The organism is Rhodanobacter sp. FW106-PBR-R2A-1-15 (genome assembly GCF_058789735.1).
The window spans coordinates 1-57,671 of sequence record NZ_JBYTEM010000018.1 but is presented as its reverse complement, the minus strand read 5'-3'; the positions used below and the strand labels follow the sequence as shown (position 1 = coordinate 57,671).

Genomic DNA, 57,671 nt, shown 5'->3' with positions numbered 1-57,671 from the left:
CAGCTCGGTTTCCATCGCCCGCACGATCTCCGTGCGGACCAGGCCGAGCAGGATGCCCAGGCTTTCCTTGGGCGTGGAGAAGGCAAGCGATTCGCTATTCATGGCCGCGCATTCTATTGCCAAAATTATATTTGTCAATGCAAATATATTCGAGTCCAGTTTTGCTCAGGCAAGTGTTCAGGGCGGCGCGGGTCCGCTGGGACCGAAAGTCGTCGTGCACCAGCGCGTGCAACGCGGGAGCGCGGAAGATGAACAGCTCGAACACGCCCAGCGCCAGCAGGGTCGGCAGTTGCGCCAGCAGGCGGGGTTCGGTCTCGCGACGCACCGATCCCGGGGCGCCGGATCGAGCATCAGCTGGGTATGCACCACGGATTCGGTGAGTGCGTCGGCGTACGTGGCGGGGCGTCCCCGCTGCGGGTACTTCCACTACCGCCCAGGCTTGCCCATGCACACCTCCATGCAGCGCAGCGGGCTGAAGGCCTTCCCGCTCAGGCCGCGTCGCGGCCAGGCAGGTGGCGGCCGCCGTCGCGCGCCAGCCACCCGTAATACAGCAGCGGAATCACCAGCAGGGTCAGCACGGTCGATACCAGCACGCCAAATACCAGCGACACCGCCAGGCCCTGGAAGATCGGGTCGCCGAGGATGAAGAACGCGCCGAGCATCGCCGCCAGCGCGGTGAGGATGATCGGCTTGGCGCGCACCGCGCCGGCCTCGACCACCGCATTCTCCAGGCTCAGCCCCGCCGCCAGCGAATGGTTGATGAAGTCCACCAGCAGGATCGAGTTGCGCACGATGATGCCGGCCAGCGCGATCATGCCGATCATCGAGGTGGCGGTGAACTGCGCGCCGAACAGCCAGTGCCCCGGCATCACGCCGATCACGGTCAGCGGGATCGGCGCCATGATGATCAGCGGCACCAGGTAGCTGCGGAACTGCCCGACCACCAGCAGGTAGATCAGCAGCAGGCCCATCGAGTAGGCGATGCCCATGTCGCGGAACGTCTCCAGGGTGATTTCCCACTCGCCGCTCCAGCGCACCGAGAAGCCGCTGTCGCTGGCTGGCGGCGCGGTGAACTTCTGCGCCAGCTGCTGCCTGTCCAGGCGCGTCTGGCCGATTTTGCCGACCAGCCGGAACATGCCGTAGACCGGGCTGTCCTCGCTGCCGGCGTCGTCGCCGGTGACGAAGGCATAGGGCAGCAGGTCCTTGTGGTAGACCGCGTCGGCCCACGGCCGGGTGACCACCTTCACCACCTCGGAGATCGGCACCAGCTGTCCCGCGGCGGAGCGCACGCGCAGCTTGAGCACATTGTCCATCGAGCCCAGCGCGGCCGGCGGCAGCCGCAGCACGATCGGCACCGCGTACTTGGCGTTCTCGTCCGCCATGTAGCTGGCCGGCGTGCCGCCCATGCCGGTGCGCAGGGCGTCGACGATGTCGGCCTGGCTGATGCCCAGCGCGGCCGCGCGCGCACGGTCGATCTCCACCAGCTGGCGCGTCGCCTGCGGGTTCTCCGTGCTCAGGTTGACGTCGACGATACCCGGCGTACGCTCGAACAGCTGCGCCAGCGCCAGCACGACCCCGCGCTGGTCGCGGTAGTCCGGCCCGTAGATCTCGGCCACGATCGGCGCTATCACCGGCGGCCCGGGCGGCACCTCGGCCACCACCAGGTGGGCGTGGAAGCGCTGCGCCACCGCCGCCAGCGCCGGGCGCACCGCCAGCGCAACCTGGTGGCTTTGCCGCTGGCGCTCGCCCTTGTCGACCAGGTTGACCTGGATGTCGCCCTGGTACGGCTGGTTGCGCAGGTAGTACTGGCGCACCAGGCCGTTGAAGTTCATCGGCGCCGAGGTGCCGGCGTAGAGCTGGTAGTCCTTCACCTCCGGCACACCGTCCAGCACGCGGCCGAGCTCGACCAGCACGCGCTGGGTCTGCTCCAGGGTCGAACCCTCGGGCATGTTCAGCACCACCTGGAACTCGGACTTGTTGTCGAACGGCAGCATCTTCAGCACCACCAGCTTGACCCCGGCCAGGCCGGCGGCCAGCAGCACCAGCAGGCTCATGCCGAGGAACAGCCGGCGCCGGTTGCGCGCCGCCTTCGGGTGGCCGAGGAACGGGCGCATCACGCGGGTGAACAGGTTCTGCAGGAAGTCGTCGATACGCGAGTGCTGCGCCGCGCCGGCCGCCGGCGCATGGCGGCGCAGCAGCTGGTAGGCCAGCCACGGCGTGACCACGAAGGCCACCGCCAGCGAGATCAGCATGCCGACCGAGGCGTTGATCGGGATCGGCCGCATGTACGGCCCCATCAGCCCGCCAACGAAGGCCATCGGCAGCAGCGCGGCGATCACCGTGAAGGTGGCCAGAATGGTCGGCCCGCCCACTTCGTCCACCGCGGCGGGAATCGCCTGCAGCAGGCTCTTGTCGCCGCGCGCCATGTGCCGGTGGATGTTCTCCACCACCACGATCGCGTCGTCGACCAGGATGCCGATCGAGAAGATCAGCGCGAACAGCGACACCCGGTTGATGGTGAAGCCGATCGCCCACGAGGCGAACAGGGTCACCGCCAGCGTCACCACCACGGCGGTGCCGACCACCACCGCCTCGCGCCAGCCCAGCGCCAGCAGCACCAGCAGCACCACCGCCAGCGCGGCCAGGCCCAGGTGCAGCAGCAGCTCGTCGGCCTTATCGTTGGCGGTCTGCCCGTAGTCGCGGGTCACCGTGGCGTGCACGCCCGCGGGAATGTCGACCCCGCGCAAGGCGTCCAGCCGCTCGCGGATGGTGCCGGCGATGGTGTGGGCATTGCTGCCGGCCTTCTTGGCGATCGCCAGGGTCACCGCGGGGGCCAGCCCGGCGAGCGGCCCGGCCCGGCCCGGCGGCGTGCCGAACGAGGCCAGCCGCGTCACATGGTTGCTGCCCGCCTCCACGCGGGCCACGTCCGACAGATACAGCGGGCGGCCGTCGGCCAGGCCGATCACCAGCTGCGCCACCTCGTCCGCGTTCATCAGCAGGGTGCCGGCCTTGACCGGCAGGTCGCGGTTGCCGCCGATCTCGCTGCCGGCGTCGACCGCCACGTTGGCCGCCTTCAGCGTGCGCACCAGGTCGGCGACGGCGAGCTGGTGGGTGGCCAGTTTGGCCGGATCCAGCTCGACCATCACCGCGCGCTCCGGCGCGCCGATGGTGTAGACGTCGCGCGTGCCGGGCACCCGCTTGAGCTCGGTCTCCAGCGTGTGCGCCACCTTGGCCAGCTGCTCGGGCGTGGTTTCCGGGCGGTCGGACCACAGGGTCACCGCCATCATCGGCACGTCGTCGATCCCGTACGGCTTCACCAGCGGCTGGCCGACGCCAAGCCCGGCCGGCACCCAGTCGGCGTTGGAGTACAGCTTGTTGTACAGGTCGACCAGCGCCTGCTGGCGCGGCACGCCGACGTCGAACTCCACCGTCACCACTGCCATGCCGGCGCGGCTCATCGAGTAGACGTGCTTGACGCCCTTGATCTCGGCGACCTTCTGCTCCAGCGGAAAGCTCACCAGGTTCTCGACGCTCTGCACGCTGGCGCCCGGGTACGGCACCAGCACGTTGGCCATGGTCACTTCGATCTGCGGGTCTTCCTCCTTGGGCGTGATGATCGCCGCGGCGATGCCCAGCAGCAGTCCGGCCAGCGCCAGCAAGGGCGTGATCTGCGAGGCCTGGAACGCCCGCGCGATACGCCCGGAGATACCCAGCCGGGTAGGCTCATTCATGGGTGGACGCACCGCTGGAGGGCCGGCCGGCGGCGTGCCGCGCGACCAGCCAGGCACGGGCCGCCTGCGGGTCGCGGGCCACGCGTTCGCCGTCGTCGAGCCCGGCCAGGATCTCGACGTGGTCGCCGTCCTGCGGGCCGATGCGCAGCTGGCGCAGGCTCACCCCGTACGCGTCGAGCGCGTAGACGCCGACCAGCTCGCCGCGCCGCACCAGCGTCGAGGCGGGCAGCAGCAGGCGCTTCGCCGCGCCGGTGGCGAACGCCACCTTCACCGTCATGCCCGGATACAGGCCACCGTTGTCTGCCGGCAACGGCAGCCGCACGTTGAACGTGTGGGTCTGCGGGTCGGCGTAGGGAAACACCTCGACCGCGCCGGCCGCGATGCGCCGCTCGCCGCGCAGCACCTGCGCCGAGTGGAACTGGCGGATCGCCTCGACCGCGCTCTGCGGCACCTGCACGTTGACCCGCAACTGGTCCAGCGCCTGCAGCTGGATCAGCGGCTGCGGCGACGGCGGCCCGGCCTGCACCGCCTCACCCACGTGCACGAAACGACGCGTGATGATGCCGGCGAACGGCGCGCGCAGCACGGTGTAGTCCAGCTGCTGGCCGACGTTCGCCAGCTGGGCGCGCGCGGCATCCAGCGCCGCGCGCGCCGCATCGCGCGCCGCGCGCTGCTGGTCCATCTGCGCGGCGGACACGTAGCCTTTCGCATAGACCGCCTCGATGCGCCCGAACGACGCCTGCGCCTCCTTGTAGCTCGCCTCGGCCGAGGCGAGCTGTGCCCGGGCGGCCTGGCGCGCGGACTGCTGCTCCACGTCGCTGAAGCGCACCAGCACGTCGCCCTTGGCCACCACGTCGTTGACGTCGTACGGCAGTTCGCGCACGCGCGCATTGGTCTGCGCGGTGATCGTCACCTGCTGCACGGCCTCGACCACGCCGTCCCAGAGCTGCTGCCGCGGCGCGTCCTCCGCGCGCACGACGATCGCCGCCAGCGCCGGCGGTTTCGCCGCGGCGTCGCCGGCGTTCGGCTTGCCGCCGCAGCCGGCGAGCAGGCCCAGCGCGAGCAGCGCGGCGGGCAGCGAGCGGAGGTGGCGCATGCTCATGCGGCCTCGTCGATCATCCGCATGGTCGCGCTTTCGACCTCCTGCGCGATCGCGGCCAGCTGCGCGTCGGACGAGAGCATGCCGAGCATCGGCACCGGCTTGATCATGCCGATGCGCGTGTCGCCGTTCTCGGTGTACACCGAGATGCGGCAGGGCAGCGCCATGTTGAGACGCAGGTCGGTGGCCAGCACGCTGGCGGCGTGGCGCGGGCTGCACACCTCGAACACCTTGCATTGCCCGGCGAACGCGAAGCCCTTGCTGCGCAAGGTGGCGCCCAGGTCGTGCACGTGCAGCACGCCGAACTGGTGGCGACTGACGGCGGCGTCGAGATCGCTGACCGCGTCCTCGAAGGATTTTGTCGATTCCACGATGTAGTACATGTTGGTTGCCTCTCTCGCGCGCGGCGCGGTTATGACTTGATCGCGCAGGCCGGCTTCAGGCCGAGCTTGCGCAGGATGATGGCCAGCGGGCAGAGGCCGCTGAAGGCGGACTGGAACAGGTTGAACCCGACGAAGGCGGTCAGCCACAACCAGCCGGGCGACACGAAGTGGGCGAGGCCCAGGCTGATCAGGATCACCGCGCCGGCAAAGGCTCGTACCGCGTTTTCGATAGTCATGTTGTTCTCCTGCAGTGGATGGAGGGTGGCGCGGCGCGTTGGCCCCTCATGGGGCAGTCTCGCCGCGGGCGGTCATGGGGCCGGCGTCTCGTCGGCCTTGACGTCCGGCTTCAGGCGCTCGATGCCGAACGCCTCCATGATGGTTTTCTCGTAGATCGGGTCGGCCTGGCCCTTGCGCATCTTGCGCAGGAAGTACTTCTCGTAGGCAACCTTGGCCAGGTGCACCCACTTGCCGGTCATCGCCTTGGTCACGTTGCGCGGCGGAATCTGCGGCAACGCGATGAAGGCGAAGCCGCGGTCGCCCATGTCGGCCAGGCACATCGCGTTCCAGGTAGCGCGCGCATGCGGCGGCTTGCCGGCGATGGCGTCGCGCAGGTTGTGCGCGATGGCGGTGACCATCGACTCGATCATCAGCCCGGTCTTGGGCGCGCCGGTGGGTACCGGGGTGACCTCGACCGGCGGAATGGCCACGCACACGCCGGCGGCGTAGACGTTGGGGTAGGCGGGGTTGCGCTGAAACTCGTCGATCAGCACGAAGCCGCCTGGATTGACCAGGCCCTCGACCTCCTTCACCGCGTCGACGCCGGCGAACGAGGGCAGCAGCATCGAGAAGGCAAACGGCAGGTTGTGTTCCTGCTGCAGCTGGCCGCGTTCATCCAGTTGCTCGACATGCATCGCACCGGATTCGACCGAGCGCACCCGCGCGTTGGTGATCCACTTGATGTGGCGCTGGCGCAGTTCCGATTCGAGCAGTCCCTTGGAGTCGCCGATGCCGCCCAGGCCCATGTGGCCGATGTACGGTTCGGCGGTGACATAGGTCATCGGCACCCGGTCGCGCAGCTTGCGCCGGCGCAGGTCGGTGTCCACGATCATCGCAAACTCGTAGGCGGGGCCGAAGCAGCTGGCGCCCTGCGCCGCGCTGATCACGATCGGCCCCGGGTGCTTGAGGAACTCCTGATAGGCCAGCCAGGCCCGGTGCGCGTGCGGGCCGGTGCAGATCGACTGCGTGTAGCCTTCCGGCCCGCTGCCCGGTACCCGCTCGAACGCCAGGCGCGGCCCGGTGGTGATCACCAGGTAGTCGTAATCCAGCTTGCGCCCGTCGCCCAGTTCGATCTGGTGGTCGGCCGGGTGCACCTTGCTGGCACCGGCGTCGATAAAACGGATGTCGCGCCGGGCCAGCGGCTGGGCGACGTCCACCCGGATCTCGTCCTGCCCGCGCCAGCCCACCGCCACCCAGGGGTTGGAAGGCGTGAAGTTGAACTGCGGCCCTTCGCCGATCACGGTGATCGCGTGCCCACTGCCCACGGTGTCGCGGATCTCGTAGGCCGCCGACATGCCGCCCAGGCCTGCTCCAAGGATGACGATGTTTGCCATGGCTCGACACTCCTCTGGGGTGTGTGGAAACGGGACTGCTCATCTCGGCTGGAGCCGACTGCCACGGTAGGCGCCTATGCGTTGCGACAGCTTGACCAGGGTCAATATTTCTAATAGAAGAATCTACATTAGGCATAGCTTATTTAGATAGCTGTGCTAAAGTCAAGCCCTACACCCAGCAGACAGCACCGACCCGGAGGCGCAGCCATGCCGTTACCGAACCATGCGGATCTGGGCGCCATGCGCGCCTGCGCCGATGATGCGTCGCGCCTGCTCAAGGCGCTCGGCAACGCCCAGCGCCTGCGCGTGCTGTGCCTGCTGGTCGACCGCGAGATGTCGGTGGGGCAGATCAACGAGCAGTTGCCCGACCTGGCCCAGTCCGCGCTCTCGCAGCACCTGGCCAGGTTGCGCGAGGAAGGCCTGGTAAACACGCGGCGCGAGTCGCAGACCATCTGGTACGCGCTCGCGCCCGGGCCGGCCGAACGGATCATCGACGCGCTGTATGGCATCTATTGCGCGCCTGCGGAAAAATCGCGCTCGCGGAAGTCGCGGGCCTGAGCCGCGGGCGGCCGCGCTTCGATCATCCAGCGGGGGAGCTTCCATGCCACAGCCTGACGTGACGGCGTTCTTCCACGCCGCCAGCCACACCTTCAGCTACGTGGTGGCGGACCCGGCGACGCGCCGCGCCGCGGTGATCGACGCGGTGCTCGACTACGACGCGGCGTCCGGGCGCAGCGGCCACCAGTCGGCCGACGCGCTGGTGGCGTTCGTGCAGGCGCAGGGTCTGGCGGTCGACTGGATCATCGAAACGCACGTGCACGCCGACCACCTGTCGGCGGCGGCGTACATGCAGGCGCAGCTGGGCGGCCGGCTCGGCATCGGCGAGCACGTGCGCGCCGTGCAGGCGACCTTCGGTGAACTGTTCAACGCCGGCGCCGGCTTCGCCCGCGACGGCAGCCAGTTCGACCACCTGTTCGCCGACGGCGAGCGCTACCGCGTGGGCAGCATCGAGGCCAGCGCGATTCACACGCCGGGCCATACACCAGCCTGCATGACGCACGTGATCGGTGATGCGGCGTTCGTCGGCGACACCCTGTTCATGCCCGACTACGGCACTGCCCGTTGCGATTTCCCCGGCGGCGACGCGGCGACGCTGTACCGCTCGATCCGGCGCATTTTCGAGCTGCCGGGCAGCACGCGGATCTTCCTCTGCCACGACTACAAGGCGCCCGGCCGTGAGACGTTTTCGCACCAGACCACGGTGGCCGCCGAGCGCACCGGCAACGTCCACGTGCGCGACGGCATCGGCGAGGCCGAGTTCGTCGCCCTGCGCCGCGAGCGCGACGCCACGCTGGCCGTGCCGCCGCTGCTGCTGCCCGCGGTGCAGGTGAACATGCGCGCAGGCCGGCTGCCGCCGGCCGAGGACAACGGCGTGCAGTACCTGAAAATCCCGCTGGATGCGTTCTGAGCACTGGCCGCGCTGCGGCACAATGGCGGTTTGCCGCTGCCGGAGTGAGGGATGATCTACGTACTGCTCAGCGTGGCGTGCAGCGTGCTGGTGTCGGTGCTGCTGAAGCTGGCGCGGCGTTTCGGCATCGACGTGGGCCAGGCGATTGCCTGGAACTACGTGGTCGCTGGCGCGCTCACCACGTGGCTGTTGCAGCCCACGCCGGTGAGCCTGCGCGGCCCAGGCGTGCCATGGCTGGCACTGGCCGCGCTGGGCATCCTGCTGCCCACGATCTTCCTGGCGCTGGCCGCGTCCGTGCGCCACGCCGGCATCGTGCGCAGCGACGCGGCGCAGCGGTTGTCGCTGCTGCTCTCGCTGCTGGCCGCGTTCGCGCTGTTCGGCGAACAGCTCACCGCGTTCAAGGCGCTCGGCGTCGTGCTGGGCCTGCTCGCCCTGCTGGGCATGGTCTGGCGCAGTGGGCATGACAACGCAGAACGCGGCACGGCCGGTTGGCTGTATCCGCTGGCGGTGTTCACCGGCTTCGGCGTGATCGACATCCTGTTCAAGCGCGTGGCCCAGGCCGGCGTACCGCTGGGCGCGTCGCTGCAGGCGATGTTCGCGCTGGCCCTGCTGGTCGCCTTCGCATTGCAGCTGTGGCGCCGCGCGCGCGGGCAGACTCGCTTCACCGCGCGCAACGCGCTGGCCGGCCTGCTGCTCGGCCTGGCCAACTTCGGCAACATCCTGTTCTACCTGCGCGGCCACCGCGCGCTGCCCGAGCACCCGGCGCTGGTGTTCGCCAGCATGAACCTCGGCGTGGTCGCATTGGGCGCGCTGGTCGGCCTGCTGCTGTTCCGCGAGCGCCTGAGCCGGCTCAACCTCGCCGGCGTGGCGCTGGCGCTGCTGGCGATCGGGGTGATCGCGTACGGCTGAGCAGTGACTTCTGGGCTATGAAATCGCGCTGCCGCGCTGTCTATGCTGCGACGCTTCGGGGCGATGGCGCCCCAGCCAGCGGGAATTCCGGGCCATGCGCAAACTTCCTCTCGTCGCGTTGTCGTGTGCACTGCTGCTGAGCGCGGTCGCGGTCGCCGCCCCGGACAAGAAGGACGACAAGTCCAAACCGGAGCAGTCCGACGCGGCGCTGGTCGAGCCGCAGTCGTCGGCCAGCGAGGGTTCGGTATCGGTCGAGGGCCATCGCATCGACTACAAGGCGGTGGCCGGCACGCTGGTGCTGCATGGCAAGGGCGACAAGGAGGACGAGCCCCAGGTCAGCATGTTCTACGTTGCGTATTTCAAGAAGGGCGTTGCAGCGACGAAGCGGCCGGTCACCTTCATCTACAACGGCGGCCCCGGTTCGGCCACGGTCTGGCTGCACATGGGCGCGTTCGGGCCGAAGCGCGTGGTCACCAGCGACGACAGCCACACGCCGGCGGCGCCGTACGGGCTGGTCAACAACGACTACAGCCTGCTCGATGCCTCCGACCTGGTGTTCATCGACGCACCGGGCGCCGGCTTCAGCCGGTTGATCGCCGCTGACCCGGACAAGTCCAAGCGCGAGGAGCAGATGAAGGATCGCCAGAAGGCGATCTACGGCGTGGACGGCGACGGCCATGCGTTCGCCCAGTTCGTCACCCGCTTCCTGTCGAAGTACGACCGCTGGAACTCGCCGAAGTACCTGTTCGGCGAAAGCTACGGCACCACCCGCTCGGCGGTGCTGGCGAACATCCTGGAGAACGAGGACAGCGTCGACCTCAATGGGGTGATCCTGCTGTCGCAGATCCTCAGTTTCGACACCAGCATCGACGGGCCGGAGTTCAACCCCGGCATCGACCTGCCGTACGAACTGGCGCTGCCGACCTTCGCCGCCACCGCGTTCTACCACCACAAGCTGCCGCAGCAGCCGGCTGCGCTGGAACCGTTCCTGCGCGAGGTGGAGCAGTACGCGCTGGGCGATTACGCGCAGGCGCTGATGGCCGGCTCGCGCCTGGACGATGCGCGCAGGCAGGCGGTGGCGCAGAAGCTGCATGCGTACACCGGCCTGCCGGTGGCCTACCTGCTGAAGGCGAACCTGCGCGTGACCGGCGGCATGTTCGAGCACGAGCTGCAGGCCGACGGCGACGTCACCACCGGGCGGCTGGACAGCCGCTTCGCCGGGCCGTCGATCGATCCGCTGAGCAAGGATTCCGAGTACGACCCGCAGTCCTCGGCGATCAGCTCGGCCTACGTGGCCGCGTTCAACGACTATGTGCGGCGCGAGCTGAAGTTCGGCCACGGCCGGCAGTACCGGCTGTTCGCCGACATCAAGCATTGGGATTTCTCGCACAAGGCGCCCGGCGTGCACGGCGAGGCGCTGCAATCATCGACCAACGTGATGCCGGACCTGGCGATGGCGATGAAGACCAACCCCAACCTCAAGGTCTCCCTGCACGGCGGCTACTACGACCTGGCCACGCCGTACTTCGCCGCCGACTACGAGATGCGCCACCTGCCGATCCCGGCCAGCCTGGAGCGCAACATCAGCTATGCGTGGTACCCGTCCGGGCACATGGTGTACGCGCACGAGTCGTCGCTGAAGCTGCTGCACGACAACGTCGCGCGCTTCATCGGGCAGACCGACAACGTCAAGTAAGCCGCACCGCTCCGTCCCCACCGGCGCATGTCGCGCAGCCAGTGGGTAGGGTGCGCTACGAATCGAACGTACGGCGCAATGCGCTCAGCGCCGAGACGGCACCGTGTGCCGCGGCGCGGTGGAGCCGCGCACCACCAGTTCCGGGCTGAAGCCTTCGTTGCGACTCACCGGCGGCTCGCCGTTGGCCGCGCGCTGCAGGTCGTCGATCAGCCGCTGCGCGGCATGCCGCGCGATGTCCTCGGTGGCCTGGCGCGCGGTGGTCAGCGCCGGCCACGACTGCTTGGAGAACGGGCTGTCCTCGAAGCCGGCGATGGAGAGTTCGTACGGCACGTTGATGCCGTCCGAATGCGCCGCGGCCAGCACGCCAGCGGCGATCTCGTCGTTGCTGCCGAAGATCGCGCTGGGGCGCTCCTTCAACGCCAGCAGCTTGCGCGCGCCGCGGAAGCCGTCGTCGAAGGTGTAGTCGCCGGGCACGATCAGCTTGCGGTCGAGCGCGATGCCGTAGTCCTTCAGCGCGTCTTCGTAGCCCTGGTAGCGTTCCAGGCTGGAGTGGTGTTCGCGGCCGCCCCACAGGAAGCCGATGCGCTGGTGGCCGAGCTGGATCAGGTGTTCAGTGATCGCGTAGGCCGCGTCGCGGTCGTCGACGTAGACGCATGGGTGGCCGTCCTGCGGGTCCTTGCGCGCCGAGATGATGCGGATGAACGGGACCTGCGCCTGGCTCAGCGCCTCGATCAGCGCCGGCTGCTCGGACATCGGCGGCGCCAGCACCAGCCCGGCCAGGCGCGAACGCTGCGCCAGTTCGCGCAGCTCGTCGGCCAGCTTTGGCGAGGAAGAGTCGCAGGGGTGGATCTGCAGGCCGTAGCCGCTGGCGCGGCAGGCGGCCAGCACACCGTGCTGCAGGTTGATCACGTAGTGCGCGTTCGGGTTGTCGTAGACCAGCCCGATTGCGTAGGCGCGGGTGCTGCGCAGGCTGCGCGCGGAGGGGTCGGGCCGGTAGCCGAGCGCGTCGATCTCGCGCTGCACCTTCGCCCGCGTGCGGGGGTGCACCGACGGCTCGTTGTTGATCACCCGCGAGACCGTCTTCAGCGAGACGCCCGCACGTTCCGCGACATCCTTGATGGTGGCGCTGCGCACCCGCTGAACCTCGTGGATCGAAAGGACTGGTCGCCGGTCGCGCCATGGTGCCGGTGGCGCCGCACGCGTCGGCGCGGCGGCGTGAGCATCCTAGCTTATGGCCGGGCGGTAGCGAACTCCTGTCTCACGCTGTCCGCTGCTGGCCGACCCGGTGGCCGGCCAGCCCGTAATACAGGATGTACAGGTAGCACGGCACCACCAGCGCGGTGAAGGCGAGCTGGAAGTCGACGTTCTGCTTCAGGTGCACGAACAGCTGCGGCACCACCGCGCCGCCGGCGATGCCCATGATCAGCAGCGCCGAGCCGGCCTCGGTGTGGCGGCCTAGCCCATTGATCGCCAGCGGGAAGATCGCCGGCCACATCATCGCGTTGGCAAAACCCAGCGCCGCCACGAACGCCACCGACACGTAGCCGTGGGTCAGCCAGGCGCCGATCGCAAGGACGACGCCCAGCACGGCCGATAGCGCCAGGTAGCGCTGCTGCGTGATGAAGCGCGGGATCAGCGCCAGCCCGGCCAGGTAGCCGGCCAGCATCGCGAGCAGCGTGTACGAGGTGAAGTGCTTGGTGGCGTCCGGCGGCAGGCCGAAACCCTGGCCGTAGGTGCCGATCGCGTCGCCGGCCATCACTTCCACGCCCACGTAGAGGAACAGGCACAGTACGCCCAGCCACAGGTGCGGGAAGCTGAAGATGCTGCCGCTGCGGTGGCCGATCGCCTGCTCGCTGTTGGCGCCGGCGGGCCTGATCTCCGGCAGCGAGGAGCGCGCGATCCAGATCGCCAGCACCACCAGCAGGCCCGCCATCACCATGTACGGCAGGTGCACCTTGCCGGCGAACGCGTTGAGCAGGGCCTCGCGCGCCTGCGGCGTCGGCGCCGACTCGACCTGCTGGCCGAAGGTGCCGATGCCGCTGAGCACCAGCGCGCCGAACACGAACGGGGCGATCGCGCCGGCCAGCTTGTTGCAGATGCCCATGAAGGCGATGCGCTGCGCCGCGCTGTCGATCGGCCCCAGGATGCTGATGTAGGGATTGGACGCGGTCTGCAGCAGCGACAGCCCGGCGCCGATCACGAACAACCCGGTCAGCGCGCCCGGGTACAGGCGCATGGTGGCGAACTGGCCGAACAGCACCGCGCCGAGCGCCATCACGAACAGGCCGAGCGCCATGCCCTTCTTCATGCCGGTGCGGCGCAGCACCGCGGACGACGGCAGCGCCAGGAAGAAATACGACAGGTAGAACGCCATCGGCACCAGGAACGCGTTCACGTCGTCGAGATCGAACGCCAGCTTGACGAAGGTGATCAGTGGCCCGTTGAGCCAGGTGACGAAGCCGAAGATGAAGAACAGCAGGCCGATCACCAGCATCGGACCGAGATGGGTGCGTTCGGACGGCGCCGCCGCCAGCGTGGTTGCCATGGATGGTTCTCCCCGGAGTCGCCGTGCCGCCCGGTCGGCTGACCGGGGCAGGCAGGAATGTCCCCTTAATTGCCGAAAAGTGCAACGTTGTCAATAAAGCCATCCGTTATGGCTGCAGGCAGGTGCTCGTGCCTGTGCCGTCCGGACGGTCATGTGGAGTCGTCGTCGCGGCGCTGCAGCAAGCTACCTTGCTGTCGCACTTTCATGCGCTACCGCGCCATACGAAGCCATTTACATGGCTTCATCACGGATGGATCAAGAGTGTCGTGACAGTTATATTGCGTCGCCGCATCGTGCGTTCAAAAATTTGTCGCCAGTCCGGTTGACAACGTTGTCATTCTGACAGCAGACTCCGCCCGAATCAGGCCGTACCGGTTCGCGTCAACGTGTCCGGGTCGGGCCATCGCCAGCTACGGGAGAGGGCAGTGGGGGAAGTCGCGAACCAGCGTCATGCAGCGGCGGTTGCCGACGCGTCGGCGTCGGGCGGGCCTGGCGCCGGGCCGGATCGGCAGCCGCCGTTCCTGGCCGCCGACGTCGGCGGCACGCATGCGCGCATCGGCCTGGTCGTCGGCAACACGGCCGGTCCCCACCCGGTCAGCGTGCTGCACTACCACCGCTACAGCTGCGCCGACTGGCCCGGCCTGGCCGCGATGCTGCAGGACTTCGTCGACCAGCTGGCCAGCACGCCGTACGCGGCGCTGCGCGGTGGGCTGCGTCACTGCGCGGTGGCCTGCGCCGGCTACGTGCTGGACGACGCGATCGTCAACGGCAACCTGCCGTGGCCGGTGTCGATCCGCGAGATCCGCGACGGCCTCGGCATCCGTCAACTAGCGGTGATCAATGATTTCGAGGCGGTCGCCTACGCCACCCAGTTCATCGCCGCCGACGAGACGCGGCCGATCATCGAGGCCGCGCAACCGGCGGCCAGCGGGCCGGCGTTGGTGATGGGGCCGGGCACCGGGCTGGGTTCGGCGGTGCTGCTGCCGGGCCACCCGCGCGCGCAGGTGCTGGCCACCGAGGCCGGCCAGGTCTCGCTGGCGCCGGGCAACGAGCGCGAGATCGAGATCCTGCGCCTGTTCCGCCGCGAGCATGCGCACGTGTCGTTCGAGGATGCGCTGTCCGGCCCGGGCCTGCTGAAGCTCTACGGCGCGCTGTGCGAACTGCGCGGCAGCCCAGCGCGCCTGCTGACCCCGGCCGAGGTCACCGGCGCCGCATTGGCGGGCAGCGATGCCGCCGCGATGGAGGCGCTGGAAGTGTTCTGCGGCCTGCTCGGCAGCTTCGTCGGCGACCTGGTGCTGCTGTACGGCGCCCGCGGCGGGGTCTACCTGGCCGGCGGCATCCTGCCGCAGATCCTGCCGTTCCTGCGCGCCAGCCGCTTCGCCGAACGCTACTTCAACAAGGGCGTGATGCGCGCCTACCTGCAACAGGTTCCAGTACGACTGATCGAGCACGGCCAGCTTGGTGTCATCGGCGCCGCAAGCTGGTTTCTGGATGAACGCCCGGGAGCATGAGAGGGGCACCGTCCGGCGACACGGCGCCAAGCCAAACCACCACACAACGTCCGCGACCGTCGTCATGCCGGTCTTGATTCGAGCCAGCCTCTGAGGGGAGGAGATCATGAACTACCGCAAGACATTGCTAGCCGCGAGCATCATCGCCAGCCTGTGCGTATCCGGCGCGTTGTACGCGCAGGATGCCGCGCAGAGCAGCGCCACCACCGCACAGAGCCGCGCCGACAAGGCCAAGGCGAAGGAGCTTGCCACCGTCACCGTGGTCGGCATCCGCAACAGCGAGGCCGAGTCGCTGGCGCTGAAGAAGGACGCCGCCTCGCACGTCGAGGTGGTCACCGCCGAGGACATCGGCAAGCTGCCGGCCAAGAACGTGGCCGACACGCTGCAACGGCTGCCCGGCGTCAACATCAGCTCGTCCAGCGCCAGCGAGGGCGGCTTCGACGAAAGCGATCGCGTCAGCCTGCGCGGTACCGCACCCAGCCTTACCCAGACCCTGGTCAACGGCCACAGTGTGGGCACCGGTGACTGGTTCGTGCTGAGCCAGGTGCAGACCGTGGGCCGCAGCGTGAGCTACACCCTGCTGCCGTCGGAGATCGTCAGCCAGGTGGTGGTGCACAAGACCTCCGAGGCCAGCATCGTCGAGGGCGGCAGCGCCGGCTCGGTCGACATCATCACGCGCAAGCCGCTGGAGTTCGCCAAGCCGATCACCGCCGAGGCCTCGATCGGCGGCGTGTACTCGGACCTGCCCGGCGACACCAAGCCGCAGTTCAGCGGCCTGTTCAACTGGAAGAACGACGCCAACACCGTCGGCGTGCTGGTGCAGGGCTTCTACGAGAAGCGCAGCCTGCAGCGCAACGGCCAGGAAGTGGTGGGCGGCTACGTGCCCACCACGGTCGGCGGCAAAACGGTGTATTACCCCAACGAGATCGGCGCGGTGCTGTTCACCCAGGAGCGCGAGCGCAAGGGCGGCGTGATCGACTTCCAGGTCAGGCCGACCGACAACCTCACGCTCGACCTCAGCGGCTTCTACTCCAAGCTCAAGGCCGACAACTACAACCGCAACTACATGATGTGGGCCAGCAGTGCGCTGGCCAACGGCGGCGTGCTGACCGCCAATTCGATCAACAACAACGTGGTCACCAGCGGCTCGATCGCCGGCGGCACCGGCGCGTACGGCGTGTACGACCAGATCTCCCGCCCCGGCGCGTCGTCGGAATCGAAGTACCTCACCCTCGATGCGAACTGGGGCGTCACCGACCACCTCAACCTCAAGGGCCAACTCGGCACCACCCGCGGCACCGGCTCCAGCCCGACCCAGGACGTAATCGAGCTGGGCACCGCCGGCGGCGCCGGCGCCAGCTGGGACATGCGCGGCCTCGGCAAGCCGATCAACTGGACGCTGGGCGGCGACAACAGCTCGCCGTCGGGCATCCTGCCCTCGGCCGGCTGGATCTTCGGCGGCCAGCGCATCAAGGTGAAGGACAAGGAGGACTGGGCGCAGTTCGACGGCGAGCTCAGCTTCGACAACGACGCGTTCACCTCGCTGCAGTTCGGCGCCCGTTACGCCAAGCACACGCGGCAGAATCCGTTCGAGATCGCGCAGGGGCCGAACTGGTCCTCCGACTGGCAGAACCCGGCCGCCTACCCGACCGCCACCTACAGCCGCTATCCGGGCGGCTTCAACAGCTCGCTCAGCGGCAGCTTCCCCGGCCCGATCTGGTTCTGGACGCCGGCCCAGCTGGCGCAGATCGACGGCAAGTTCGCCAACCGCGACCCGGTTGGGCGCTTCTACTTCAACGACATCTACAAGGTCAAAGAGAAGGATTCGGCCGCCTACCTGCAGCTGAACTTCGAGTCCGGCATCGCCAGCGGCAACATCGGCGTGCGCTACGTGAAGACCAAGGAGGACATCGGCTACAGCAGCACCTCGCCCGACGCCGCGGCCAGCTCGGTCACCGGCCCGATCACCGGTTCGGCGTTCGGCGACTACTTCTGGAACACCTACCGGCACAGCTACGACAAGTTCCTGCCCAGCGCCAACCTCAAGCTCGCCGTGCGCGACGACCTGCTGCTGCGCTTCGCCGCGTCGCAGACGATGACCCGTCCGGACTACTCGGCGCTGGCCGGCTCGGTGTCGGCCGACGACCTCACCCACACCGGCAGCGGCGGCAATCCGCAGCTCAAGCCGCTGATAGCGAGCAACTTCGATGCCGCGGTGGAATGGTACTTCGCGCCACGCGGCCTGCTGTCGGCCGGCGTGTACGCGATGAACCTGAAGGACTACGTCACCTTCGGCAACCAGACGCGCAGCTTCAAGGACATGCCGGCCAGCCAGGCCGCCGGCCACGACGTGTTCTCGAACTACCTGATCAGCGTGCCGACCAACGTCAACGGCCAGGTCCGCGGCGTGGAGCTGAACTACATCCAGCCGATCGGCGACAACTTCGGCGTGCAGGCCAACTACACCTACGCCGACGCACACGCCACCGGCGACAAGCCGCTGCAGGGCGCCTCGAGGAACACCTACAACGTGTCGGGCTACTTCGAGAACAAGCAGTTCAACGCCCGCGTCAGCTACACCTACCGTTCGGCGTTCTATGCCGGCGTGAGCCGTACCGACACCTACTTCCAGCAGGGCATCGGCAACCTCGCGGTGTCGCTGGGCTACCAGCTCAACGACCATATCTCGCTGTCGCTCGACGCGATGAACCTCAACGAGCCGAAGCTGAAGTACTACACGCGGAACGCCACCTACGGAAAGCAGCCGTACGCGTTCTACGACAACGGCCGGCAGTACTACCTGAACCTGCGTTTCAAGCTCTGAGAGGTTGTGATTTTTTCAACCTCTCAGGCCGGCCACGGCGAGGGCATGGCGAGGGCATGGATGCCCGAGTTGAGGCAACGCAGGGAGCGGTTGCCCGATGCCCGAGTGGAGGCAACGCAGGAGCGGTTGCCCGAGGGCCGGGCATAAAACAGTCACGCCAGTGACTGTTTCATGTGAGCGAGTCCGGGCGTGTACCGGACTCGCGACTGAAGAAAACCACAGGAAGTGGTTTTCTTCACAAGCGCTGAGCCGGTTCCACCGCGAGGCGGGCCACGGACGGCTCCGCATCCTCCCCAACCGGGCCCGGTCCCATCTTGCCGGGCCCGTTTTTTTGCTAGCGTGATACACCTGCTGCGACGGAGACTACCGATGACCCGCCGTCTGATCCTGCTCGGCTGCGCGACCCTGATACTGGGCCTCGCCGGCTTCGCCCGGGCCGCCGAGCCGCCGGCTCCCGCCCTGCTGCCGCTGCCGGCGCAACTGCGCGTCGCTGCTGGCAGTTTCACCGTCGACGCGCATACGCCGATCGTGCTCGCCGACGAGGCCGCCTCGACCCGGCGCACCGGCGCGTGGCTGGCCGACCTGGTCGCGCGTACCCGCGGCCTGCACTTGCCGCTGAAGCACGGCCCGGCCACCGCCGGCGCGATCGTGCTGCAACGTGATTCCGCCGCGCCGGTGGCGAACCGCGAAGGCTATGCACTGGATGTCACACCGCAAGGCATCCGGGTCAGCGCGCGCGACGACGCCGGCCTGTTCTACGGCGCGGTGACCCTGTGGCAACTGCTCACGCCCGATGCGAAGCAAGGCGCGGTCGATGTGCCGGCGCTGGCCATTCACGACCAGCCGCGTTTCGCCTGGCGCGGCCTGATGCTGGATTCCGTGCGGCACTTCCAGACGGTGGAAGAAATCGAGCGCCTGCTCGACCAGATGGCCCAGCACAAGCTCAACACCTTCCACTGGCACCTCACCGACGACCAGGGCTGGCGCATCGAGATCAAGCGCTATCCCAAGCTCACGAAGATTGGCGCATGGCGCACGCCGCCGGATGCCGGGCACGACGGCGAGCCGCGGCGCTACGGTGGTTTCTACACGCAGGCGCAGCTACGCGAAGTGGTCGCGTACGCCGCCGCGCGCCACATCACCGTGGTGCCGGAGATCGACATGCCCGGCCACGCGCAGGCGGCGGTCGCCGCCTATCCGCAGTTCGGCGTCACCGGCCAGCGGCCGCCGGTGTCGACCGACTGGGGCGTCAACCCGTATCTCTACAACGTCGACGACGCCACCTTCGAATTCATCGGCAACGTGCTCGACGAAGTGATGGCGTTGTTCCCCTCGACCTACATCCACGTCGGCGGCGACGAGGCGATCAAGGACCAGTGGCGGGCCTCGCCGGCGGTGCAGGCGAAGATGCATGCGCTGGGCATTACCGGCGAGGACGCGCTGCAGGGCTGGTTCATCGACCGCGTCGGCCAGTACCTCGACCAGCATGGCCGCAAGCTGATCGGCTGGGACGAGATCCTCGACGGCGACAACGTACCGGCCGACGCCACCGTGATGTCCTGGCGCGGCACCGACGGCGCGATCAAGGCGGCGATGATGGGCCACGACGTGGTGATGGCGCCTGCACCGCAGCTGTATTTCGACCACGTGCAGGGCGAGCTCGCCGACGAGTACGCCGGTCGCCTCGGCGTGGAATCGCTGCAGAGCGTGTACGCCTTCCCGACCGTGCCCGCGGTACTGGGCGCGGCACAGGCACGGCACGTGCTGGGCGTGCAGGCCAACGTGTGGACCGAGCACATGCCCGCGTTCGCCCACGTGGAGCACGCCGTGTTCCCGCGGCTGGATGCGCTCAGCGAAGTGGCGTGGTCGCCGCCCGTGGCCAACGGCTGGCCGGGCTTTCTCGCCAGGTTGCCGGCGCAGTTCGCGCGCTACCGCGCGCAGCATGTCGCCTACGCCGACAGCGCCTTCGCGGTGGACATCGGCGTGGATCGCAACGTGGCGTTGGCCACCGGCAAGGCCACGGTGACGCTGTCGAATCAGGCGGACTTTGGCCGCATCCGCTACACGCTGGACGGCAGCACGCCCACGCTCGCCTCGCCGCGCTACGACGCGCCGTTCAACGTGAGCCTGCCGAGCACGGTGCGCGCCGCCAGTTACGCCGCCGACGGCAGCCGGCTCGCCGCGCCGCGCGAACGCGTGCTGGATCGCGCGGCCCTGCTGAGCTTTCCCGGCAACACCTTGCCGAACTGCCCCGCCAGTAACTTCCGCCTGCGCCTGCAACCCATGCCCGACGCGAAGAGCGTGCAGCCGGTGTACGCGGTGAACGTGTTCGATGCCTGCCAGGTGTTTCCCGCCACGCTGCTGGATGGCGTCGCCGCGATCCATGTCGAGGCGGCGCGCCTGCCGCGCAACTTCGCGTTGGCGCACGAGCAGAAGCTGGTGGTGTCGCGTCCGCACGCCACCCCGTTCGGCGAACTGATAGTGCATGCCGACCGATGCGACGGGCCGGTGCTGGCCAGCATGCCGCTGCCCGATCCGGCGCACAGCGCCCGCAACTTCACATTGACCGCAAAACTGCCGATACAGCAGGGCGAGCACGCGCTGTGTCTGATCTACATCGCGCCAATCGACGGACCGTTGTACGCGTTGGGCCACGTGGCGTTGACGCCATGAGTCCCGTCCTGCGAACCCCACCCCAGCCCTTCCCTGCGCAGCAGGGGAGGGCTGGGGTGGGGTTCGCTCTTGATCTTCCCGGCGACCCTGCGCTACCCCCTCCCTGCCTGCATTCGGGCCATCCATGGCCCTCACCCTGCGGGCGGCTGGCGCCGTGCAAATCGGCAGTCCTGCCGATTTGTCCCCTTGCAGGGGGAGGTATTTCGGCGCTTTTGAGCTTTCGTTCTGCATGAAGCGTCTCGCCTCGCTCGACGCCCTGCGCGGCTGCACCGTGGCAGCGATGCTGCTGGTCAACGACCCGGGCGACTGGGAGCATGTCTACTGGCCGCTGGAGCACGCTGCGTGGAACGGCTGCACGCCGACCGACCTGGTGTTTCCGTTCTTCCTGTTCGTGGTCGGCGTGTCGGTGGCGCTGGCGATCCTGCCGCGGCTGGAGCAGGGCGCTTCGCCGTCCGCGCTGAGCCGCGCCGCGATGTGGCGTGCCTTGCGCATCCTCGCGCTCGGCGTGGCGATCAGCCTGCTGGCGGCGTGGTGGCTGCCGCAGGCGCACCTGCGATTCCCCGGCGTGCTGCAGCGGATCGCGCTGTGCTTTGCCGGCGTGGCGCTGTTCGCGATCTATACGAAACCGCGCACGCAGTGGTGGGCGATCGCGGCGCTGCTGCTCGGTTACTGGGGTTTGCTCCTGCTCGGTGGATCGCTGGAGCCGTGGACGAACATCGTCAGTCGCGTCGACAGTGCGGTGTTCGGCCGCTTCGTCTACCTGATCGATCCGGCGACTGGCCGCGGCCACGATCCGGAAGGCCTGCTCTCCACCTTGCCATCGCTGGCCGGCACCTTGCTCGGGCTGCGCATGGGTTGCTGGCTGCGCCGCGATAAACTCCGGAACCTGCTGCTGGCCGGTGCCGCGTGCCTGCTGCTCGGCGCGCTGTGGCCTCTGTGGCTGCCGCTCAACAAGAACCTGTGGACGCCCTCGTTCGTGCTGTGGACCACCGGTTGGGCCACGCTGGCACTGCTGGCGTTCCATGCACTTATCGACCGGCGCGGCTGGGCGGCATGGGGCCGCCGCTTCGGCGTCAACGCGATCGCCGCCTATGCCGGTTCCGAACTGATGCAGATCGCGCTGCCCGCGCTGGGCTGGCAGGAGCCGCTCTACCAGCACCTGTTCGCCCGCTGGATGACGCCGCGCTTCGGCCCGTACGTGCCGTCGCTGGCCTTCGCGGTGGTGTTCGTGGCGTTGTGGTGGCTGATCGTGTGGGCGATGGATCGGCGACGTATCCATCTCAAGCTCTAGCGACGTCCGCGTAGCGCCTTGACGAACAGGGCCATCGACAGCAAGCCCAGCAGCAGGCCGGCACCGGCGTCCCACAAGGCGCCGTTGTTGCCGGCGAACAGGTAGCCGACGCCGAATCCCAGCGGAAACAACAGCAGGACCGGCAGGCAACCCGTGTCAGCGGGCGATGGCCGAGCTTTCCGGCAGCGAGGGCGGGTGGCGCAGCAGCGCGTGCTTCGCCAGCTGGGTGTCGGCGAGGGAGAGCTCGATCAACGGCGTCGGCTTGCCGGCGACGAGCGCGGCGATCGGCATGCCGTCGCGGTATAGCACGCGCGCGCCGGCCAGTGCCGGCACCTTGTCGCCGGCCAGCACGGTGCCGACCAGGTTCAGCGGATCGCAGCCGCTGAGGCAGACCAGTTCGCCGTCGTCCGCGCGCGAGCGCACCGCGCGCAGCGGCGCGATCGCCTCGGGCAGGGCGAACTGCTCGCCGACCAGGCCTTCGACGAAACGGCCGCCGCGGATTTCGCCGCGCGCCTCCAGCCGGTGGTAAACGCGCAGCAACTCACGCCACGACGGCAGCCACGGCGCCTCGCGTTCCAGCAACTTCCAGAACACTACGCCGTAGCGGCGCAGCAGGCTGCGGGCGATGTGTTCGATCGCCTCGGGTTCGGCCTTGCCCGTCGTCGTGCCGCGCGCCAGCGCCCAGCGTCCCGCATCCTCGATGCCGCTGAGCTGGTGCCGACGCAGCCGGCGATGCCGCCCGCCTTCGCGCTTCGCCGCTGGAAGCAGCAGGGCGCGCAGGCCGGCGAAGCTGTCGGCGCTGATCCGGCCGGCGGCGACCAGTTCGCCCAGCGCGTCCTCCAGCTCGGTGCGCAGCAGGCGGGTGTCGGCAAGCAGTTCGTCGAAGAACAGCGCGCCGTGTTCGCGCAACGCATCGGCGACGGCCTGGGCGCGCGATGACAGCAGGATCTCTTGCGGGTCGCCCGCGGCCACGGACGTCCAGACGGCCATTCCACGCCGCGGCAAAAGCACGATCGGCGTGCTGCGCACCGGGCCGCCGCCACCGCCGCTGCCGGTGCGCAGGCGCACCCAGCCGATGCGGCCGGCGCGGCACAGCTCGTCCAGCCAGTGGATCGCATAGTCCGCGATGCGCGCCGGCAGCAGCTCGCTCTCCCACGCACCGGCTGCCGCCTCGTAGCCTTCCAGCTGCGCCAGCGTGGCGGCCAGTGCGTCCGGTCCGCTCAGTCGGGTGGCCGCCGACACATGTTGCCAGTCGAACAGGAAGCGCATCAGCGCGCGCCGGCTGACCGGCTCGATCTCGCGGCGCAGCCGGCCGATGGTGTAGCGATGGATGCGCGCCAGCAGGTGGCGTTCGCACCATTCGGTGTCAGCGGCATCGGTGCTGAAGCGACCCTGCATCACGTAGCCTTCGGACTGCAGGCGCAGCAGGGCCTGTTCGACCTCGCCCCTATCGATGGCCAATGAGGTGGCCAGGGTATTCGCGGTGACTGGGCCGAGTCCGCCGAGGCGATGGCGCACCAGTTCCAGCACGGCGTCCCCGCGCGACCACGCCTGCGCGGCGTACTCGGCGGGTGCGGCGATCGGCGGCTGCATGGCGGCGGTGGAATGCAGCGTTTGCCACAGCGGCAGGCTCTCCGCGCACGTCCATATCTCTGTAGGAGCGCACCCCCGGATCGAGTCCGGGGCAGGTTCGGTGCGCGATCGCTCTTCGTCACCAGGCGGAGAAGCATCGCGCACAGAGTGCGCTCCTACAGTGAGGCGGGTCGCTCGCTTTGCCTTGGCGAGCGCCTGCAGTCGCTCGTCCCAGCCGCGGTTGGCGTCGACTTCCGTGAGGGTGACGAAGCCCAGCAAGGTCAGCGCCTCGTGCATTTCGTCGGCATCGCGCGCCTGCGGCCAGGCTTCCGCGCGCACCGCGGCGATCGTCTCCGGGTCGAGCCGGCCGAGGTCGTCGGCGCTGTCGGCGCCGTTCCAGCGGCGCGTCTGTACCGCCTGGGTGCGGCGCTCCTCCAGCGGTGCGTCGTCGAGGAACGCGTACGGTGCGGCGTTCAATACTTCGGCGGCCAGCGGGCTGGGCGCGGTGAGGTCGCGCGCCACGATGGCGATCTCGTCGGCCTCCAGCTTGCGCAGGATCGCCAGCAGGCCGTCCACGTCCATCGCCTCGCGCAGGCAGTCGTGCAGGGTCTGGTTGACCAGCGGGTGGTCCGGCACCTCGCGCTCGCCCACGATGTTCTCCAGGCAGGCGACCTGGTCGGGGAACACTGCGGCGAGCAGGTCCTCGCTCTTCATGCGCTGCAGCGGCGGCGGGGTCTTCTTGCCGCCGGTGAAGCGCGGCAGCGCCAGCGCGGTCACCGCATTCCAGCGCCAGCGCGCGGGAAACAGCGGGGCGTCGAGCAGAGCCTGCACCAGCACGTGCTCGGCGCTGTTCGAGTGCAAGTAGTGCGCCACTTCCTCCAGTGGGAAACTGTGGCTGGTGGACAGCGACAGCACGATCGCGTCCTCGGTCGCCGCCGCCTGCAGTTCGAAGTTGAACTGGCGGCAGAAACGCTTGCGCAGTGCCAGCCCCCAGGCACGGTTGATGCGGCTGCCCCACGGCGTGTGGATTACCAGCTGGGTGCCGCCGGATTCGTCGAAGAAGCGCTCCAGCACCAGGGTGTGCTGGCTGGGCAGCACGCCGAGCGCGGCCTTGGCGCGGGCGAGGTAATCGACGAGTTGCTGGGCGGCGGCTTCGGCCAGGCCGAGTTCGTCGCGGAGCCATGCGAGCGCGCGGGCGTTGCTCCCCTCTCCCTGCGGGAGAGGGGCTGGGGGTGAGGGTACGCCCGGAGCATGGGGGTTAATGGCTTCGCCCGTACCCCCACCCCAACCCCTCTCCCAAGGGGAGAGGGGCTCAAGTAGTGCGGAAATCTCCTCGCGCAGCCGCGACACGCCGAACGACAATTCGTCGCTACGCCCCGGCGCCTCGCCCAGCCAGAACGGGATGCTCGGCGGCGCACCGTGCGCGTCCTCCACGCGCAGCCGGTCGCGCTCGACGCGCTGGATGCGGTAGCTGGCGTTGCCGAGCTGGAAGATGTCGCCGGCCATGCTCTCGACCGCGAAATCCTCGTTCACCGTGCCCACGATGATCGCCTGCGGCTCCAGCACCACCTTGTAGTCGGCGGTGTCGGGAATGGTGCCGCCGGAGGTCAGTGCGGTGAGCCGCGCGCTGCGCCGCGGGCGCAGCTGGCGGTTCACCGCGTCGCGATGGATGTAGGCCGCACGCGGACCCTGGCGGGTGGTGAAGCCTTCGGCCAGCATGCGCACCACCGCGTCGAATTCGCTGCGGGCGAGCTCGCGGTAGGGATGCGCGCGGCGCACCAGCGTGTACAGCGCGTCCTCGTCCCACTCGCTGCAGGCCACCTCGGCCACGATCTGCTGGGCCAGCACGTCGAGCGGCTGCGGCGGCATCACCAGTGCGTCCAGTTCGCCGCGGCGCACGCAGTCGAGCAGGGCGGTGCATTCGACCAGGTCGTCGCGGGTGGCCGGGAACAGCCGCGCCTTCGGCGTGCCGTCGATGCTGTGGCCGGAACGGCCGGCGCGCTGCAGGAACGCGGCGATCGAGCGCGGCGAGCCGAGCTGGCAGACCAGGTCGACCTCGCCGATGTCGATGCCCAGCTCCAGCGAGGCGGTGGCCACCAGCACCTTGAGCTCGCCGCGCTTCAATCGCTGCTCGGCGTCCAATCGCAGCTCCTTCGCCAGGCTGCCGTGGTGCGCCGCCACGTGTTCCTTGCCCAGTCGCTCGGACAGGTGCCGAGTGGCGCGCTCGGCCATCCGCCGGGTGTTGACGAAGACCAGGGTGGTGCGGTGCGCGCGCACCAGCTGGGCGAGGCGGTCGTAGACCAGCTCCCAGGCGTCGTTGGACATCACCGCGTCGAGCGGGACGGGCGGAACTTCGATGGCGAGGTCGCGGGGGCGGGTGTGGCCTGTGTTTATGATGGTGACATCGCTTCTTGCGTTCGTCTCCTCTCCCCCGGCTCCAATTTCATTTGGGGGAGAGGATTGAGGTGAGGGGCGGGTGCTCGCGGGGAAGCTACATTGGGTAGCCACCTTGTTGTTGCCTCGCGGCGACCCCGAACCCTCATCCGCCCTGCGGGCACCTTCTCCCGGAGGGAGAAGGGAATGTTGAGCTCCGACTAAAAAGTCGGCAACTTTCTCTATGGGCTTCTGCGTTGCCGACAGCCCGATCCGCAGCAACCGCCGCTGGCACAGCGATTCCAGCCGCTCCAGCGACAGCGCCAGGTGCGAACCGCGCTTGCTGCCGGCGATGGCGTGGATCTCGTCCACGATCACCGTGCGCACGCCGGCAAGCATGGCGCGCCCCGAGGCCGAGCCGAGCAGCACGTACAACGACTCCGGCGTGGTCACCAGGATGTGCGGCGGCAGCTTGCGCAGCAGGTTGCGCTCCGCCTGCGGGGTGTCGCCGGTGCGCACCGCGGTGCGGATCGCCACGTCGGGCAGGCCGAGTTTTTCCAGTTCCGCGCGGATGCCTTCCAGCGGCGCTTCCAGATTGACGTGGATGTCGTTCGACAGCGCCTTCAGCGGCGACACGTAGAGCACCGTGGTGGCGTCGGCCAGCGTGCCGTCGTGCGCCACGCCCTCGCGCACCAGTTCGTCGATGGCGGCGAGGAACGCGGTCAGCGTCTTGCCCGAGCCGGTCGGCGCGGCGACCAGGGTGTGCGCTCCGGCGCGGATCGACGGCCACGCGGCGGCCTGCGCCGCGGTAGGTGCGGCGAACGCGCCGCGGAACCAGGCGGCGACGGCAGGATGGAAATCGGCGAGCGAGGGCGACATGATTCTGCGAAAGATGGGTACCATCGGTGCTGCACGCAAGCGCGAAGCGCCGGCTCGTGACGCCAGTGGCTTGCGCTGAAAACGTTACGTCAGCACTCTGCGCATAGCCGTCAGCCGCCTTCCTTCTTCGTCCGAGGTCGCCCATGTCCCGTTGTCCGCGCCGTCTGTCCGCCTATGCTTTCGCCCTCGCCGTGGTCGCCACTGCCACGGCGGCCGGGGAACCGCCGGCGCGACCCTGGATGAACGCTTCGCTGTCGCCTGATGCGCGCGCCGCGCTGGTGGTGCAGGCGATGAGCCAGGACGAGAAGTTCCAGCTGATCACCACCGCCTACGGCAGCGCCTCCGACGGCAAGCCGGCGCCGGCCTGCGCGCTCGGTTCGGCGGGTTGCACGCCGGCGTTCGCGCGGCTGGGCCTGCCGGCGCTGCAGGAGACCGACGCGGGGCTGGGCGTGGCGCGCCCGCTCAACGCGCACAGCCACGACGTCGCCACGGCGCTGCCGTCCGGCCTGGCCACGGCGGCCAGCTGGGATCCGGCGGTGGCCGAGGCCGGCGGCGCGATGATCGGCCACGAGGCCCACCGCAAGGGCTTCAACGTGCTGCTGGCCGGCGGCGTCAACCTGACCCGCGACCCGCGCAACGGCCGCAACTTCGAGTACGCCGGCGAAGACCCGCTGCTGGCCGGCGTGATGGTCGGCCACACGGTGCGCGGAGTGCAGTCGCAGCACGTGGTGTCCACCGTCAAGCACTACGCCATCAATGACCTGGAAACCGCCCGCAACACGATGAACGCGAAGCTCGATCCGGTCGCCGCGCGCGAATCGGACCTGCGCGCGTTCGAGATCGCGCTGGGCATCGGCGAGCCGGGCTCGGTGATGTGCGCCTACAACCGCGTCAACGGCACCTATGCCTGCGAGAACGCATGGCTGCTCGACCAGGTGCTCAAGCGCGAGTGGGGCTACCAGGGTTTCGTGATGTCCGACTGGGGCGCGGTGCACAGCGCGGCGAAGTCGGCGCTGGCCGGGCTGGACCAGCAATCGGCCGGCGAGACGTTCGACCCGCAGGTGTTCTTCGCCGCGCCGCTGCGTGAGGCGATCGCCAAGGGCGAGGTGCCGCAGGCGCGGCTGGACGACATGGTGCAGCGCATCCTGCGCAGCCTGTTCGCGGTTGGCGCGATCGACCACCCCGCCAAGGCAGCGCCGATCGATTACGCCGCCGACGCGAAGGTGGCGCAGTACGCCGCCGAGGCCGGCGCGGTGTTGCTGCGCAACCAGGATGGCTTGCTGCCGCTGGCGCGCACGCTGAAGTCGGTGGCGGTGATCGGGGCACACGCGGACAAGGGCGTGCTGGCCGGCGGCGGTTCGTCGGCGGTGACCGTGCCGGGTGGCAATGCGGTGCCGGGGCTGGCGCCGACCGTGTGGCCGGGTCCGGTGATGTACCACCCGTCCGCGCCGCTGGCGGCGATCGCCCGCCGTATCGGCGGCAAGGCCAGCTACGCCAGCGGCGAGGACATCGCGGCCGCGGCGAAGCTGGCCGCGTCGTCCGAGGTGGCGGTGGTGTTCGTGCAGCAGTGGGCGGCCGAGTCGTTCGACCGTCCAGGCATGGCGCTGGACGGCAACCAGGACGCGCTGGTCGCCGCCGTCGCCAGGGCCAACCCGCACACCGTGGTGGTGCTGGAGAACAACGGCCCGCTGGCGATGCCGTGGCTGGGGCAGACCGCGGCGGTGCTGGAGGCCTGGTACCCCGGCAACGCCGGTGGCGAGGCGATCGCGCGGCTGCTGTTCGGCGAAGTGGATCCGTCCGGTCGGCTGCCGCTCAGCTGGCCGCGCGACGAGTCGCAGCTGCCGCGCCCGGTCATCGCCGGCGCCGGCCTGGCCGCGATCGGCCTGCCGCCGCAGGGCCAGCCCGCCGACACGGTCGACTACGACATCGAGGGCGCCGACGTCGGCTACCGCTGGTTCCAGCGCCGCGGCAGCGAGCCGCTGTTCCCGTTCGGCTACGGCCTCGGCTACACCACCTTCGGCTACGGCCCGCTGACCGTCACCACGGATGCGGCCGGCGTGGTGACCGCGTCATTCGCGGTCACCAATACTGGCAAGCGCGCCGGCGCCGACGTACCGCAGCTCTACGTGCAGCTGCCCGGCGAACAGGTGTCGCGGCTGGTCGGCTGGCAGAAGGTGGCGCTGCAGCCGGGGCAGACGCAACGGGTCCGGCTGGCGCTGCCGGCAGTGCGTTTCGCGCACTATGACGACCACGGCCACGGCTGGCGCGTCGCCGCCGGCAGCTACCGGCTGCTGCTCGGACACTCGTCCGCGCAGATCGAACAGCGCGCGGAACTGCGCCTGCCGGCGGTGTTCCCCGCCGGCGCACAGCGCTGACCGGCCGGCATTTCGCTTTCACAACGAAGTCGGCTGTATGACAATACGGCGACGACACGCGCCGGCGGGGACCGGTCGCGGCGTCCTCCCTCCCGCCATCCAAGGACCGACCATGCACGCCGCCACTTCGTTGCGTCTCGCCGTACTCGCTGCCTGCATTGCCGCCGCGCTGCCGCTGGACGCCGCCATGGCGCAGCAAGCCGCGCCGACCAAATCGCCGCCCGCCAAGACCACCGAACTGCAGACGGTCAACGTCACCGCCTCGAAGCGGGTGGAGAACATGCAGAAGGTGCCGATGGCGCTGACCGTGCTGACGCCGGACAAGCTGGAGGCGTTCGGCCAGTCCGGCGACACCGTGCTGCAGCTCGCCTCGCGCGCACCCAGCGTGTACGCCGAGACCTCCTACGGCCGCGAGTTCCCGCGTTTCTACATCCGCGGTCTGGGCAACAGCGACTTCGACCTGAACGCCTCGCAGCCGGTGTCGATGGTGTACGACGACATCGTGCAGGAGAACCCGATCCTGAAGGGCTTCCCGTTGTTCGACCTGGCCCAGGTCGAAGTGCTGCGCGGCCCGCAAGGCACCCTGTTCGGGCGCAACTCGCCGGCCGGTGTGATCAAGTTCGAGTCGGTGCGGCCCAGCCAGGAAACCAGCGGCTACGCCCGCGTTTCGTACGGCTCGCTCGGCACCGCCAACGCCGAGGCCGCGCTGGGCGGCGCGCTGGGCAGGCACTGGTCCGGCCGCATCTCCGTGCTGGCGCAGCACCGCGACGGCTGGATCGACAACACCTTCACCGGCCGGAAGGACGCGCTGGGAGGCTACAACGACCGCGCCGTGCGGCTGCAGGTGTTGTACGAGAACGACGGCTTCAGCGCGCTGCTCAACGGCCACGCGCGCTGGCTGGACGGCAGCGCGATGGTCAACCGCGCCAATGCGATCGAGCTGGGCAGCCCCAGCTTCGTGCCCGGCTTCGACCGCGACAAGGTGGCGCAGGACGGCCGCAACAAGCAGCACCTGTTCAGCTGGGGCAGCAACCTGCACCTGGCGTGGAACCTGGGCGGCCTGACCTTCACCTCGATCACCGGGCTGGAGCGCGCCACCACCTACAGCCTCGGCGACGTCGACGGCGGCTATGGCGCGGTGTTCCATCAGCCGATGGGGCCTGGCTTCATCCCGTTCCCGGTCGAGACCGCCGACGCGCTGCCGCGCGACCGCCAGATCACCCAGGAATTCCGCCTGGCCAGCAACGGCCAGGACAAGCTCAACTGGCAGGTCGGCGCGTATTACTTCGACGAAGACATCGCGATCAGCAACTTCGACTACGCCACCTTCAACAACCACGCGCTGGATGGCTACGCCAGGCAGACCCAGCGCACCAAGGCGTGGGCGCTGTTCGGCTCGGCCAACTACCAGCTCGCCGACGACTTCGAGCTGCGTGCCGGCGCGCGCTGGTCGCATGACTCGCGTGATTTCAAGGTGGACCGCGTGCTATCGCCGATCGGCGGCGGCCCGTTGCGGCAGACCGCGCAGCCGCACGACGCGCGCTGGAGCGGCGACCTCACCGGCACCTGGACGCTGAATCCGAACGTCAACGTCTACGCGCGTGTCGCCAACGGCTTCCGCGCACCCAGCGTGCAGGGCCGCGTGCTGTTCGCCGACTTCATCTCGCAGGCCAGGCCCGAGACGATCACCAGCTACGAGCTGGGCGTGAAGACCACCGGCATGGACAACCACGTGCGCTTCAACGCGGATGTCTACAGCTACAACATGCACAACCAGCAGCTCACCGCGGTCGGCGGCGACATCAACGTCACCCGCCTGATCAACGCGAAGAAGACCCAGGGCTACGGCGCCGAGTTCGACCTGGAGGCCTACCTCACCCCGAACTTCGTGCTCACCGCTGGCGGCAGCTACAACTTCACCAAGCTGAAGGACCCGGGCCTGGCGGTGGCGGTGTGCGGCTCCGGCTGCACCGTGCTCGACCCGCTCAACGCCGCGGGCAACGCGTTGGTCGACGGCAACACCCTGCCGAACGCGCCGAAGTGGATCGGCACCCTCACCGCGCGCTACGGCATCCCGTACGGCGACGGCGGCGAGTTCTTCGTCTACACCGACTGGAACTACCGCAGCGAAGTGAACTTCTTCCTGTACGACTCGGCCGAATTCAAGGGCAAGGCGCTGCTGGAAGGCGGCGTGCGGCTGGGCTACAACTGGGACTACGGCCGCCGCGAGGTCGCCCTGTACGGCCGCAACATCACCGACAAGCAGGCGATCACCGGCGCGATCGACTTCAACAATCGCACCGCGTTCGTCAACGACCCGCGCGTGATCGGCGTGGAGTTCCGCGCCGAGCTGTAAATCGGGTGCGCCGATGCCCCGTCGCGCGACGGGGCATCGGTATCCCGCCCGCGCCCGCCATGCAAGCGGCGCGCGGCCATGCCAAGATGCAGGCCGGCCGCTGCTGCGAGGATGCCGAGGGGAGTCCGCTGGCGGTGCCCCGGTGCAAGGGAAATCTATGCGTACATGGTGTGGGGGAGCGACCCGCCGTCTCGGCATGCTGGTGCTGCTGTGTGGCCTGGGCCTGGCGGGGATGTCGACGGCACGGGCGGCCAGCCTCGATCCGGCGCTGCTGCCGAAGATCCAGGCGGCCACCTTCGAGGTGGTGCAGGCCAAGCCGGCCGTCGACCCGCTGAGCTACGAGCGGCCGCTGCCGCTGGAGCTGCTGCCCTACCAGGAGCGTACCGACAAGTACTACTCCATCGGCACCGCGTTCGCGATCGGCCACAACCGCTACGTCACCGCCGCGCACGTGCTGCTGGCCGGCGTGGACAGCCTGTGGGGACCGCCCCAACTGCGCGACGCCGCCGGTCGCGTGTACCCGATCGGCAAGATCGAGAAGTTCTCGCTGGGCAAGGATTTCGTGGTGTTCTCCCTGGCGCAGCCGCCGGCGGGCGACGCCGCGTCGGAGCTCGACGCCAGCCCCGCGCTCAACCAGGTGGTCTACGCGGTGGGCAATGCGCTGGGCACCGGCGTGGTGATCCGCGACGGTCTGTACACCTCCGACACGCCGGAGCAGCAGGACGGCGCCTGGAAATGGATGCGCTTCTCCGCCGCCGCCTCGCCTGGCAACAGCGGCGGCCCGCTGCTCGGCAAGGATGGCAAGCTGATCGGCGTGGTGCTGATGAAGTCGGCCAACGAGAACCTCAACTACGCGCTGCCGATCCGCGAGGTGCTGGATGCGCCCGCCGGCAAGGCGGTGATGGATACGCGCGTCACCTACCAGATCGACCTGTTCGACACCGTGCAGAACGACCGGCTCAAGGCGCAGTTCGCGCTGCCGGTCGGCCTGGGCGATTTCTACCGCGAGTACCAGGCCCGCATGGACGCCAACAGCGACACGCAGCTGAAGGCGCTGCTGGCGAAGGAGTCCGCCAACCTGTTTCCGAACGGCGTGGGCTCGGCGCGGCTGCTGCACCAGCAGACACAACTGGACGGCTTTCCCACGCTGATCGTGCGCGGCACCGACGGCGAATGGCGGCGCGCCGGCGGACAGGCGCAGCGTTTCGCGCTGGACGGCAACGGCTATGTGGCCACCGGCGGGGTGGCGCGCAATGGCCTGGTCCGCCTGCGCCGGCCCGACGGGGTGGCCGCGGCAACGTTCTATGGCGACGCGAAGTCGCGCATGGACCTGCTGGCGCGCACCGGCATGTTCCAGCGCGAGGTTGCCGGCGAGAAGGTCAAGATCACCTCGCTGGGCAAGCCAGTGCGCGAATCGACCCGCCTCGACCGCTGGCAGCGGCCGTGGCATGTCGGCGTGTGGACGCTGCCTTACGCGAATGCGCTGGTGGTGGCGTATACGCTGCCGGTGCCGGACGGCAGCGTGATGCTGGTGCGCTTCACGCCGCCCTCCCACGAGTACGACAGCATGCTGGACCTGGACGAGATGAGCAGCTTCGTCCACGTCACCTACCAGGGCACGCTGGCGCAATGGAAGGACTTCCTCGCTCACCCGGCCTTGCAGCCGGCCGCGTTCAAGAACATCCACATCGGCTTCGACTACGACCGCCGCTTCAGCTACGCCTCGCAGCGGCTGCGCTTCGCCTACCCGTCCGCGGTGCAGGCGATCAAGCCGGACAACCTGCTGTGGCTCGGCTTCCGTTTCTTCCTGGACGACGGCAAGCCGGTATGGGACGTGGGCGACGTGAACGTGTGGAAGGACACCGCCTCCGACGACCACAACAACGTCAACGTGCAGCGTTATGTGGCGCCGCCGCCCGGGCTGGACGATGACTTGAGCAGCCGCTGGCGCAAGCTGTCGGCGCGCGAGTATCCCTACAATGGCGTGGCGCGCTACGAGAACGACCTGATGAAGATCAACGTCGTGGTCGCCCCGGCCGCCCCGGCCGGGCAGCCGTCCACGGTGCTGTACACCGCCTTCTACGGCACCGCGGGCACGCAGCCCCAGGCCGACATGAAGGGCAAGCTCGACCTGCTGACCAAGGACATGCAGGTCACCGAACATTGATGCCTGCGCCGGCGCCCACGGCGGCGCCGGGCAGGGAAACAGACGCGGAACCACCATGCACGCGGTACTGCAGAACCGTCCGGCGGACGGCACCGAACCCACCGCCTGGCTCGCCATGGCCGATGGCCAGCAGCTGTTCCTGCGCGACTGGCCGCTGGCCGGCGCGCGCGGCGCGGTGCTGCTGGTGCACGGGCTGGGCGAGCACAGCGGCCGTTACCAGCGCCTGGCGGCTTGGTTTAACCAGCGCGGTTACGCCGTGCGCGGCTACGACCAGCGCGGCCACGGTCGGAGCCCGGGCCGTCGCGGCGGCCTACGCCATGGCGACGATCTGCTGGAGGATCTGGCCACCGTCTATTACGACTACGCCGGCGGCCTGCCGCATCCGCCGCTGCTGCTCGGCCACAGCATGGGCGGCCTGGTGGCCGTGCGCGCCGTGCTGGACGGCCGCGTCGAGCCGCTGGCGCTGCTGCTGTCGTCGCCGGCGCTGCGTACCTGCGAGTCGCCGCGGATGATAGCGCTGGCGCGGCTGCTCGCCCGCGTCGCGCCAAACCTGCCGCTGCGCAACGGGCTGGATTTCGACCAGCTCTCGCACGATCGCCAGGTGGTGGCCGACTACCGCCGCGACCCGCTGCGCCACGGCTGGATCACCCCGCGGCTGGCCGACTTCATCTTTCGCGCCGGCGCCGCATGCATCGCCGACGCCGCCCGTCTGGCGCTGCCGACCCTGCTGCTGGTGGCCGATGGCGACGGCATCGTGGACCCATCCGGCAGCCGCGAGTTCGCCCGCCAGGCGACATCGACCGGGCAGCTCACCACGCGCTTCTTCTCGCTGCTGTACCACGAGCTGTTCAACGAGAACGAACCGGGCCGCGGTCAGGTGCTGATGCAGCTGGGCGACTGGCTGGGCCGGCAGGACGCGCCGGCGCCACACCGCTGAAAGCCGCGCGCCCGATCCGCGCCTCCGGCCTGCCATGAATTCCGGCGATACTCTCCACCAACCTATGGGGAGAAGGTTGCATGTCGCGTCGATCGTACGAGTGCCTTTCGCGCCGGGTGTGGTCGCGCGCGCTGATTGCCTTGCTGCTGGGCCTGCTGCTGGCGGCCTGCCATCGCGGCCCCGACAACGGCAAGCCGGCCCTGCAAGGTGCGCCGGCCGCCAGCGCCTCCGCGCCGGCCAGGGCGCAGGCGGAGTTCGCGCTGGTCTCGGCCAGCTCGCAGACCACGGATTCGCGCACCGCGCTGGTCCTGCGCTTCAACGCCGCGCTGGCCTCGGCGCAGGCGTTCGACACGCTGGTCGCGGTGACCGGCCCGAACGGCGAGGTGGTCGGCGGCAGCTGGAGCCTCGACGACGACAACAAGACGCTGCGCTTCCCGTTCGTGCAGGCGAACACGCGCTACGCGGTGCAGCTGAAGGCCGGTCTGCTCGCCGCCGACGGCCGCACGCTGGGCCACGCGGTGAAGCACGACGTGTACTCCGGCAACCTGCCGGCGGCGGTCGGCTTTGCCTCGCACGGCAGCGTGCTGCCGGCGCGCGGCACGCGCGGCCTGCCGCTGGTGTCGATGAACGTGCACGACGCCGACGTGGAGTTCTTCCGCGTGCGCGACGACGCGCTGTCGGACCTGTTCTGCAGCTATCCGCGCAACGGCCACCGCGACAGCTACGAGCTCGACCACGACGTCGCCTACTACAACAGCTGCGGCGAGGGTGACGACCGGCGCAGCCGCGTGCCGATCACCCAGCTGGCCGACTCGGTCTACGCCAACCACTACACGCTGGGTGGCGAGCCGAACGAGCGCACCGTGACCTACCTGCCGGTGCAGAACATCAAGGAGCTGGCGCAGCCAGGCGTGTACATGGCCGTGGTCAAGGCCGGCGGCAGCTTCAGGGAGGGCTACGACACCGCTACCTTCTTCGTCAGCGACCTCGGCTTGCACCTGCGGGTGTACCGCGACAACGTGCTGCTGCACGTGGCCTCATTGCGCGACGGCAGCGCGGTCAACGCGGTGGACATCGAGGTCCGCGACGCGGCCGGGCGCAGCAAGCTCAAGGCCACCACCGGCGCCGACGGCGATGCGCTGCTGGCATACAAGGTGAAGGCTTCCGACGTGCTGGTGGCGCGCCATGGCAAGGATGTTTCGGTGCTGCCGTTCAACCGGCCGGCGCTGGACGTGTCCAACTTCGACATCAGCGGCCGCCGGCAGGCGCCGTTCGAGGTGTACGCCTGGTCCGGACGCGACCTGTACCGCCCCGGCGAGACGCTGCGCGCCTCGGCCCTGCTGCGCGATTTCGACGGCAAGCCGATGAAGGCGCAGTCGCTGTTCGTGCGCGTGAAGCAGCCCGATGGGCGCGTGCTCGCCGAGCAGCGGCTGGAGCCGCAGCAGCTGAACTACTTCGAGCTGAGCCAGGCGATCCCGGCCGACGCGCCGACCGGCCTGTGGCAGCTGGAATTCCGCCTCGACCCCGCCAGCAAGGAGACCGTGCAGGCGTTCCCGTTCCACGTCGAGGAGTTCCTGCCGGAACGGTTGAAGGTGGAGCTGTCCAGCCCGCAGCCGCGGCTGGCGCCGAACGAACCGCTGAAGCTGAAGGTCGCCTCCAGCTACCTGTACGGCGCGCCCGCCGACGGCAACCGCTTCACCGCGAAGCTGCTGGTGGCGCCGGAAGTGCATCCGCTGGAGCAGATGAAGGACACCTTCTTCGGCGACCCGACGGTCGAGCTGCCGAAGAGCGCCGACGACGTGGTCGACGCGAAGCTCGACGCGCAGGGCGTGCTGGAGCAGGACGTGGCGCTGCCCGACGACGTCAAGCCGGTTGCGCCGCTGGCGGTGACCCTGTCCGGCAGCGTGTACGAGAGCGGCGGCCGCGCGGTGACGCGGCTGCTCAAGCGCACCTACTGGCCGGCCGACGCGCTGGTTGGCGCGCGCCCGCTGTTCGACCCGAAGCAGGGCGCCGCAAGCGAGGCGCCGGCCGGCTTCGAGATCGTGCGGGCGAATGCCGACGGCGCACTGGTCGCCGGCAGCCACCTGAAGGTGCGCCTGCAGCGCGAACTGCGTGATTTCTACTGGCTGTACGAGCGCAGCGGCGGCTGGCAGTCGAACGCAAACCAGCGCTTGCAACTGATCGAGGAAAAGGACGTCGACGTGGCCGCTGGCAAGTCGGCCCACGTGGAGTTCCCGGTGCAGTGGGGCAGCTACCGGGTCGAGGTGTACGACCCGGCCACGAAGCTCACCACGGTGTTCCCGTTCTTCGCCGGCTACAGCTGGGACGATCAGAACCTCGGCAAGGAGGCGCGCCCGGACAAGGTCAAGCTGGCGCTGGACAAGGCGCGCTACCGCGCCGGCGACAGCATGAAGGTCACGGTGACGCCGCCGCAGCCCGGCCCCGGCGTGCTGCTGGTGGAATCGGACCATCTGCTCTACACGAGGAACATCGACGCGAAGGCCGGCGCGGTGTTCGAGATCCCGGTGACGAAAGACTGGGAGCGCCACGACGTCTACGTGACCGCGCTGGTGTTCCGCGGCGGCGAGGCGGCCGAGCACACCACGCCGGCGCGCGCGATGGGCGTGGAGTACGTGGCGATGGACCGCAACGACCGGCGCATCGCGCTGAAGCTCGACGCGCCCGCGCTGCTGCGCCCGGGCAACCCGCTCGAGGTCGGCGTACAGGCGAGCGGACTGGCCGGGCAGCAGGCGTTCGTCACACTGTCGGCGGTCGACCAGGGCGTGCTCAACATCACCAGCTATCCGGTGCCCGACGCGTGGGCGTGGCTGTTCGCCAGGCGCGCGCTCGGCGTCGATGCGTACGACCTGTACAGCCGCATCATCGAGGCGATGGACGGCGCCGAGGCCAGGCTGCGCTATGGCGGCGACATGAGCGGCGCGGCGTTGCCCAAGGCCACCCGGCTCAACCCGAAGGTGCAGATCGTCGACCTGTTCGCTGGCCCGGTGGCGTTCGATGCGCAGGGCAGGGCGAAGTTGCGCGTGGACGTGCCCGACTTCAACGGCAGCCTGCGCCTGGCCGCGCTGGCGTACACCGACAGCCGCTACGGCAACGCCGACGGCGCAGTCACCGTGCGTGCGCCGCTGGTGGTCGAGCCGAGCACGCCGCGGGTGATGGCGGCCGGCGACAGGGCGATGATCAGCCTGGATCTCAAGAACCTGTCCGGCAAGGACGGCACGGCGAAGGTCAGCGTCAAGGGCGGCGGCCCGATCACGGTGAACAAGGCCACGCCAAGCGTGCCGCTGAAGGATGGCGCCGGCGCCACCTTGCAAATGCCGGTGACGGCACAGGCGGGCGCGGCGGTGGCGACGGTGGACATCCACGCCGAATTGAACGACTACCAGGTCGATCGCCACTTCGAATTCGCGGTGCGCCCGGCCTGGCCGGAAACGGTGAGCACCACGCCGCTGGCGCTGGAAGCGGGCAAGCCCGTGCACTTCGGCGGCGCCGCGATCGCCGGCCTGCTGCCGGCCACGGTGAACGCGCGGATCACCCTGAGCACCCTGCCGCCGCTGCCGTACGCGGCCGCGCTGCGCGACATGCTGCGCTACCCCTACGGCTGCATCGAGCAGACCACCAGCAAGGGCTACGCCGCCTTGATTCTGGACGGCCAGACGGCCAAGGCATTGGGTACGCAAGTGATGAGCGACGCGATGCGCAAGACCGCGGTGGATGGCGCGCTGTCGCGGATCGCCTCGTTCCAGGCCAGCAACGGCCACTTCAGCTTCTGGGGCGGCGGCAGCCCGATCGTCACCTTCACCACGCCGTACGTGGTGGACTTCATGCTGGACGCGCGCGACGCCGGTTTCGCGGTGCCGCAGGACGTGCTGCAGAAAGCGCTGCAGCGGCTCAATGACGACCTGCTCGCTGGCGGCCATCCGTACTACGAGTACGAGCAGCACGACCACCTGCGCCTCGCCGACGAGGCCTACTCCGGCTTCGTGCTGGCCCGCGTCAACCGCGCGCCGCTGGGCACGCTGCGCGCGATCTTCGACAACGAGCGACAGAAGCTGGTGGCGCCGCTGCCGCTGCTGCACCTCGGCATCGCGTTCAAGTTGATGGGTGACAACGAGCGCGCGCAGAAGGCGATCGACGAGGCGTTCGCCTGGAGCAAGGAGCGCCCCTGGTACGTCGGCGACTACGGCTCGGAGCTGCGCGATCTGGCGCTGATGGTCGCGCTCACCCACAGCTACGGCATGAGCAAGCCGGCCTACGACGCCAAGCTGGTCGACTGGGCGCGCAACGCCACCGCGAACGTGCGAGTGCGGCAGAAAGAGTTTGCCGATTACCGCTGGTCGTGGTCGTACCTGAGCACGCAGGAACAGGCCGCGATCGCGCGTGTGGCGGCGGCGTTCGACGCGAAAAGCGGCGCGCCGCTGGCCGCCACGATCAGCGTTAACGGCAAGACCGAGGCCGCGCCGGACCAGCGCGTGTGGAGCCGCACGCTCAGCGCGGCCGAATTTGGCGCCGGCGTCAGCGTGCAGCCGACCAGCGACGCGGCGGTATTCGCCACCCTCGATGTGGCCGGCATCCCGCAGCATGCACCCGCCGCCGATGCCAGCCAGATCGACGTGCGGCGCAGCTGGTTCACCACCGACGGCAAATCGTGGAGCGGCGGACCGCTGAAGGAAGGCGACACGCTGATTGTCGAGCTGAGCATCGAGGCGCGCATGAACGTCCCCGACGCGCTGGTCACCGATCTGCTGCCGGGCGGGCTGGAGGTGGAGAACCTCAACCTCGGCGGCGCGCAGTCGTGGTCCGGCGTGGTGATCGACGGCATCGAGCTGGACCAGCACGCCGCGGCGGCGCAGATCGTGCACGAGGAATACCGCGACGATCGCTACGCCGCCGCGCTGAACCTGAGCCGCGGCGACACCGCCCGCGTGTTCTACCTGGTGCGCGCGGTGACCCCGGGCACCTACACCGTGCCGCCGCCGCTGGTGGAGGATATGTACCGCCCGGCGGTGCGCGGCATCGGCAAGGCCGAGCCGGCGAAGATCACGGTGGTGGAACCGTAGCCGCTTTGCTCCTCCCCCTGCCTGCAGGGGGAGGTTGGGAGAGGGTAGCGCTCTTGCCTCTATCTTGAAGATCAAGAGCACCCCACCCCAACCCTCCCCTGCTGCGCAGGGGAGGGAGCAAAGGCAGCCTCGCCGCGCTCTGCAGACCCGCATGGCATCATGACCGCGACCTCATCCGCACCGCTTCTTCCTGCTCCGTGCCGCTCCCGCACCTGGCGCTGGCTGCGCGGCATCGTCATCGCCACCATCGCGTTGCTGCTCGCTGCCTTCGCCCTCGACCGCCTGTTCCCGCTGCACCTCCCCGCGCCCGACACCGGCAGCACGGTGGTGCTGGCGCGCGACGGCACGCCGCTGCGTGCGTTTGCCGACAGCGACGGCGTATGGCGCTACCCGACCACCGCGAAGCAGGTGTCGCCGCTGTACCTGCAGGCGCTGCTGAACTACGAGGACCGCTGGTTCTACCGCCACCCCGGGGTCAACCCGTATGCGCTGCTGCGCGGGCTGGGCGGCGGGCTGCGCCACGGCCGCATCGTTTCGGGCGGTTCCACGCTGAGCATGCAGGTGGCGCGGATCATCCAGCCGATTCCGCACACGTTCCGCGGCAAGCTGGTGCAGATCCTGCGCGCGCTGCAGCTGGAGGCGCACCTCAGCAAGGCGCAGATCCTCGACCTCTACCTCAACCACGCGCCGTTCGGCGGCCCGATCGAAGGCGTGGAGGCGGCCTCATGGGCGTACCTGGGCAAGCCGGCGGCGCGGCTGTCGCACGCTGAGGCGGCGCTGCTCGCCGTACTGCCGCAGTCGCCCAGCCGGCTGCGCCCGGACCGCCACGCGCAGGCGGCGCGCGCCGCGCGCGACAAGGTGCTCGGGCGCATGCGCGACCTCGGCGTGTGGAGCGTGGCCGAGGTGCGCGACGCGGCGATCGAGCCGGTGGCGGCGCGTTCGCTGCGCGCGCCGCTGTCCGCCGCGCTGTTGGCCGAGCGGCTGCACCGCGAGCAGCCGGCGGCGCGGCGCATCACCAGCACCATCGACGCGAATCTGCAGCGTGCCGCCGAGGAGCGGGTCGGCGCCTACCTGTCGCGGCTGCCGGCGCACACCTCGGCGGCGCTGCTGGTGGTGGACAACGCCACGCTGGAGGCGCGCGTCTACGTGGGCACCAGCGAGTACGCCGATCCGCAGCGGCACGGCTACGTCGACATGGTGCGCGCGCCGCGCTCACCCGGCTCCACGCTGAAGCCGTTCCTGTACGGCCTGGCGCTGGACGACGGGCTGATCCACTCGCAGAGCCTGCTGGTCGACGCGCCGCAGGATTTCGGCGGCTACAAGCCGGGCAATTTCGACGAGGCGTTCTCGGGGCCGGTCAGCGCGGCCGAGGCGCTGCAGCGCTCGCTCAACGTGCCGGCGGTGGACGTGCTGGACCGGGTCGGGCCGGGCCGCTTCGTGGCGCGGCTGGCGAACGGCGGCATCGACCTGGGCCTGCCGGACGGCGCGACGCCGAACCTGTCGATCATCCTCGGCGGCGCGTCGACCCGGCTGGAAAACCTGGTCGGCGCGTACACCGCGTTCGCCAACGGCGGCATTGCCGGCACGCCGCGTTACACGACGGAACAACCTGCGCGGCCGCGCCGGCTGCTGTCGCCCGGGGCGGCGTGGATCATCCGCGACGTGCTGGCGCACAACCCGGCCGACGTCGAGGGCGCGCCGCTGGCCGGCGCGATCAACCGGCACGAGCGGGTGGCGTGGAAGACCGGCACCAGCTACGGCTACCGTGACGCCTGGTCGCTTGGGGTTACCGACCGCTGGACGGTGGGTGTGTGGATCGGTCGTCCGGACGGCACGCCGTCGCCCGGCCAGTACGGCGCGGTGACCGCCTTGCCGCTGCTGTTCCAGATCGTCGACATGCTGCCGCAGCGCGACGCCAGCGCGCCGGCGCGGCCGGCCAGCGTGACGTCGGTCGCCATCTGCTGGCCGCTCGGCGGCACGCTCGCCGCCACCGATCCCGCGCTGTGCCGCCAGCACCGCACGGCCTGGGTGCTCGACGGCGCGTTGCCGCCGACGTTCGCCGAACGCGTGCTCGGCGCCTGGTCCGCCGGGCTGCTCACGCTGCGCGTCAACGACCAGGGCCAGCGCCTGAGCGGTGCCTGCCACGCCCGCCGCGAGCGCACGATCCGGCTGGCGCGCTGGCCCGCGCTGGCCACGCCGTGGCTGGGCGTGGACGACCGCGCCCGTTCCGCGCTGCCGCCGCTCGCGCCCGGTTGCGCCGCCGACGCACTGGACCGCGCCAGCCCGATCCGCATCAGCGGCCTCATCGACGGCGTCACCCTGCGCCGCGCGCCGAACAGCGACAAGCCGCTGCGCGTGACCCTGCGTGCGCTGGGCGCGCAGGCCGGCGTGCAATGGCTGCTCAACGGCCGCCTGCAGGGCAGCAGCGAGGCCGACGCCGCGATCGCCATCACCTTGCCGCAAGCCGGCGATTACCGCATCACCGCGGTCGCCCGCGACGGCGCCTTCGCCACCCTCACGCTGCGCGTGGTGGGGCCGCCGGCGTGAGCGCAGGCGCGGTTAAGAAAGAACTAAGCAGCAGCTTCCAGAATGGCCGCATGCATGATGCCGACCAGCCCTGTCATACCCCTACGGTGACTTCCCGCCTGCGCACGGCGTGCGCCGTCGCGCTCGCGCTGCTCGTGTCCGGCTGCGCCAGCTACGCGCCGTTGCCGCTGGGCTCGGGCGAAGGCGCGGCCGACGTGGCGCAACTGACCGCGCCCACCAGCAGGATGCCGCTGCCGTCGCTGGCGACGCATCGCTTCGATCCCGCCGACGGGCTGGACGTGACCGAGACGGCGATGCTGGCGGTGGCGAACAGCCCGCCGCTGAAGCTCAAGCGCGACGAGCTGGGCATCGCCCGCGCGCAGGCGTTCGCGGCCGGCCTGCTGCCCGATCCGCAGCTGAGTCTGGGCGAGGACTTTCCGCAGCATTCGGGTGGCGGCCTGACCACCGCGTTCAACCTCGGGCTGAGCGAGGACGTCACCGCCCTGCTGACCCGTTCGTCGCGCAAGGCAGCGGCGCGCAGCCAGGCGCAGCAGGTGAACCTCGACCTGCTGTGGGCGGAGTGGCAGACCGTGGCGCAGGCACGGCTGTTGTTCGACCAGGTGCTGAACCTGCGCGCGCAGCAGGCGCGGCTGGCCAGCGAGCAGGCCGCGCTGGAACAGGTCACCCCCTATATCCAGTCGGCGCTGGACGCCGGCAACCTCAGCTACGACAGCGCCAGCGCCGGCCTCAACGCCGCGGCCGACGTGCGCCGCCAGCTGGCCGACAACGCGGTGGCGCTGCACCAGGCCGACAGCGACCTGCACGTGCTGCTGGGACTCGCGCCGACGGCAACGCTGGACCTGGCCGGCGCACCGTACCGGGTCGCGCCGACGCCGGCGCAATTGCAGCAGGCGCTGGCCGACCTGCCGCGGCGGCGGCCGGACCTGCTGGCGCTGCAGGCCGGTTACCAGTCGCAGCAGGAGAAACTGCGCACCGCCGTGCTGGCCCAGTTTCCCGCGCTGAACATCGGCTTCAACACCGCGCGCGACACCGGCGCCGTCTACACCCGCGGTTTCACCGTCGGCATCACGCTGCCGTTGTTCGACCGCAACCGCGGCAACATCGCGATCGAGCGGGCGACCCGGCAGCAGCTCAAGGGCGACTACGAATCGCGCGTGCTGACCACGCGCAGCGACATGCAGCGACTGGCCGCCGACCTCGCCACACTGGCGCAGCACGAGCAACGCCTGGCCGCCCACACGCAGCAGTTGGACGCCGCCCGCCGCATCGCCGAGCAGTCGTGGCGGCAGGGCCTGCTGGACTGGCCGACCTGGCTGGCGATCCGCAGCCAGTCGCTGGCCGCCGACCTCGAGCTGCTCGCCGTGCAGCAGCAACAGGCCACCCAGTCGATCGCGCTGGAAGCGCTGCTCGGCAACACCGCGCTGGCCGCGCCCGGCCCCTCCGCCCCCGCACAGGCTCCCACGCCATGAACCGATTCCTGCTGTTGCCGCTGCTGTGCCTGCTGCTGGCCGCATGCGGCCACGACGCCGCCAACGAAGATGCGCCGGTCGCTGCGGGCCAGGTGCTGGTGACCGTCGCGCGGCCGCTGCAGCAGACCTTCCACGACACGGTCGAGGCCTGGGGCAGCGCGGCGGGCGATCCGCAGCGCGCGCGCGCGGTCAGTCTCGGCCATGGCGGCCAGGTGGTGGCGCTGAGCGTGGCGGCCGGGCAGAGCGTGCGCCGCGGCCAGCCGCTGCTGACGATCGCCCCCGATCCCGTCGCGCGCAGCGCGTACCTGCAGGCGCAGAGCGCGCTGGAACTGGCCAGCGGCGAGCTCAAGCGGGTCGAACAGCTGGCGGCGCAGCGGCTGGCCACGCAGTCGCAACTGGCCGCCGCGCGCAAGGCGCTGGCCGACGCGCAGGCCGCGCTGGAAGCGCAGCGCGCGCTCGGCGGCGGCAGCGCGCAGGAAATCGTGGCCGCGCCGGCCGACGGCGTGGTCGGTGTGCTCAGCGTGGGGCTGGGCGAACGCTTCGCCGCCAACGCGCCGCTGCTCGCCTTCATCCCGGCGCATGCGCTGGTGGCGCAGCTGGGCGTGCAGCCGGAGGACGGCGTGAAGCTGCGCGCCGGCATGCCGGTACAGCTGCGCGGCGTGTACGGCGACGCGGCTGCCTTCGCCGGCACCCTGCGCATGGTCGGGCAGGCGATCGACCCGCAGACCCGCCTGCTCGGCGCGCAGGTCGAGCTGCCCGCCGACGCCGGCGCGACCCTGGTGGCCGGCGCCGCGCTCGAGGCGCGCATCCGCACCGACGATTTCACCGCCTGGGCGGTGCCGCGCGCGGCCGTGCTGCACGATGCGCGCGGCGACTACCTGTTCGTGGCCGAGCAGGGCCACGCCAAGCGCGTCGAGGTGAAGCTGCGCAGCCCGGACGGCGACACCGTCGGCGTGCAGGGCCCGCTCGATGCGCAGGCGAAGGTGATCGTGCTCGGCGCCTACGAGCTCAACGACGGCGATGCGGTGCGGGAGTCAGCCAAGTGAGCATTGCCGCATGGATGCAGCAGCATCGCCGCTCGCTGCTGTTCCTTGCCCTGATGCTGGCGATCGGCGGCCTCGCCAGCGCGCTGCGGCTACCGGTGGCGCTGTTCCCGAACGTGGCGTTCCCGCGCGTGCAGGTCACCCTGGATGCCGGCGACCGCCCGGCCGACCAGATGGCGGTGCAGGTGACCACGCCGGTGGAGGAGGCGATCCGCCGCGTGCGTGGCGTGCGCGACGTGCGCTCCACCACCAGCCGCGGCAGTGCCGAGGTGGCGGTGATGTTCGACTGGGGCGCGGACATGGCCGGCGCGCTGCAGGAGGTCAATGCGGCGGCCGGGCAGATCCTGCCGCAGCTGCCCGCCGGCACCCAGCTGTCCACCCGCCGCATGGACCCGACCACCTTCCCGGTGCTGGCCTACAGCCTGCGCTCGCACGTGCAGTCGCCGAGCGCGCTGCACGACCTGGCCGAGTACCAGCTGCGCCCGCTGCTGAGCGGGATCAGCGGCGTCGCCAACGTTAACGTGCAGGGCGGCGAGGTGGCCGAATTCCACGCCGATGTCGATCCTGGCAAGCTGCGCGCGTTGAATCTGAGCCTGGGCGATGTCGCCGGCGCGGTCGGCCACGCGGCGACGATCCAAGCGATGGGCCGCGTGTCCGACCACTACAAGCTGTACCTGCTGCTGGCGAACAACCAGCCGAAGAGCCTGGCGGCGCTGCGCGCCATCGTGGTCCGCGCCGGTCCCGCCGGCGTGGTGCATCTCGGCGACGTGGCGGAAGTCAGCCTCGACCACGTGCCGCAGTGGATCCGCGTCAACGCGGATGGCCAGAACGCCGTGCTGCTGCAGGTCTACCAGCAGCCCGACGGCAACAGTGTGCAGATCGCCGCCGAGGTGAGGCAGCGGCTGGCCGACTACGCGCCGCAGATGCCGGCCGGCGTGCGGATCGCCAACTGGTACGACCAGACCCAGCTGGTGACCGGCGCCGCCACCAGCGTGCGCGACGCGATCCTGATCGGCGTGCTGCTGGCCGGGCTGGTGCTGTTCGTGTTCCTGCGCAACACGCGGGTGATCCTGGTCGCGCTGCTGGTGGTGCCGGCGGTGCTGGCGATCACCGTGCTGCTGCTGTCCGTGCTCGGCATGAGCTTCAACATGATGACGCTGGGCGGCATGGCGGCCGCGGTGGGCCTGATCATCGACGACGTGATCGTGATGCTCGAACACATCATGCGCCGGCTCAACCAGGGCGAGGGCGAAGTGCACGAACGCATCGCCGGCGCGGCCCACGAGTTCACCCGCCCGCTGACTGGCTCCAGCGCCGCCACCGTGGTGATCTTCCTGCCGCTGGCGTTCCTTTCCGGCGTCACCGGCGCGTTCTTCAAGGCGCTGTCGCTGACCATGGCCAGCGCGCTGGTGATTTCCTGGCTGCTGACCTGGGTCGCGGTACCGCTGCTGGCCGAGCGGTTCCTGGACAAGCGCCATCTGGTCGAGCATCCGCAAGGCCGCTTTACCAGGGGCATGATGCAAGGTTACCGGAACGTGCTGCAGCGCTGGCTGCGGCGGCCGCTGCTGGCGCTGCTGCTGGTGGTGCCGCTGGTGCTGGTCGGCGCAGTGGCCTACACCCGCGTCGGCACCGGCTTCATGCCTGCCATGGACGAGGGCGGCTTCATCCTCGACTACCTGTCCAAGCCCGGCACCTCGCTGGAGGAAACCGACCGCCTGCTCAACCAGGTGGAGGCGATCATCCGCGCGAATCCCAACGTGGACACCTACTCGCGGCGTACCGGCCTGCAGCTGGGCGGCGGCCTCACCGAGGCGAACCAGGGCGATTTCTTCGTGCGCCTGAAAAACGGCTCGCAACTGCCCACCGAGGAAGTCATGACCCAGGTGCGCACCGAGGTCGAGAACAAGGTGCCGGGGCTGGACATCGAGCTGTCGCAGTTGATGGAAGACCTGATCGGCGACCTGGTGGCGGTGCCGCAGCCGATCGAGGTGCAGCTGTACGGCGACGACCCGGCGCAGCTGAACGCCACCGCGGACAAGGTCGCCGGGGCGATCGGCAAGATCAGCGGGGTGGTCGGCGTGCGCAACGGCACCAATCCCGCCGGCGATGCGCTGACCGTGCAGGTCGACCCGGCCAGGGCCGCGCTGGAGGGGCTCGACCCGACCAGCGTCACCGACCAGGTGGCGGCGGCGATCGACGGCACGGTGGCGGCCCAGCTGCCGACAGGCGGCAAGGTGGTGGGCGTGCGCGTGCGTCTGCCGGAGCGTGCGCACCGGCGGCTGGAGCAGGTCGCCGCGTTGCCGATCCGCGCCGGCGACGGCCACCTGCTGCCGCTGTCGCGGGTGGCCACGCTGCGCGAGGTGCAGGGCCAGCCGCAGATCACCCGCGACAACCTGAAGCGGATGGTGGCGGTGACTGGCCGCATCAGCGGGCGCAGCCTCGGCGCCGCCATGGCCGACGTGAAGGCCGCGCTGGCCCGGCCGGGGCTGCTGCCCAAAGGCATGTACTACCAGCTCGGCGGCCTGTACCAGCAGCAGCAGCAGGCGTTCCGCGGGCTGACCATCGTGATGCTGGCGGCGATCGCGCTGGTGTTCACCCTGCTGCTGTTCCTGTACGAGAGCTTCCGCGTCGCCATCGCCATCCTGGCCATGCCGCTGCTGGCGATCCCGGCGGTGTTCGCCGCGCTGTGGCTGACCGGCATCGAGCTGAACATCTCGGCGATGATGGGCATGACGATGATCGTCGGCATCGTCACCGAGGTGGCGATCTTCTATTTCTCCGAGCTGGAGCAGGCCGCCGCCGAAGCGCCGCTGCACGAGGCCCTGCACGCGGCCGGGCAGCACCGCGCGCGGCCGATCCTGATGTCCACGCTGGCCGCGATGCTGACCCTGCTGCCGCTGGCGCTGGCCATCGGCCAGGGCTCGCAGATGCAGCAGCCGCTGGCGGTGGCGATCATCGCCGGCCTGCTGGTGCAGGTGCCGCTGGTGCTGCTGGTGATGCCGGTGCTGTACGCGCTGCTGCGCCGGCGCGATGCGGCAGCGGGCTAAGGCCGGCGTAAGCGAGCGCGTCCATGCTTGTTCCTGATGAGTTGGGCTTCAGCTGGCCGCTCCCTTCTCCCTCTGGGAGAAGGTGGCCCGTAGGGCCGGATGAGGGTTCGGGCGAAGCAACGAGTCACCGGCATGCCAAGAGTTGGGACTTCGTGCTTCGCCCGAACCCTCTCCCCAACCCCTCTCCCGCCGGGAGAGGGGCTTCAAGCAGCTGAGGCTCGGCGCCCACCAGGTGTTCGTTTGCCCTCTCTTTCTATCAAAGGTGCCGACCATGCCGCGACCGATCCGCAAGCTGCTGCCCGCTGCGCTGCTGGCGCTGGCGGTGCTTCCCCTGGCTGCCGCGTCGGCGGCATCGCCGCCGGCTCCGCAGCTGCTCTCGCGGTTGGCGCTGGGTGGACCGGGCGGCTGGGATTACCTGGCGTTCGATGCGCCCAGTCGCCATCTGTTCGTCAGCCGCGGCGACCGCGTGCTGGTGGTCGACGTCGACAGCGGCAAGCAGATCGGCACGATCCCCGGCACCGCGGGCGTGCACGGCATCGCGCTCGCCGACGAGCTGCACCGTGGTTTCGTCAGTGACGGCGCGAGCGCGTCGGTGACGGTGTTCGACCTGGCCTCGCTGAAGACCGTGGCGACGATCACCGGCACCGGCCAGAACCCCGATGCGGTCCTCTACGACGGCGCCTCGCATCACGTGCTGACCTTCAATGGCCACAGCGCCAGCGCCAGCGTGATCGACCCGGCGAAGAACGCGGTGGTCGGCAGCATCGCGTTGCCCGGCAAGCCGGAGTTCGCGGTGGCCGATGGCAGCGGCCGCGTCTACGTGAACATCGAGGACAAGTCCGAGCTGGTGCAGCTGGATTCGCTCCAGGACAAGCTGCTGCAGACCTGGCCGCTGGCGCCGTGCGAATCGCCCAGCGGGCTGGCCCTGGACCATGCGCACCATCGCCTGTTCGCGGTATGCGACAACCGCACGATGACGGTGCTCGATGCGGTGGACGGCCATCACGTGGCCGACGTGCCGATCGGCGACGGCCCGGACGCGGTGGTGTTCGACGGGGCCGAGGCGATGATCTACAGCGCCAATGGCCAGAGCGGCACGATCACCGCGGTGCACGAGGACGACCCGGACCATTACACGGTAACGGCGACGGTGCCCACCCAGGCGAGTGCGCGCACGCTCGCGCTGGATGCGAAGCTGCACCGGCTGTATCTCTCCGCCGCGCGGCTGGGTGCCACCCGTCAGGCCAACGGTCGCCGCCCGATCGAGCCGGACAGCTTCGCCGTGCTCACCGTCGGACGGCCCTGAGAACCTATCGCTAGCCTTGCTGTAGGAGCCCGCTGGCGGGCGATGCTCTTGTGCCGGGATTCGGGATTAGGGATTCGGGATTCGGGATTCGGAAGAGCTGCCATGCGCGACGCTCTGCTTTTTTCGAATCCCGAATCCCAGCTTCAAAAGCATCGCCCGCTGGCGGGCTCCTACAAGTGGTGAGTCAGGCTTCCTACGGGCGGAGGTCAGGCAGCGGGATCACCACCTGTACGCGCAGGCCGCTGCCGTAGGGCGAGTCGAGCAGCTCGATGGCGGCGCCGTGCAGCTGCGCCGCGCGCTGCACGATCGACAGGCCCAGCCCGTAGCCGTCGCCGCGGCTGCCGCTTTCACGCTGGAAGCGGGCGAACACGCTGGCGCGGCGCTCCGCCGGAATGCCGGGGCCGTCGTCGATCACGTCGATCAGCGCGGCGTGTTCGCCACGCTCGATCGACAGCTGCACCTGGCCGCCGGCGGGTACGTGGCGCAGCGCGTTTTCGAGCAGGTTGCGCAGCAGCGCGGCCAGCGCCGCCTCGTAGCCGTGCACCAGCAGCCGTGGCTCCAGCCGCGCCACGCTCAGCTCGACGCCGCTCTCGGCGATCACCGGCGCGAGTTCCTCCAGCACGCCCGTCGCCACCGCGGTCAGGTCGACGCGCATGCGCTGGCCCGACGCCGCACCGGCTTCCAGCCGGGCCAGCGCCAGCAGCTGTTCGACCCGCCGGGCCAGCTCGGCGATGACGTGCTGGGCACTGCCGAGCGCAAGCTCCACCTCGGCCGGGTCGGCGCTGGCCATCGCGTTCTCCAGGTTGATCATCGCCGAGGCCAGCGGCGTGCGCAGTTCGTGCGCCACGTCGGCGCTGAAGCGGCGCTCGCGCTCCAGCGCATCCTCCAGCCGGGTGAGTTGTTCGTTCAGTGCCGCCAGCACCGGCTGCAGTTCCAGCGGCGCGTCGCGCAGCAGCACCGGCTCGTGGCTGCCCGGCTCCCGCGACGACAACGCGCGGGTCAGCGCTTCGAGCGGGCGCAGCCCGCGGCGTATCGCCCAGCCCACCAGCAGGGCCAGTAGCGGCAGCCCGACCAGCAGCGGCAGGCTGTGCTCCAGCCATACCGCGTGCATGATCTCGTCGCGGCTGTCGTAGCGCTCGCCGGTGCGGATCACCACGCGGCTCGCCGCGTCGTGCAGGGTGAACACGCGCCAGCGGTACGTTCCCAACCATACGTCCTGGAAATCCGCGTCGCCGGCCTGCGGCGGCGGCATGCCGGCGAGGTTGGCGGTGGCCAGCACCAGGCGGCCGCCGGGTTCGAACACCTGGAAGCCGACCTCGGATTCGTAGGTATAGCGTTGCCGCGGCGGGCTGCCGATGAGGCCGGCCTCGATCGGCACCAGCACGCGGTCGGGGTCGCGGTGCTGCAGCGCCTCCAGGTCGGCCTGTGCGACCAGCACCTGCAGCGTGCGCGCCGACTGCGCCAGCCGGCCGTCGGAGAGTTCGCCCACTTCGCGGGCGGTGCGCTTGAAGCTGAGCACGCCCAGCGGCAGCAGCACCGCGGCCAGCACCACGATGACCAGCCAGCGCAGCCGGCCGTGCAGGCTCGCCGACTTCAGCGGGTTCGCCCACTTCATTGCGGCTCCCGCGGGATCATGTAGCCGAAGCCGCGCACGGTCTGGATGGTGTCGAAGCTCAGCTTGCGGCGCAGCGTGTGCACCAGCACCTCCAGCGCGCTGGAGCCGACCATGTTGTCCAGTCCGTACAGCGAGTTCTCCAGGTTCTCGCGGCGCACCAGCCGGCCGGCGCGTTCCATCAGGATCTGCAGCAGGGCGAATTCGCGCTTGGTCAGCTCGACCCGCTCGCCGCGGAAGCTCACCTCGGAGGTGCCGAGGTCCAGGCTCAGCGCACCGGCCTCGATGCGGTTCGCCGCCAGGCCCTGCGCGCGGCGGGTCAGCGAGCGGATGCGCGCGGCCAGCTCGTCCACGTGGAACGGTTTCACCAGGTAGTCGTCGGCGCCGGCATCGAGGCCGCGCACGCGGTCGTCCAGCCCGTCGCGCGCGGTCATCACGATCACCGGGGTCCTGATGTGCGTGCGGCGGGTCTCAACCAGCACGTCGAGCCCGTCCTTGCCGGGCAGGCCGAGGTCGAGCAGCACCAGGTCGGCGGTCTGGTCGCGCAGCGCGAGCAGCGCCGCGCGGCCGTCGCGCAGCCAGCTGACCGTATAGGCGAGGCGTTCCAGCGCGCGCTGGATCGCCGCGCCGAGCTGGGGGTCGTCTTCCACCAGGATGATGTGCACCGACAGGCTCCTTCGCACGGCCCGCGAGCCGCCGCCCGATTATCCGGCGATCGGCTTGCAAAGTGCTGAGATCGCGGGCCGGCGCGGCGGATTTGCCCGCCACTCGGCCCGGCCTATAGAATCGGGCGAAGCGACGTGGAGTCATTCGGGCTGCCGCAACGGCGGCCCGCGATACCGCGACTTGCAGGCGTTCCATCCGCTGAAGTGCGCGGACGCTCATGAAAAGGCCAGGGTGCGATGCCCCGGTTTTTCTGCCGGAGACACCACCGACAATCTTTCGAGCGAGCACCGCGACTGATGCCTGACGCCATCCTGCCAAGCACCATCCTCGCCCTGCCGTTCGTCGCCGCGCTGTGGCTGTTGCGCCCGCGCGGCCGCCGCGTGGCGGTGTGGCTGATGACCGCCACTGCGCTGCTCGGCCTGCTGCTGTCGCTGTGGCTGTACCCGGCCATCGCCGGCGGCGACGCCCTGCGCCAGGTGATTGCGTGGGCGCCCGGGCTGGGCCTGGACCTGGTGCTGCGGGTGGATGGCTTCGCCTGGCTGTTCATGCTGCTGATCTGCGGCATCGGCGCGCTGGTGGGCATCTACGCCCGCTACTACATGCCGGCGGACGATCCGCTGGCGCACTTCTACGCGCTGCTGCTGGCCTTCATGGGTTCGATGCTGGGCATCGTGATGTCCGGCAACGTGGTGCAGCTGGTGTTCTTCTGGGAACTGACCAGCCTGTTCTCGTTCCTGCTGATCGGCTACTGGCACCACGGCGTCTCGGCCCGCGACGGCGCGCGGATGGCGCTGGTGGTCACCTCCGGCGGCGGCCTGTGCCTGCTCGCCGGCATGCTGCTGCTGGGTCATATCGCGGGCAGTTACGACCTCGACACGATCCTCGCCGCGGGCGATGCGGTGCGCACGCATGCGCTGTACCTGCCCACGCTGCTGCTGATCCTGCTCGGCGCGTTCACCAAGAGCGCGCAGTTCCCGTTCCATTTCTGGCTGCCGCAGGCGATGTCGGCGCCCACGCCGGTATCGGCCTACCTGCATTCGGCCACCATGGTGAAGGCCGGCGTGTTCCTGCTGGTGCGCTTCTGGCCGGTGCTGGGCGGCACCGACGCGTGGTTCTGGATCGTCGGCGGCACCGGCCTGGTCACGCTGGTGCTGGGTGCGTACGCGGCGATGTTCGAGCAGGACCTGAAAGGCGTGCTGGCCTATTCGACGATCAGCCACCTCGGCCTGATCACCATGCTGGTCGGCCTGGGCAGCGCGCTGGGCGTGGTCGCCGCGATCTTCCACATCGTCAACCACGCCACCTTCAAGGCCTCGCTGTTCATGGCCGCCGGCGCGGTCGATCACGAGGCCGGCACGCGCGACCTGCGCAAGCTCGGCGGGTTGCGCCGCTTCATGCCGGTCACTGCGACGCTGGCGCTGATCGCCGGTGCGGCGATGGCCGGGGTGCCGCTGCTGAACGGTTTCCTGTCGAAGGAGATGTTCTTCGCCGAGACGCTGGCCGCGCGCCAGGGGCCGCTGCTCAACGCGATTTCGGTGGTGCTCGCGGTGGCCGCCAGCGCGTTCGGCGTGACCTATTCGATCCGTTTCGTGCGTGGCGTGTTCTTCGGCCGCGTACCCGCCACCTTGCCGCGGGAGCCGCACGAGCCGCCGCTGTGGATGCGCGTGCCGATCGGCCTGCTGGCGCTGGCCTGCCTGCTGGTGGGCATGCTGCCGGCGCGGGTGATCGGCCCGTCGCTGCGCGCGGCGGCCAGCGCGGTGCTGGGCGCCGGCCAGCTGCCGGAGTACAGCCTGGCGGTGTGGCATGGCGTGACCACGCCGCTGCTGATGAGCGTGCTCGCATTCGTCGCCGGCTGCCTGCTGTTCGTCAGCCTGCGCCGGCGCTTCGCCGCGCTGGAGACGGCGCCGCTGACCGGGCGATTCAGCGGCAAGCGCATCTTCGAGCGGGTGATGGCGGTGGTCGCGGCGGACCTGCCGCAGCGGATCGAGCGCCGCTACCCGAGCCGCCGGCTGCAGCCGCAGCTGCTGCTGATCGTGCTGCTGGCACTGGTCGCCGGCACGCTGGCGGCCACCAGCGCGCCGTTCGGCTTCCAGCCGCGCTGGTCCAGCGTGGACCCGGCGTTCGCCTTGCTGTGGCTGCTCGGCGCGGCCTGCGCGATCGGCGCGGCAAGCCAGGCCAAGTTCCACCGCCTCGCCGCGCTGGTGCTCACCGGCGGTGCGGGGCTGGTGTCGTGCGTGAGCTTCGTGTGGCTGTCGGCGCCGGACCTGGCGGCGACCCAGCTGCTGATCGAGGTGGTCACCACCATCCTGATCCTGCTTGGCCTGCGCTGGCTGCCCAAGCGCATCGAGGGGCTGGCGGCGGAGAGCCGCACGCACCGCTTCCGGCGCCGCCGCGACATGGTCATCGCAACGGCGGTGGGCTTGGGCGTGGCCAGCCTGGCGTATGCGGCGATGATGCATCCGGTGGCCGACTCGATCTCGCGCTTCTTCCTCGAACGGGCGTACGCCGAAGGCGGCGGCCACAACGTGGTCAACGTGATCCTGGTTGATTTCCGCGGCTTCGACACGCTGGGCGAGATCAGCGTGCTGGCGATCGTGGCGCTGACCGTGTTCGCCCTGCTGCGCCGCTTCCGCCCCGCCGCCGAAAGCATCAACGCGCCGGCGCAGCAGCGCCTGCAGACGGCGCTGGGGGCGAGCGGACCCGGTCGCGCCGCGGATCATTCGCTGACCGACTACCTGATGATCCCCGGCCTGATCATCCAGCTGATGTCGCCGGTAATCGTGCTGTTCGGCCTGCACCTGTTCCTGCGTGGGCACGACCTGCCGGGCGGTGGCTTCGTGGCCGGCATCACCGTGTCGGTGGCGCTGATCCTTTTGTACATGGCGCGCGGCGCGCGCTGGGTGGAGGCGCATCTGCGCGTGCTGCCGGTGCGCTGGATCGGGCTGGGCCTGCTGCTGGCGGCCGGCACCGGGCTGGGCTCGCTGGCGTTTGGCCGTCCATTCCTCACCTCGTATTTCCGCCACGTCGAGCTGCTGGTGCTGGGCGAGCTGCCGCTGGCCTCGGCGGTGCTGTTCGACCTGGGCGTGTTCGTGGTGGTGGTGGGCGCCACCACGCTGATGCTGATCGCGCTGGCGCACCAGTCGCTGCGTCGCCCGCGCCAGCCGGCGGCTCCGGCGGAAGGGGAGGGCTGATGGAACTGGTGCTTGCCGCTTCGATCGGAATACTTGCCGCCTCCGGCGTGTGGTTGCTGCTGCGTCCGCGCACGTTCCAGGTGATCATCGGACTGACCCTGATCTCCTACGCCGTTAACCTGTTCATCTTCTCCATCGGCGGTTTGCGCACCGGCGCCGATCCGGTGCTGCGCGACGCGGCCGGCGACATTGCACAGTACGCGGACCCGTTGCCGCAGGCGCTGGTGCTCACCGCGATCGTCATTGGTTTTGCCACCACCGCGCTGTTCCTGGTGGTGCTGCTGACCTCGCGCGGGCTGACCGGCAACGACCACGTCGACGGCGAGGACGGCAGCGCATGAACCATCTGGTGATCGCGCCCATCGTCACGCCGCTGCTGATCGCCGCGCTGCAGCTGCTGGTGGGCGAGAAGCACCGGCGCACGGTGCTGGCGCTCAGCGTCGCCTCGTGCAGCGCGCTGGTGCTGCTGGCCGCGGCGCTGATGCATGCGGTGGCTGGTGAAGGTGCGCTGGCCGCGGTGTACCGCATCGGCGACTGGCCGGCGCGCTTCGGCATCGTGCTGGTGGCCGACCGGTTGTCGGCGCTGATGGTGCTGCTGAACGGCGTGCTGGCGCTGGCGCTGCTGCCGTACGCGCTGGGCCGCTGGCAGCATCGCGGCGGCCACTTCCAGCCGCTGCTGCAGTTCCTGCTGATGGGCCTGAACGGCGCCTTCCTCACCGGCGACCTGTTCAACCTGTTCGTGTTCTTCGAGGTGCTGCTGGCGGCGTCCTACGGCCTCGCCCTGCACGGCTCGGGCGCGCGGCGGGTCAGTGCGGGGCTGCACTACATCGCGGTGAACCTGACCGCCTCGATGCTGTTCCTGCTCGGCGTCAGCCTGATCTTCGGCGTTACCGGCACGCTGAACATGGCCGCGCTGGCCGAGCTGATCCCGCACGTGCCCGAGCGCACCCGCGCGCTGCTGCACGCGGGCGCGGCGCTGCTCGGCGTGGCGTTCCTGATCAAGACCGCGATGTGGCCGCTGGGCTTCTGGCTGCCGCGCACCTATGCGGCGGCGTCGCCGGCGGTGGCGGCGATGTTTGCGCTGATGACCAAGGTCGGCATCTACGTGCTGCTGAGGCTCGGCCTGCTGCTGTTCGGCGATGGCGCCGGTCCGGCGTCGGCCCACTTCGGCAGCGGCTGGATGCTGTGGGGCGGCGTGGCCACCGTGGTTGCCGGCACCGTCGGCATGCTCGGCGCGCGCGACCTGGCCAAGCTGGCCGGCTACAACGTGCTGCTCTCCTCCGGCACCCTGCTCGGCGCGATCGGCCTGCAGCAGCCGGCGGTGACCACCGGCGCGCTGGCCTACCTGGTGGTCTCCACGCTGGCGATCGCCGCGTTCTTCCTGCTCGCCGGCCTGCTCGCCTCCGACGGCGACGACGACACCGACGACACGCTGAGCCTGGAGCCGTACGAGCAGCCGGGCGAACCCGCCACCAACGAAAGCCTGTACGCGCAGGAGGACGAGAGCCGGGTGGTGATCTCCGCGCCGATCGCCATGCTCGGCGCCAGCTTCCTCGCCTGCGCGCTGCTGCTGGCCGGGCTGCCGCCGCTGTCGGGTTTCCTCGCCAAGCTGGCCATGCTGACGCCGATGCTGGAAGCCGGCGCGCGGCCTGGCGCGGGGCTGCTGTTCGCGCTGATCATTGTGGCCGGCTTCTGCACGGTGATCGCGCTGTGCCGCGCCGGCATCCAGATTTTCTGGGTCGAGCCGGAGCGGATCTTCCCGAAGGTAAGGCTGGTGGAGAGCGCCTCCATCGCAGTGCTGCTCGGCCTGTGCCTGCTGCTGACCGTGCTGGTCGAGGCGCCGCTGCGCTATCTGCGCGACACCGCCGGCCAGCTGCATGCGCCGGCCGGCTACATCCACGCAGTGCTGCCGCCGGCGCAGGTGCCGCCATGATCCGCCGCTGGCTGCCGTACCCGATCCTGTCCGCGCTGCTGCTGCTGATCTGGCTGCTGCTGAGCCAGAGCGTCGCGCCCGGCACGATCCTGCTCGGCGCGCTGCTGGGCATCTCGCTGGGGAAGATGTTCGGCCTGCTGCGTCCGCCGAAGGCGCAGCTGCGCAACTACCCGCTGCTCGGCGGGCTGTTCCTGCGCGTGGTGCTGGACATCTTCCGCTCGAACCTGGCGGTGGGCCGGCTGATCCTGCGTCGCGACCGCCGCGCGCGCTCCGGCTTCGTGGCGATCCCGCTGCAGCTCACCGATCGCCACGGCCTCGCCGTGCTGGCGTGCATCATCACCTCCACGCCGGGCACCATCTGGGTCAGCTACGACCCGAGCGCGAACATCCTGCTGATCCACGTGCTGGATCTGGTCGACGAGGCGGGCTGGATCGACACCATCAAGCAGCGCTACGAACGCCCCCTGCTGGAGATCTTCCAATGAGCCACGGCCTGCTCACCGCCGCCGTCATCGCCGCGCAGATCCTGCTGCTGCTGGCGATGAGCTTCTCGATCATCCGCATGGTGCGCGGCCCGCGCGCGCAGGACCGCGTGCTGGCGCTGGACGCGCTGTACGTCAACGCGATGCTGCTGCTGCTCACCATCGGCATCCGCAGCGGCAGCCTGCTCTACGTCGAGGCCGGGCTGATCATCGCGCTGCTCGGCTTCGCCGGCACGGTGGCACTGTCGAAATTCCTGATGCGTGGGCAGGTGATCGAATGAGCCCTCTCGACGCGCTGCCGCCGTGGGCGGCGATCCTGGTCGCCGTGTTCGTCATGCTGGGCGCGCTGTTCGCCTTCGTCGGCTCGCTCGGCCTGCTGCGTCTGAAGAACTTCTACCAGCGCGTGCACGCGCCGACCCTGGGCACCACTCTGGGCACATTCTTCATGCTGGCCGGCTCGATCACCTGCTTCTCGGTGCTGCACGGCCGGCCGATCTTCTACGAGATCCTGATCGGCGTGTTTCTCACCCTGACCACCCCGATCACCCTGATGCTGCTGGTACGCGCCGCGCTGTACCGCGACCGCGAGGAAGGCTCGGCGGACGTGCCGCAGGCGCAGCTGCACGAATAGCCAGGGTCAGGATGGATGGCATCCGTCCTTGACCGGCCTGGCCACCTCATGCCGTTGAGTCGGCCTGTAGTCAGCAGGGAAGCCCGTTCGTCCTGAGCGCGGTGCAGCGAAGTCTATGAACCATGCCAGTCGCTGCGGTTTATGCGACGACTCATACCAACTTGCGTTCAATAAACTAGATATACTCTTGCCATCGCCTGGAAGGGAGATGGCAAGTGAAGACACTGATCGGCAACGACAAGGCCACGGTGAAGCGACTGGCGGAGC

37 protein-coding genes (1 of these 37 running past the window's edge) are annotated in these 57,671 nt (G+C 69.7%); 24 read left to right on the top strand and 13 right to left on the bottom strand.

Annotated features, from left to right (window positions below):
- From AC3WTD_RS10810 to AC3WTD_RS10780, 7 genes are all read right to left on the bottom strand, one after another.
- Positions 1 to 102, bottom strand: partial view of a MarR family winged helix-turn-helix transcriptional regulator gene (locus AC3WTD_RS10810; protein WP_027491297.1) — the 5' end (the start) only. It extends 357 nt beyond the left edge of the window; only the first 102 of its 459 coding nucleotides appear in the window; it begins with the start codon at positions 100 to 102; its stop codon lies beyond the left edge, outside the window.
- Positions 95 to 325 (bottom strand): hypothetical protein, encoded by a 231-nt coding sequence (locus tag AC3WTD_RS10805; protein ID WP_492613798.1) that lies wholly within the window; start codon positions 323 to 325, stop codon positions 95 to 97. Before AC3WTD_RS10805 ends, AC3WTD_RS10810 begins: the two co-directional genes overlap by 8 nt.
- Positions 326 to 488: 163 nt before the next feature.
- Positions 489 to 3,731 carry an efflux RND transporter permease subunit gene (locus AC3WTD_RS10800; RefSeq protein ID WP_027491298.1) on the bottom strand — a complete coding sequence of 1,081 codons (3,243 nt, stop codon included), beginning with the start codon at positions 3,729 to 3,731 and terminating at the stop codon, positions 489 to 491.
- Positions 3,724 to 4,833 (bottom strand): efflux RND transporter periplasmic adaptor subunit, encoded by a 1,110-nt coding sequence (locus tag AC3WTD_RS10795; RefSeq protein WP_027491299.1) that lies wholly within the window; start codon positions 4,831 to 4,833, stop codon positions 3,724 to 3,726. The genes AC3WTD_RS10800 and AC3WTD_RS10795 overlap by 8 nt, the downstream gene beginning before the upstream one ends.
- Positions 4,830 to 5,213 (bottom strand): DUF302 domain-containing protein, encoded by a 384-nt coding sequence (locus AC3WTD_RS10790; RefSeq protein ID WP_027491300.1) that lies wholly within the window; start codon positions 5,211 to 5,213, stop codon positions 4,830 to 4,832. The genes AC3WTD_RS10795 and AC3WTD_RS10790 overlap by 4 nt, the downstream gene beginning before the upstream one ends.
- Positions 5,214 to 5,242: 29 nt before the next feature.
- Positions 5,243 to 5,449: a YgaP family membrane protein gene (locus tag AC3WTD_RS10785; protein WP_027491301.1), complete on the bottom strand. Its 207-nt coding sequence runs from the start codon at positions 5,447 to 5,449 to the stop codon at positions 5,243 to 5,245.
- Between the two features lie 72 nt (positions 5,450 to 5,521).
- Positions 5,522 to 6,823 carry an NAD(P)/FAD-dependent oxidoreductase gene (locus AC3WTD_RS10780; RefSeq protein WP_027491302.1) on the bottom strand — a complete coding sequence of 434 codons (1,302 nt, stop codon included), beginning with the start codon at positions 6,821 to 6,823 and terminating at the stop codon, positions 5,522 to 5,524.
- 207 nt (positions 6,824 to 7,030) lie between these two features.
- Between AC3WTD_RS10780 and AC3WTD_RS10775 the strand changes: the two genes are divergently transcribed.
- The 4 genes from AC3WTD_RS10775 to AC3WTD_RS10760 all read left to right on the top strand — a co-directional run bounded on the left by AC3WTD_RS10775 (position 7,031) and on the right by AC3WTD_RS10760 (position 10,896).
- The gene (locus tag AC3WTD_RS10775; protein ID WP_027491303.1) at positions 7,031 to 7,381 is read left to right on the top strand and encodes an ArsR/SmtB family transcription factor; all 351 of its coding nucleotides are present in this window, start codon (positions 7,031 to 7,033) and stop codon (positions 7,379 to 7,381) included.
- Between the two features lie 43 nt (positions 7,382 to 7,424).
- Positions 7,425 to 8,291: an MBL fold metallo-hydrolase gene (locus tag AC3WTD_RS10770; RefSeq protein WP_027491304.1), complete on the top strand. Its 867-nt coding sequence runs from the start codon at positions 7,425 to 7,427 to the stop codon at positions 8,289 to 8,291.
- Between the two features lie 51 nt (positions 8,292 to 8,342).
- The gene (locus AC3WTD_RS10765) at positions 8,343 to 9,200 is read left to right on the top strand and encodes an EamA family transporter (protein WP_027491305.1); all 858 of its coding nucleotides are present in this window, start codon (positions 8,343 to 8,345) and stop codon (positions 9,198 to 9,200) included.
- Positions 9,201 to 9,294: 94 nt separating this feature from the next.
- A complete protein-coding gene (locus tag AC3WTD_RS10760; protein WP_492613797.1) occupies positions 9,295 to 10,896 on the top strand; it encodes a S10 family peptidase in 1,602 nt (533 codons plus the stop codon).
- An 84-nt stretch (positions 10,897 to 10,980) separates the two neighbouring features.
- Here AC3WTD_RS10760 and AC3WTD_RS10755 read toward each other — a convergent pair whose 3' ends face one another.
- Positions 10,981 to 12,030, bottom strand: coding sequence for a LacI family DNA-binding transcriptional regulator (locus AC3WTD_RS10755; RefSeq protein ID WP_492613796.1), 1,050 nt, complete (start codon positions 12,028 to 12,030; stop codon positions 10,981 to 10,983).
- 124 nt (positions 12,031 to 12,154) lie between these two features.
- The gene (locus AC3WTD_RS10750; RefSeq protein WP_492613795.1) at positions 12,155 to 13,441 is read right to left on the bottom strand and encodes a sugar MFS transporter; all 1,287 of its coding nucleotides are present in this window, start codon (positions 13,439 to 13,441) and stop codon (positions 12,155 to 12,157) included.
- A gap of 425 nt (positions 13,442 to 13,866) precedes the next feature.
- On the opposite strand from AC3WTD_RS10750, the gene glk reads away from it, so the two are divergent.
- The 4 genes from glk (at position 13,867) to AC3WTD_RS10730 (ending at position 21,740) form a co-directional block, all read left to right on the top strand.
- Positions 13,867 to 14,952, top strand: coding sequence for a glucokinase (glk, locus tag AC3WTD_RS10745; RefSeq protein ID WP_027491627.1), 1,086 nt, complete (start codon positions 13,867 to 13,869; stop codon positions 14,950 to 14,952).
- Between the two features lie 106 nt (positions 14,953 to 15,058).
- Positions 15,059 to 17,776: a TonB-dependent receptor gene (locus tag AC3WTD_RS10740; RefSeq protein ID WP_492613794.1), complete on the top strand. Its 2,718-nt coding sequence runs from the start codon at positions 15,059 to 15,061 to the stop codon at positions 17,774 to 17,776.
- A 369-nt stretch (positions 17,777 to 18,145) separates the two neighbouring features.
- The gene (locus tag AC3WTD_RS10735) at positions 18,146 to 20,449 is read left to right on the top strand and encodes a beta-N-acetylhexosaminidase (protein ID WP_492613793.1); all 2,304 of its coding nucleotides are present in this window, start codon (positions 18,146 to 18,148) and stop codon (positions 20,447 to 20,449) included.
- Between the two features lie 229 nt (positions 20,450 to 20,678).
- A complete protein-coding gene (locus AC3WTD_RS10730; RefSeq protein ID WP_492613792.1) occupies positions 20,679 to 21,740 on the top strand; it encodes an acyltransferase family protein in 1,062 nt (353 codons plus the stop codon).
- Here AC3WTD_RS10730 and AC3WTD_RS10725 read toward each other — a convergent pair.
- Both AC3WTD_RS10725 and AC3WTD_RS10720 read right to left on the bottom strand, forming a co-directional pair.
- Positions 21,737 to 21,871 (bottom strand): hypothetical protein, encoded by a 135-nt coding sequence (locus AC3WTD_RS10725; protein ID WP_255324818.1) that lies wholly within the window; start codon positions 21,869 to 21,871, stop codon positions 21,737 to 21,739. The genes AC3WTD_RS10730 and AC3WTD_RS10725 overlap by 4 nt on opposite strands.
- A gap of 25 nt (positions 21,872 to 21,896) precedes the next feature.
- The gene (locus AC3WTD_RS10720; protein ID WP_492613791.1) at positions 21,897 to 26,564 is read right to left on the bottom strand and encodes a DEAD/DEAH box helicase; all 4,668 of its coding nucleotides are present in this window, start codon (positions 26,562 to 26,564) and stop codon (positions 21,897 to 21,899) included.
- A gap of 143 nt (positions 26,565 to 26,707) precedes the next feature.
- Between AC3WTD_RS10720 and AC3WTD_RS10715 the strand changes: the two genes are divergently transcribed.
- The 10 genes from AC3WTD_RS10715 to AC3WTD_RS10670 all read left to right on the top strand — a co-directional run bounded on the left by AC3WTD_RS10715 (position 26,708) and on the right by AC3WTD_RS10670 (position 48,889).
- On the top strand, positions 26,708 to 28,939 hold the full coding sequence (locus AC3WTD_RS10715) for a beta-glucosidase family protein (RefSeq protein ID WP_492613790.1): 2,232 nt from the start codon (positions 26,708 to 26,710) through the stop codon (positions 28,937 to 28,939).
- Positions 28,940 to 29,051: 112 nt separating this feature from the next.
- Positions 29,052 to 31,295, top strand: a complete 2,244-nt coding sequence (locus AC3WTD_RS10710; protein WP_492613789.1) for a TonB-dependent receptor — start codon at positions 29,052 to 29,054, stop codon at positions 31,293 to 31,295.
- A 157-nt stretch (positions 31,296 to 31,452) separates the two neighbouring features.
- Positions 31,453 to 33,462 carry a S1 family peptidase gene (locus tag AC3WTD_RS10705; RefSeq protein WP_492613788.1) on the top strand — a complete coding sequence of 670 codons (2,010 nt, stop codon included), beginning with the start codon at positions 31,453 to 31,455 and terminating at the stop codon, positions 33,460 to 33,462.
- 55 nt (positions 33,463 to 33,517) lie between these two features.
- Positions 33,518 to 34,399, top strand: coding sequence for an alpha/beta hydrolase (locus AC3WTD_RS10700; RefSeq protein ID WP_492613787.1), 882 nt, complete (start codon positions 33,518 to 33,520; stop codon positions 34,397 to 34,399).
- 80 nt (positions 34,400 to 34,479) lie between these two features.
- The gene (locus tag AC3WTD_RS10695) at positions 34,480 to 39,477 is read left to right on the top strand and encodes an alpha-2-macroglobulin family protein (RefSeq protein WP_492613786.1); all 4,998 of its coding nucleotides are present in this window, start codon (positions 34,480 to 34,482) and stop codon (positions 39,475 to 39,477) included.
- A gap of 159 nt (positions 39,478 to 39,636) precedes the next feature.
- Positions 39,637 to 42,024: a penicillin-binding protein 1C gene (pbpC, locus tag AC3WTD_RS10690; RefSeq protein WP_492613785.1), complete on the top strand. Its 2,388-nt coding sequence runs from the start codon at positions 39,637 to 39,639 to the stop codon at positions 42,022 to 42,024.
- A 50-nt stretch (positions 42,025 to 42,074) separates the two neighbouring features.
- Positions 42,075 to 43,493, top strand: coding sequence for a TolC family protein (locus AC3WTD_RS10685; RefSeq protein ID WP_492613784.1), 1,419 nt, complete (start codon positions 42,075 to 42,077; stop codon positions 43,491 to 43,493).
- On the top strand, positions 43,490 to 44,539 hold the full coding sequence (locus tag AC3WTD_RS10680) for an efflux RND transporter periplasmic adaptor subunit (protein ID WP_492613783.1): 1,050 nt from the start codon (positions 43,490 to 43,492) through the stop codon (positions 44,537 to 44,539). The genes AC3WTD_RS10685 and AC3WTD_RS10680 overlap by 4 nt, the downstream gene beginning before the upstream one ends.
- Complete coding sequence (locus AC3WTD_RS10675) at positions 44,536 to 47,583, top strand: efflux RND transporter permease subunit (protein WP_027493701.1); 3,048 nt, start codon at positions 44,536 to 44,538, stop codon at positions 47,581 to 47,583. Before AC3WTD_RS10680 ends, AC3WTD_RS10675 begins: the two co-directional genes overlap by 4 nt.
- Before the next feature lie 271 nt (positions 47,584 to 47,854).
- Complete coding sequence (locus AC3WTD_RS10670; protein ID WP_492613782.1) at positions 47,855 to 48,889, top strand: YncE family protein; 1,035 nt, start codon at positions 47,855 to 47,857, stop codon at positions 48,887 to 48,889.
- Between the two features lie 193 nt (positions 48,890 to 49,082).
- Here the strand turns inward: AC3WTD_RS10670 and AC3WTD_RS10665 are convergent, their stop codons facing one another.
- Together AC3WTD_RS10665 and AC3WTD_RS10660 are read right to left on the bottom strand one after the other, a co-directional pair.
- On the bottom strand, positions 49,083 to 50,504 hold the full coding sequence (locus AC3WTD_RS10665; RefSeq protein WP_027493699.1) for a sensor histidine kinase: 1,422 nt from the start codon (positions 50,502 to 50,504) through the stop codon (positions 49,083 to 49,085).
- A complete protein-coding gene (locus AC3WTD_RS10660) occupies positions 50,501 to 51,166 on the bottom strand; it encodes a response regulator (protein WP_008433262.1) in 666 nt (221 codons plus the stop codon). Before AC3WTD_RS10660 ends, AC3WTD_RS10665 begins: the two co-directional genes overlap by 4 nt.
- A 297-nt stretch (positions 51,167 to 51,463) precedes the next feature.
- On the opposite strand from AC3WTD_RS10660, the gene AC3WTD_RS10655 reads away from it, so the two are divergent.
- From AC3WTD_RS10655 to mnhG, 6 genes are read left to right on the top strand one after another with little or no spacing between them, the layout of a single operon-like run.
- Positions 51,464 to 54,358, top strand: coding sequence for a monovalent cation/H+ antiporter subunit A (locus tag AC3WTD_RS10655; RefSeq protein ID WP_492613781.1), 2,895 nt, complete (start codon positions 51,464 to 51,466; stop codon positions 54,356 to 54,358).
- Positions 54,358 to 54,699 carry a Na+/H+ antiporter subunit C gene (locus AC3WTD_RS10650; protein WP_027493696.1) on the top strand — a complete coding sequence of 114 codons (342 nt, stop codon included), beginning with the start codon at positions 54,358 to 54,360 and terminating at the stop codon, positions 54,697 to 54,699. Before AC3WTD_RS10655 ends, AC3WTD_RS10650 begins: the two co-directional genes overlap by 1 nt.
- Entirely contained in the window at positions 54,696 to 56,291 is a 1,596-nt protein-coding gene (locus tag AC3WTD_RS10645) for a monovalent cation/H+ antiporter subunit D (protein ID WP_492613780.1), read from the top strand. The genes AC3WTD_RS10650 and AC3WTD_RS10645 overlap by 4 nt, the downstream gene beginning before the upstream one ends.
- Positions 56,288 to 56,776: a Na+/H+ antiporter subunit E gene (locus AC3WTD_RS10640; protein ID WP_492613779.1), complete on the top strand. Its 489-nt coding sequence runs from the start codon at positions 56,288 to 56,290 to the stop codon at positions 56,774 to 56,776. The genes AC3WTD_RS10645 and AC3WTD_RS10640 overlap by 4 nt, the downstream gene beginning before the upstream one ends.
- A complete protein-coding gene (locus tag AC3WTD_RS10635; RefSeq protein ID WP_492613778.1) occupies positions 56,773 to 57,054 on the top strand; it encodes a K+/H+ antiporter subunit F in 282 nt (93 codons plus the stop codon). Before AC3WTD_RS10640 ends, AC3WTD_RS10635 begins: the two co-directional genes overlap by 4 nt.
- The gene (gene mnhG, locus AC3WTD_RS10630) at positions 57,051 to 57,404 is read left to right on the top strand and encodes a monovalent cation/H(+) antiporter subunit G (protein WP_492613777.1); all 354 of its coding nucleotides are present in this window, start codon (positions 57,051 to 57,053) and stop codon (positions 57,402 to 57,404) included. The genes AC3WTD_RS10635 and mnhG overlap by 4 nt, the downstream gene beginning before the upstream one ends.
- Positions 57,405 to 57,671 lie beyond the last annotated feature (267 nt).

What these genes read in the sequence shown, in the direction of transcription:
- AC3WTD_RS10800 (WP_027491298.1), bottom strand. Translation starts at nt 3,731, where the DNA reads ATGAATGAGCCTACCCGGCTGGGTATCTCCGGGCGTATCGCGCGGGCG.
- AC3WTD_RS10795 (WP_027491299.1), bottom strand. Translation starts at nt 4,833, where the DNA reads ATGAGCATGCGCCACCTCCGCTCGCTGCCCGCCGCGCTGCTCGCGCTG.
- AC3WTD_RS10790 (WP_027491300.1), bottom strand. Translation starts at nt 5,213, where the DNA reads ATGTACTACATCGTGGAATCGACAAAATCCTTCGAGGACGCGGTCAGC.
- AC3WTD_RS10785 (WP_027491301.1), bottom strand. Translation starts at nt 5,449, where the DNA reads ATGACTATCGAAAACGCGGTACGAGCCTTTGCCGGCGCGGTGATCCTG.
- AC3WTD_RS10780 (WP_027491302.1), bottom strand. Translation starts at nt 6,823, where the DNA reads ATGGCAAACATCGTCATCCTTGGAGCAGGCCTGGGCGGCATGTCGGCG.
- AC3WTD_RS10775 (WP_027491303.1), top strand. Translation starts at nt 7,031, where the DNA reads ATGCCGTTACCGAACCATGCGGATCTGGGCGCCATGCGCGCCTGCGCC.
- AC3WTD_RS10770 (WP_027491304.1), top strand. Translation starts at nt 7,425, where the DNA reads ATGCCACAGCCTGACGTGACGGCGTTCTTCCACGCCGCCAGCCACACC.
- AC3WTD_RS10765 (WP_027491305.1), top strand. Translation starts at nt 8,343, where the DNA reads ATGATCTACGTACTGCTCAGCGTGGCGTGCAGCGTGCTGGTGTCGGTG.
- AC3WTD_RS10760 (WP_492613797.1), top strand. Translation starts at nt 9,295, where the DNA reads ATGCGCAAACTTCCTCTCGTCGCGTTGTCGTGTGCACTGCTGCTGAGC.
- AC3WTD_RS10750 (WP_492613795.1), bottom strand. Translation starts at nt 13,441, where the DNA reads ATGGCAACCACGCTGGCGGCGGCGCCGTCCGAACGCACCCATCTCGGT.
- AC3WTD_RS10740 (WP_492613794.1), top strand. Translation starts at nt 15,059, where the DNA reads ATGAACTACCGCAAGACATTGCTAGCCGCGAGCATCATCGCCAGCCTG.
- AC3WTD_RS10735 (WP_492613793.1), top strand. Translation starts at nt 18,146, where the DNA reads ATGACCCGCCGTCTGATCCTGCTCGGCTGCGCGACCCTGATACTGGGC.
- AC3WTD_RS10730 (WP_492613792.1), top strand. Translation starts at nt 20,679, where the DNA reads ATGAAGCGTCTCGCCTCGCTCGACGCCCTGCGCGGCTGCACCGTGGCA.
- AC3WTD_RS10720 (WP_492613791.1), bottom strand. Translation starts at nt 26,564, where the DNA reads ATGTCGCCCTCGCTCGCCGATTTCCATCCTGCCGTCGCCGCCTGGTTC.
- AC3WTD_RS10715 (WP_492613790.1), top strand. Translation starts at nt 26,708, where the DNA reads ATGTCCCGTTGTCCGCGCCGTCTGTCCGCCTATGCTTTCGCCCTCGCC.
- AC3WTD_RS10710 (WP_492613789.1), top strand. Translation starts at nt 29,052, where the DNA reads ATGCACGCCGCCACTTCGTTGCGTCTCGCCGTACTCGCTGCCTGCATT.
- AC3WTD_RS10705 (WP_492613788.1), top strand. Translation starts at nt 31,453, where the DNA reads ATGCGTACATGGTGTGGGGGAGCGACCCGCCGTCTCGGCATGCTGGTG.
- AC3WTD_RS10700 (WP_492613787.1), top strand. Translation starts at nt 33,518, where the DNA reads ATGCACGCGGTACTGCAGAACCGTCCGGCGGACGGCACCGAACCCACC.
- AC3WTD_RS10695 (WP_492613786.1), top strand. Translation starts at nt 34,480, where the DNA reads ATGTCGCGTCGATCGTACGAGTGCCTTTCGCGCCGGGTGTGGTCGCGC.
- pbpC (WP_492613785.1), top strand. Translation starts at nt 39,637, where the DNA reads ATGACCGCGACCTCATCCGCACCGCTTCTTCCTGCTCCGTGCCGCTCC.
- AC3WTD_RS10685 (WP_492613784.1), top strand. Translation starts at nt 42,075, where the DNA reads ATGCATGATGCCGACCAGCCCTGTCATACCCCTACGGTGACTTCCCGC.
- AC3WTD_RS10680 (WP_492613783.1), top strand. Translation starts at nt 43,490, where the DNA reads ATGAACCGATTCCTGCTGTTGCCGCTGCTGTGCCTGCTGCTGGCCGCA.
- AC3WTD_RS10670 (WP_492613782.1), top strand. Translation starts at nt 47,855, where the DNA reads ATGCCGCGACCGATCCGCAAGCTGCTGCCCGCTGCGCTGCTGGCGCTG.
- AC3WTD_RS10665 (WP_027493699.1), bottom strand. Translation starts at nt 50,504, where the DNA reads ATGAAGTGGGCGAACCCGCTGAAGTCGGCGAGCCTGCACGGCCGGCTG.
- AC3WTD_RS10655 (WP_492613781.1), top strand. Translation starts at nt 51,464, where the DNA reads ATGCCTGACGCCATCCTGCCAAGCACCATCCTCGCCCTGCCGTTCGTC.
- AC3WTD_RS10650 (WP_027493696.1), top strand. Translation starts at nt 54,358, where the DNA reads ATGGAACTGGTGCTTGCCGCTTCGATCGGAATACTTGCCGCCTCCGGC.
- AC3WTD_RS10645 (WP_492613780.1), top strand. Translation starts at nt 54,696, where the DNA reads ATGAACCATCTGGTGATCGCGCCCATCGTCACGCCGCTGCTGATCGCC.
- AC3WTD_RS10640 (WP_492613779.1), top strand. Translation starts at nt 56,288, where the DNA reads ATGATCCGCCGCTGGCTGCCGTACCCGATCCTGTCCGCGCTGCTGCTG.
- AC3WTD_RS10635 (WP_492613778.1), top strand. Translation starts at nt 56,773, where the DNA reads ATGAGCCACGGCCTGCTCACCGCCGCCGTCATCGCCGCGCAGATCCTG.
- mnhG (WP_492613777.1), top strand. Translation starts at nt 57,051, where the DNA reads ATGAGCCCTCTCGACGCGCTGCCGCCGTGGGCGGCGATCCTGGTCGCC.